53 protein-coding genes and 1 tRNA gene (1 of these 54 cut by a window edge) are annotated in these 55,953 nt (G+C 70.8%); 16 read left to right on the forward strand and 38 right to left on the reverse strand.

What is annotated here, in order from left to right:
* From ACIRSS_RS42205 to ACIRSS_RS42240, 8 genes are all read right to left on the reverse strand, one after another.
* Window positions 1-287, reverse strand: partial view of a radical SAM protein gene (locus ACIRSS_RS42205; protein WP_400905561.1) — the 5' end (the start) only. It extends 730 nt beyond the left edge of the window; only the first 287 of its 1,017 coding nucleotides appear in the window; its start codon is at window positions 285-287; its stop codon lies off the left edge, out of view.
* A gap of 39 nt (window positions 288-326) precedes the next feature.
* Window positions 327-2,306: an SIR2 family protein gene (locus ACIRSS_RS42210; protein ID WP_400905564.1), complete on the reverse strand. Its 1,980-nt coding sequence runs from the start codon at window positions 2,304-2,306 to the stop codon at window positions 327-329.
* Window positions 2,307-2,438: 132 nt separating this feature from the next.
* Complete coding sequence (locus ACIRSS_RS42215) at window positions 2,439-4,148, reverse strand: P-loop NTPase fold protein (protein ID WP_400905567.1); 1,710 nt, start codon at window positions 4,146-4,148, stop codon at window positions 2,439-2,441.
* 617 nt (window positions 4,149-4,765) lie between these two features.
* Window positions 4,766-5,578 carry an inositol monophosphatase family protein gene (locus tag ACIRSS_RS42220; protein WP_400905570.1) on the reverse strand — a complete coding sequence of 271 codons (813 nt, stop codon included), beginning with the start codon at window positions 5,576-5,578 and terminating at the stop codon, window positions 4,766-4,768.
* 110 nt (window positions 5,579-5,688) lie between these two features.
* A complete protein-coding gene (locus ACIRSS_RS42225) occupies window positions 5,689-8,028 on the reverse strand; it encodes a CHAT domain-containing protein (protein WP_400905573.1) in 2,340 nt (779 codons plus the stop codon).
* A gap of 1 nt (window position 8,029) precedes the next feature.
* On the reverse strand, window positions 8,030-8,695 hold the full coding sequence (locus tag ACIRSS_RS42230) for a DUF6338 family protein (protein ID WP_400905576.1): 666 nt from the start codon (window positions 8,693-8,695) through the stop codon (window positions 8,030-8,032).
* Between the two features lie 4 nt (window positions 8,696-8,699).
* Window positions 8,700-8,858, reverse strand: a complete 159-nt coding sequence (locus ACIRSS_RS42235) for a hypothetical protein (RefSeq protein ID WP_400905579.1) — start codon at window positions 8,856-8,858, stop codon at window positions 8,700-8,702.
* A 4-nt stretch (window positions 8,859-8,862) separates the two neighbouring features.
* The gene (locus tag ACIRSS_RS42240; RefSeq protein ID WP_400905581.1) at window positions 8,863-9,090 is read right to left on the reverse strand and encodes a hypothetical protein; all 228 of its coding nucleotides are present in this window, start codon (window positions 9,088-9,090) and stop codon (window positions 8,863-8,865) included.
* A 32-nt stretch (window positions 9,091-9,122) separates the two neighbouring features.
* Between ACIRSS_RS42240 and ACIRSS_RS42245 the strand changes: the two genes are divergently transcribed.
* Window positions 9,123-9,359: a hypothetical protein gene (locus tag ACIRSS_RS42245; protein WP_400905584.1), complete on the forward strand. Its 237-nt coding sequence runs from the start codon at window positions 9,123-9,125 to the stop codon at window positions 9,357-9,359.
* A 770-nt stretch (window positions 9,360-10,129) separates the two neighbouring features.
* Here the strand turns inward: ACIRSS_RS42245 and ACIRSS_RS42250 are convergent.
* Window positions 10,130-10,203, reverse strand: a tRNA-Leu gene (locus ACIRSS_RS42250).
* Window positions 10,204-10,376: 173 nt separating this feature from the next.
* Between ACIRSS_RS42250 and ACIRSS_RS42255 the strand changes: the two genes are divergently transcribed.
* Complete coding sequence (locus ACIRSS_RS42255; protein ID WP_004559041.1) at window positions 10,377-10,979, forward strand: ANTAR domain-containing response regulator; 603 nt, start codon at window positions 10,377-10,379, stop codon at window positions 10,977-10,979.
* 34 nt (window positions 10,980-11,013) lie between these two features.
* Window positions 11,014-11,541: a DUF4352 domain-containing protein gene (locus tag ACIRSS_RS42260; protein ID WP_400905587.1), complete on the forward strand. Its 528-nt coding sequence runs from the start codon at window positions 11,014-11,016 to the stop codon at window positions 11,539-11,541.
* Window positions 11,542-11,586: 45 nt separating this feature from the next.
* Here ACIRSS_RS42260 and ACIRSS_RS42265 read toward each other — a convergent pair whose 3' ends face one another.
* From ACIRSS_RS42265 to ACIRSS_RS42285, 5 genes are all read right to left on the reverse strand, one after another.
* The gene (locus ACIRSS_RS42265) at window positions 11,587-12,300 is read right to left on the reverse strand and encodes an ABC transporter ATP-binding protein (protein ID WP_400905590.1); all 714 of its coding nucleotides are present in this window, start codon (window positions 12,298-12,300) and stop codon (window positions 11,587-11,589) included.
* A complete protein-coding gene (locus ACIRSS_RS42270) occupies window positions 12,290-13,063 on the reverse strand; it encodes an ABC transporter ATP-binding protein (protein WP_400905593.1) in 774 nt (257 codons plus the stop codon). The genes ACIRSS_RS42265 and ACIRSS_RS42270 overlap by 11 nt, the downstream gene beginning before the upstream one ends.
* On the reverse strand, window positions 13,060-14,187 hold the full coding sequence (locus tag ACIRSS_RS42275; RefSeq protein ID WP_400905595.1) for a branched-chain amino acid ABC transporter permease: 1,128 nt from the start codon (window positions 14,185-14,187) through the stop codon (window positions 13,060-13,062). Before ACIRSS_RS42275 ends, ACIRSS_RS42270 begins: the two co-directional genes overlap by 4 nt.
* Complete coding sequence (locus ACIRSS_RS42280) at window positions 14,184-15,146, reverse strand: branched-chain amino acid ABC transporter permease (RefSeq protein ID WP_400905598.1); 963 nt, start codon at window positions 15,144-15,146, stop codon at window positions 14,184-14,186. Before ACIRSS_RS42280 ends, ACIRSS_RS42275 begins: the two co-directional genes overlap by 4 nt.
* Window positions 15,147-15,257: 111 nt before the next feature.
* Window positions 15,258-16,415: a branched-chain amino acid ABC transporter substrate-binding protein gene (locus ACIRSS_RS42285; RefSeq protein ID WP_400905600.1), complete on the reverse strand. Its 1,158-nt coding sequence runs from the start codon at window positions 16,413-16,415 to the stop codon at window positions 15,258-15,260.
* A gap of 549 nt (window positions 16,416-16,964) precedes the next feature.
* On the opposite strand from ACIRSS_RS42285, the gene ACIRSS_RS42290 reads away from it, so the two are divergent.
* Window positions 16,965-17,729 carry an alpha/beta hydrolase family protein gene (locus ACIRSS_RS42290; RefSeq protein WP_400905601.1) on the forward strand — a complete coding sequence of 255 codons (765 nt, stop codon included), beginning with the start codon at window positions 16,965-16,967 and terminating at the stop codon, window positions 17,727-17,729.
* On the opposite strand, the gene ACIRSS_RS42295 is transcribed toward ACIRSS_RS42290, so the two are convergent.
* On the reverse strand, window positions 17,695-18,666 hold the full coding sequence (locus ACIRSS_RS42295; RefSeq protein WP_400905604.1) for a LysR family transcriptional regulator: 972 nt from the start codon (window positions 18,664-18,666) through the stop codon (window positions 17,695-17,697). The genes ACIRSS_RS42290 and ACIRSS_RS42295 overlap by 35 nt on opposite strands.
* Window positions 18,667-18,670: 4 nt before the next feature.
* The gene (locus ACIRSS_RS42300) at window positions 18,671-19,111 is read right to left on the reverse strand and encodes a hotdog fold thioesterase (RefSeq protein ID WP_086678973.1); all 441 of its coding nucleotides are present in this window, start codon (window positions 19,109-19,111) and stop codon (window positions 18,671-18,673) included.
* A 62-nt stretch (window positions 19,112-19,173) separates the two neighbouring features.
* Between ACIRSS_RS42300 and polA the strand changes: the two genes are divergently transcribed.
* The 3 genes from polA (at window position 19,174) to ACIRSS_RS42315 (ending at window position 24,316) form a co-directional block, all read left to right on the forward strand.
* Complete coding sequence (gene polA, locus ACIRSS_RS42305) at window positions 19,174-21,915, forward strand: DNA polymerase I (protein WP_400905607.1); 2,742 nt, start codon at window positions 19,174-19,176, stop codon at window positions 21,913-21,915.
* 97 nt (window positions 21,916-22,012) lie between these two features.
* A complete protein-coding gene (locus ACIRSS_RS42310) occupies window positions 22,013-22,546 on the forward strand; it encodes an EF-hand domain-containing protein (protein WP_400905610.1) in 534 nt (177 codons plus the stop codon).
* Between the two features lie 159 nt (window positions 22,547-22,705).
* Window positions 22,706-24,316 carry a trypsin-like peptidase domain-containing protein gene (locus tag ACIRSS_RS42315; RefSeq protein ID WP_400905612.1) on the forward strand — a complete coding sequence of 537 codons (1,611 nt, stop codon included), beginning with the start codon at window positions 22,706-22,708 and terminating at the stop codon, window positions 24,314-24,316.
* On the opposite strand, the gene ACIRSS_RS42320 is transcribed toward ACIRSS_RS42315, so the two are convergent.
* The 6 genes from ACIRSS_RS42320 to ACIRSS_RS42345 all read right to left on the reverse strand — a co-directional run bounded on the left by ACIRSS_RS42320 (window position 24,313) and on the right by ACIRSS_RS42345 (window position 30,328).
* Window positions 24,313-24,885 (reverse strand): TetR/AcrR family transcriptional regulator, encoded by a 573-nt coding sequence (locus ACIRSS_RS42320; RefSeq protein WP_400905615.1) that lies wholly within the window; start codon window positions 24,883-24,885, stop codon window positions 24,313-24,315. The genes ACIRSS_RS42315 and ACIRSS_RS42320 overlap by 4 nt on opposite strands.
* A complete protein-coding gene (locus tag ACIRSS_RS42325) occupies window positions 24,882-26,777 on the reverse strand; it encodes a YhgE/Pip family protein (protein WP_400905618.1) in 1,896 nt (631 codons plus the stop codon). Before ACIRSS_RS42325 ends, ACIRSS_RS42320 begins: the two co-directional genes overlap by 4 nt.
* A complete protein-coding gene (locus ACIRSS_RS42330; RefSeq protein WP_400905621.1) occupies window positions 26,774-27,463 on the reverse strand; it encodes an ABC transporter ATP-binding protein in 690 nt (229 codons plus the stop codon). The genes ACIRSS_RS42325 and ACIRSS_RS42330 overlap by 4 nt, the downstream gene beginning before the upstream one ends.
* A 164-nt stretch (window positions 27,464-27,627) precedes the next feature.
* On the reverse strand, window positions 27,628-28,548 hold the full coding sequence (locus ACIRSS_RS42335) for a GNAT family N-acetyltransferase (protein WP_400905624.1): 921 nt from the start codon (window positions 28,546-28,548) through the stop codon (window positions 27,628-27,630).
* 20 nt (window positions 28,549-28,568) lie between these two features.
* Window positions 28,569-29,480, reverse strand: coding sequence for a GNAT family N-acetyltransferase (locus tag ACIRSS_RS42340; protein WP_400905627.1), 912 nt, complete (start codon window positions 29,478-29,480; stop codon window positions 28,569-28,571).
* Window positions 29,477-30,328: a class I SAM-dependent methyltransferase gene (locus ACIRSS_RS42345; protein ID WP_400905630.1), complete on the reverse strand. Its 852-nt coding sequence runs from the start codon at window positions 30,326-30,328 to the stop codon at window positions 29,477-29,479. Before ACIRSS_RS42345 ends, ACIRSS_RS42340 begins: the two co-directional genes overlap by 4 nt.
* Before the next feature lie 291 nt (window positions 30,329-30,619).
* On the opposite strand from ACIRSS_RS42345, the gene rpsA reads away from it, so the two are divergent.
* Entirely contained in the window at window positions 30,620-32,119 is a 1,500-nt protein-coding gene (gene rpsA, locus ACIRSS_RS42350; protein WP_364451091.1) for a 30S ribosomal protein S1, read from the forward strand.
* A gap of 77 nt (window positions 32,120-32,196) precedes the next feature.
* Here rpsA and ACIRSS_RS42355 read toward each other — a convergent pair whose 3' ends face one another.
* The gene (locus tag ACIRSS_RS42355) at window positions 32,197-32,811 is read right to left on the reverse strand and encodes a TetR/AcrR family transcriptional regulator (RefSeq protein ID WP_400905926.1); all 615 of its coding nucleotides are present in this window, start codon (window positions 32,809-32,811) and stop codon (window positions 32,197-32,199) included.
* Window positions 32,812-32,993: 182 nt separating this feature from the next.
* On the opposite strand from ACIRSS_RS42355, the gene ACIRSS_RS42360 reads away from it, so the two are divergent.
* Together ACIRSS_RS42360 and ACIRSS_RS42365 are read left to right on the forward strand one after the other, a co-directional pair.
* On the forward strand, window positions 32,994-33,614 hold the full coding sequence (locus tag ACIRSS_RS42360; RefSeq protein WP_400905633.1) for an HD domain-containing protein: 621 nt from the start codon (window positions 32,994-32,996) through the stop codon (window positions 33,612-33,614).
* A gap of 4 nt (window positions 33,615-33,618) precedes the next feature.
* Complete coding sequence (locus ACIRSS_RS42365) at window positions 33,619-34,065, forward strand: OsmC family protein (protein ID WP_400905636.1); 447 nt, start codon at window positions 33,619-33,621, stop codon at window positions 34,063-34,065.
* Between the two features lie 12 nt (window positions 34,066-34,077).
* Here the strand turns inward: ACIRSS_RS42365 and ACIRSS_RS42370 are convergent, their stop codons facing one another.
* Window positions 34,078-34,326 (reverse strand): hypothetical protein, encoded by a 249-nt coding sequence (locus ACIRSS_RS42370; RefSeq protein ID WP_400905638.1) that lies wholly within the window; start codon window positions 34,324-34,326, stop codon window positions 34,078-34,080.
* Window positions 34,327-34,463: 137 nt separating this feature from the next.
* On the reverse strand, window positions 34,464-34,688 hold the full coding sequence (locus ACIRSS_RS42375; RefSeq protein ID WP_400905641.1) for a hypothetical protein: 225 nt from the start codon (window positions 34,686-34,688) through the stop codon (window positions 34,464-34,466).
* A 143-nt stretch (window positions 34,689-34,831) separates the two neighbouring features.
* Between ACIRSS_RS42375 and coaE the strand changes: the two genes are divergently transcribed.
* Window positions 34,832-36,016, forward strand: a complete 1,185-nt coding sequence (gene coaE, locus ACIRSS_RS42380; RefSeq protein ID WP_400905644.1) for a dephospho-CoA kinase — start codon at window positions 34,832-34,834, stop codon at window positions 36,014-36,016.
* Here coaE and ACIRSS_RS42385 read toward each other — a convergent pair.
* The 7 genes from ACIRSS_RS42385 to ACIRSS_RS42415 all read right to left on the reverse strand — a co-directional run bounded on the left by ACIRSS_RS42385 (window position 36,013) and on the right by ACIRSS_RS42415 (window position 43,280).
* Window positions 36,013-36,636: a response regulator gene (locus tag ACIRSS_RS42385; RefSeq protein WP_400905647.1), complete on the reverse strand. Its 624-nt coding sequence runs from the start codon at window positions 36,634-36,636 to the stop codon at window positions 36,013-36,015. The genes coaE and ACIRSS_RS42385 overlap by 4 nt on opposite strands.
* Window positions 36,633-37,904, reverse strand: coding sequence for a sensor histidine kinase (locus ACIRSS_RS42390; protein WP_400905650.1), 1,272 nt, complete (start codon window positions 37,902-37,904; stop codon window positions 36,633-36,635). Before ACIRSS_RS42390 ends, ACIRSS_RS42385 begins: the two co-directional genes overlap by 4 nt.
* Window positions 37,901-39,409 (reverse strand): ArnT family glycosyltransferase, encoded by a 1,509-nt coding sequence (locus ACIRSS_RS42395; RefSeq protein ID WP_400905652.1) that lies wholly within the window; start codon window positions 39,407-39,409, stop codon window positions 37,901-37,903. Before ACIRSS_RS42395 ends, ACIRSS_RS42390 begins: the two co-directional genes overlap by 4 nt.
* A gap of 87 nt (window positions 39,410-39,496) precedes the next feature.
* Window positions 39,497-40,993 (reverse strand): ArnT family glycosyltransferase, encoded by a 1,497-nt coding sequence (locus tag ACIRSS_RS42400; protein WP_400905655.1) that lies wholly within the window; start codon window positions 40,991-40,993, stop codon window positions 39,497-39,499.
* Entirely contained in the window at window positions 40,984-41,727 is a 744-nt protein-coding gene (locus ACIRSS_RS42405) for an ABC transporter permease (protein ID WP_400905657.1), read from the reverse strand. The genes ACIRSS_RS42400 and ACIRSS_RS42405 overlap by 10 nt, the downstream gene beginning before the upstream one ends.
* Window positions 41,728-41,738: 11 nt before the next feature.
* Window positions 41,739-42,644 (reverse strand): ABC transporter ATP-binding protein, encoded by a 906-nt coding sequence (locus ACIRSS_RS42410; RefSeq protein ID WP_400905660.1) that lies wholly within the window; start codon window positions 42,642-42,644, stop codon window positions 41,739-41,741.
* Window positions 42,645-42,761: 117 nt separating this feature from the next.
* Window positions 42,762-43,280, reverse strand: a complete 519-nt coding sequence (locus ACIRSS_RS42415) for a DUF402 domain-containing protein (RefSeq protein ID WP_400905663.1) — start codon at window positions 43,278-43,280, stop codon at window positions 42,762-42,764.
* Window positions 43,281-43,380: 100 nt separating this feature from the next.
* Here ACIRSS_RS42415 and ACIRSS_RS42420 point away from each other — a divergent pair, with 100 nt between their 5' ends.
* The 4 genes from ACIRSS_RS42420 to ACIRSS_RS42435 all read left to right on the forward strand — a co-directional run bounded on the left by ACIRSS_RS42420 (window position 43,381) and on the right by ACIRSS_RS42435 (window position 48,272).
* Window positions 43,381-44,781 carry a DUF5685 family protein gene (locus tag ACIRSS_RS42420; protein WP_400905666.1) on the forward strand — a complete coding sequence of 467 codons (1,401 nt, stop codon included), beginning with the start codon at window positions 43,381-43,383 and terminating at the stop codon, window positions 44,779-44,781.
* A gap of 13 nt (window positions 44,782-44,794) precedes the next feature.
* Window positions 44,795-45,400 (forward strand): carboxymuconolactone decarboxylase family protein, encoded by a 606-nt coding sequence (locus ACIRSS_RS42425; protein ID WP_400905669.1) that lies wholly within the window; start codon window positions 44,795-44,797, stop codon window positions 45,398-45,400.
* Between the two features lie 46 nt (window positions 45,401-45,446).
* On the forward strand, window positions 45,447-47,603 hold the full coding sequence (uvrB, locus tag ACIRSS_RS42430) for an excinuclease ABC subunit UvrB (protein ID WP_400905672.1): 2,157 nt from the start codon (window positions 45,447-45,449) through the stop codon (window positions 47,601-47,603).
* A 321-nt stretch (window positions 47,604-47,924) separates the two neighbouring features.
* Entirely contained in the window at window positions 47,925-48,272 is a 348-nt protein-coding gene (locus tag ACIRSS_RS42435; protein ID WP_400905675.1) for an MmcQ/YjbR family DNA-binding protein, read from the forward strand.
* On the opposite strand, the gene ACIRSS_RS42440 is transcribed toward ACIRSS_RS42435, so the two are convergent.
* Both ACIRSS_RS42440 and ACIRSS_RS42445 read right to left on the reverse strand, forming a co-directional pair.
* On the reverse strand, window positions 48,269-48,655 hold the full coding sequence (locus tag ACIRSS_RS42440; RefSeq protein WP_400905678.1) for a VOC family protein: 387 nt from the start codon (window positions 48,653-48,655) through the stop codon (window positions 48,269-48,271). The two genes, ACIRSS_RS42435 and ACIRSS_RS42440, sit on opposite strands and share 4 nt — an antisense overlap.
* Before the next feature lie 62 nt (window positions 48,656-48,717).
* Entirely contained in the window at window positions 48,718-50,109 is a 1,392-nt protein-coding gene (locus tag ACIRSS_RS42445) for a S28 family serine protease (RefSeq protein WP_400905681.1), read from the reverse strand.
* Window positions 50,110-50,331: 222 nt separating this feature from the next.
* Between ACIRSS_RS42445 and ACIRSS_RS42450 the strand changes: the two genes are divergently transcribed.
* Window positions 50,332-50,835, forward strand: a complete 504-nt coding sequence (locus tag ACIRSS_RS42450; RefSeq protein ID WP_400905684.1) for an SRPBCC family protein — start codon at window positions 50,332-50,334, stop codon at window positions 50,833-50,835.
* On the opposite strand, the gene ACIRSS_RS42455 is transcribed toward ACIRSS_RS42450, so the two are convergent.
* Genes ACIRSS_RS42455 through ACIRSS_RS42470 form a run of 4 tightly spaced genes read right to left on the reverse strand, consistent with a single transcriptional unit; the run spans window position 50,832 to window position 55,847 of the window.
* Window positions 50,832-51,572 (reverse strand): enoyl-CoA hydratase/isomerase family protein, encoded by a 741-nt coding sequence (locus ACIRSS_RS42455; protein ID WP_400905687.1) that lies wholly within the window; start codon window positions 51,570-51,572, stop codon window positions 50,832-50,834. The two genes, ACIRSS_RS42450 and ACIRSS_RS42455, sit on opposite strands and share 4 nt — an antisense overlap.
* Before the next feature lie 18 nt (window positions 51,573-51,590).
* Window positions 51,591-52,058, reverse strand: coding sequence for a hypothetical protein (locus ACIRSS_RS42460; protein WP_400905690.1), 468 nt, complete (start codon window positions 52,056-52,058; stop codon window positions 51,591-51,593).
* A gap of 1 nt (window position 52,059) precedes the next feature.
* Complete coding sequence (locus ACIRSS_RS42465) at window positions 52,060-52,983, reverse strand: ABC transporter permease (RefSeq protein WP_400905693.1); 924 nt, start codon at window positions 52,981-52,983, stop codon at window positions 52,060-52,062.
* Window positions 52,980-55,847: an alpha/beta fold hydrolase gene (locus ACIRSS_RS42470; protein WP_400905696.1), complete on the reverse strand. Its 2,868-nt coding sequence runs from the start codon at window positions 55,845-55,847 to the stop codon at window positions 52,980-52,982. The genes ACIRSS_RS42465 and ACIRSS_RS42470 overlap by 4 nt, the downstream gene beginning before the upstream one ends.
* Between the last annotated feature and the right edge of the window lie 106 nt (window positions 55,848-55,953).

Consider the following 55,953-nt stretch of genomic DNA (forward strand, 5'->3'; position numbering starts at 1 on the left):
TCGATCACCTCGCGGAACCCGGGGTGCAGAGCGGGTTCACCGCCGAGCAGCGTGACCTCCTGGATCGTGCCGCTCGTGGCGGCCCAGGCGACGATGCTCCGCACCATGTCGACCGACATCCGGGTCTTGCTGTCCAGGAACTCGTCCGAGAGGAAGCAGTACGTGCACCGCCGGTTGCACACCGAGGTCAGGTAGAGGTCGATGCTGTCGACCTTGAAGTCGCCCGCAGGCAGGCCTCCGCGGGGATCCGGCGTCACCTGGTGACCGCCCGGTAGGACCAGAGTCATCGTGCCTGCTCTCTTAACTCCCAAGTGGACTGACGCATGCTACGCCGGACCGATCGGAGATGCTTGGAACCATGTCGCAACGGCCCGGGCCATGGCCGCGGTCGCAGCTGCCGGGTCCGACCGCAGGGCAGCCTGCATACCTTCCCATGAATCGATGGTCCGGCCGTTCACCGTTACGGCGACCTCGTCGACCGACACGGTCGACGCCAGTTTCACCGCAACGATGTACACCCATTCGAGCAGCTGGCTCCCCGCCGTCGACCTGGTCTGCATCCGGCGCAAGAACCTGGCCAGGTCGTGCTGACCATACGCTGTGTCACGGCGCAGTTCCTCGTACCGCCAGAGGTCCGTCCCTTCGGCCGGTGCTTCGAGATAAGGCACATACACGCTGGCGACTGGCGGAACTTCGCTCCGCTTCCGCCAGAGATCCCACATCTTCTGTTCGTCGCGGCCGCCCAAGGTGACAGCTCGTCCGCTCGCCGGCTTCATGAGACCACGTCGCTCCAAGGCCACTTCGAGGGCAAGCCAGGTGTATAGGGGTCGTAGCAGGCGCTGTGCCTCCGACGGAGGGACTGCTACGAGATCTTCGTCGGTCTCGATGACCTTTGCCGCCGCGAGCGCATCGAACGCGGTATTTTCTTTCGAGTAGAACGCCTTGGCGATCCCCCACAGGCGAGCCGCCGAATCGGTTCTGTCCATTGAGGAAAGGGTCTTGGTGAAGCGACGCACCGTGGGCATATCGGGGACGCCGCAGGCCGCGAACCACTGGCGCACTGCCTCGACGAACTCTGCTGCCAGAAAATCGGCACGCTGTTCCGGTATCCCGATGTCATCGAGGTGCAGTTCGACCGGGAGGCCGATCTTGCCGAAGCGAATCGCGGTCAGGGCGTGCACCGCATGGATGAGATGCGGTTCTCGAAGGCGGTGCGGCCAGAAGACGATTCTGGTCCGGACCGCTTGGTTGACCGGGGTATGACCGAACTTGTACTCCTTGAGTTTCCGGACTTCTTCGTCGAAGGAGGAATCAGTCGTCCGGATCCGCGTTGTCGAATCACGGCGCACGGCCTCTTCCAGCTCCTGGAAGAGGCGGTCACCGTCGATCCCGTAGTACGGGTCGACCCGCTGCGGGTTCGCCCGGAAGAAGTCGGCGAGCGTGGAGTTGATATGGCCGTGCTCACGCTCGTCTTCGTACACCGCCCAAAGGACCTCCGCCGCCGGATTGCGTTCTGCCGAGATCGCATCGTCTGAGTCGACGCGGAGCACGTGCCTGATCGTGTCGTCCCAGCCGCTGTAGCCGACCACCAAAAGCACCTTGTCGCGCAGGTGGTCGCGCAGCCAGGATTCCAGTCTCGGCCGCGAACCGCGGAATTCCGCCGGTGAGTGCAGAGTGCTGCTCCGGCAGTCACCGTGCAGGTGTACTACCGCACGAGTGCCGGGTGTGAGTTCGTCCTGCGGTGCCGCGTCGTACCCGGGGACGAGGGTTTCGACGTTGGGTGTCGTGCCGCGGAGCGCAAGCTGGAGCAAACCGTCGAAGTTGGTGGTCAGGAGGTGCCGGCAGATCCGAGTGTCGAAGGTGCGGATGACGGATGCCAGCGACCGGAGGCCGAACGGGGTGTTCCAGCCGGTCATGTCGGCTTCGACGGCGCGGAACTCGTCCTGGGTCAGCGCGCGCTGGGGGAAATCGCTGGGCAGATCGCCGTCGTAGGGTTCCAACGCGGCCTGCTGCAGGAACGCCCGCAACCGGGGGGCTCCGTGCTCGCGCCTGAGCAACCCCAGCGCCTCGGAGTACCGGCTGATGCGGTCGGACTGCACGGTGGTCGGCAACACGACCGGTCCGGTGCTTCGCACAAGATCACCGCCGGCATTCTCATCCAGGTACTGCAGAGCTCGACTCGTCAGTTCGGGCACCTCCGGCACCGAATGTGTCGTGACACCCGCACCCAGTAGGATGCACAGCTGTCGACCGTTGCCCGGTGAGGTCAGGATCTCCTGCAACCGTGCGACGAGCTTCTGCGTCATGTCCGAAGGCAAGCCGCCCCCTCCCTCTGACACGGCCGGCGGAGCCGATCGGTTCAGTGCGTTCAGCCGTCTAGTCGCGCTGTCGAGCCTGGATGTTTCGGCCGGTGGCCGGCCGCAGCAAGAGGAGCGCGGTCACGCACGCCGGGATTTCGAGCGGAGCGTGGAGACCAGGGTGTCCATGCCTTCGGCGGTCACGCCCGTCCGGAAGTCCAGCCACTGCCGGGCGCGGACGAGCGCGGGCAGATCCTTCGTGTCCGCGCCGGGCAGGAGCACGGGAATCACCGCCATCTCCGGACGTTCCCGGAGGAAATCGGCGAGCTCACCCGCCTGCCCTGCGATATGATTGGTCGTCCGGCCGACGCAGTAAAGCAGGCTGTTGGAAGCGTCGAGCTTGTCGTCGAGAATCTCTTGCCACCGTTCACCGGGTGCGGTGTGGCCGTCGAAGAACACGCGAATCCCCGCATCGGAGAGGGCTTGGACGATCTGGATGACCTCCGGGCGGTTCTCGTCCGAGAACGCGATGTATGCGTCATAGCGGACGATCACCTCGGAAGTGTCGAGCCGGGAGAAGCGCTGCCGGGCGATCAGGAAACTGACGCTTGCATGCCGCAAGGCGTGATCGGTCAGCCAGTCTCGAGCCGGCGGGCTGGCGAGGAGCTGCCGCAGCTCGGGCTCCGAGAGGAGCTTGGTGGCCAGCAGTGCCTCCGCGCCTGAGCCATCTGCCTTGGCCGCGTACATGTCGGGTGTCCACCTCGCGACGTTCGCCGCGAGCTCGTCGAACGCGGTCAACGCGGCGAAGACCTCCGGCCAGCGGTGTTCGAGGCACCGCGAAACGGCGAAGAAGCGAATCGGGATGCCGCCCGCCTGCCCGTTGGCCAGGCCCCGGCCGATCGCGAAGTCGATCAGGATGTTGTTGATGAACCGGATCACGGCCCGCGGGTTCCCGCCCAGCGCATCGGCCACCGCCGGCAGCACGGGCTGGAGCTCGGCCACTAGTTCTCCCGGCTGGTCGGCGAGGAGACCGCGGCAGAACTCGTCCATGCGGTCGGTGGACGGCGGGATGTGGAACGGCAGCTGGACGATCTTGTCCAGGTACAGCTCACCCTTGAAGTCCGCGATTCCGTACTCCGACGCATACCGGTGCTGGAGGTAGCCTTCGATCACCTTGCGCGCCACGCCGAGGACGAAGATGAATCCCGGCTGCGCGAGGACGAGCTTGATGCTCTCCAACAGCCTGATGGCCTTGTCCGGGAAGCACCGGTCGAGGTCGTCGATGAGGACGACGACCCGAACGTCTCGACCCAGCTCCACGCCGTCGAGGCTGCTGAACGCCCCGAAGTACAGGCTGCGGTCCAGCAACGGGTCCGGAGTCAGGCTGGCATCCCGCTCGATCATGTCCTTCGCCACGAACGAAGCTTCGAACTCGGCGAATCCCGGGACCTGAACCTTGGCTTTCGCGGAAAACCCGTAGGCGACGGCCCGGAGGGACCGGATGAGTTTCTGTCCGGCGGCACCGAAGCGCTGCTTGAAGTTCTTGTGCTTCTCGAGGGCCTGGACGATCGTGCCCACGAGCGGAACGATCGGGTGTTCCTCCTGCTCGTAGCGCCAGGCGTTGAACCACACCGTGACTACGTTCTCTTCCTCGGCGAGCTGTCGTTCGACCAGCCGCATGAGGCTCGTCTTGCCGGTTCCCCATTCCCCGAAGACGCCCATCGTGAACGGCCCGCGGGTATCGGTCGCCGCTGCGGCGAGGATTCGCGCGTAGGCATCGAAGCCGAGTCCGTCGAAATCGCGTCGCTGGGTCTCGCCGATCGCCTGGTCGGCGATGAGGCTGATCTTCATGAGAGCTCGCTCCGGATCTCGTTCCTGGCGTGTGTCCCCGCCCTAATCGCTCGAAGGCACCAGAATGATACGGGACGAGTGCTGGACCGCTCGGCGTGTCGGGTAACGACGTGATCCGTCAGCTGGATTGTCAGTGTTGGCCTACGGCTGCCGAGCTGTGTCGAACTCGATCACTTGGCGACCTGGAACGGGTTGTAGATCACCACGGCTGCACCGGAGTTTGCAAGCATCAAACAAGTCGCAGCCTGAAATGGATGGCGTCGGGACGGCTGGTCTACGTAGATGAGTGGGTCAGCCGGTAGTGTTTCAGGATCTGCCATGCCGTGGAGGGGTTGAGGCCAGGCAGGTTGACCGATGTGGGCCGGTCACGCGGACCTTGATCAGCCGTTGCTCTGCCCGCGACGGCGTGCGTTCTGGCTGGCAGCCCGTCCCAGAAGCCAGTGTTCATCAAGGAGACGACGGACCATGCGGAGTTTGCAGCCGAGATGCGAAGCGTGGGCTACGAGGATCTCCGGGTGGCTGGTGTCGAGGTCGCATCCATGCCGCAACCGGAGGCCTCCTCGCACGTCAAGGTCATCCGATCACGTGTCATCACAGTCGTGGCCCCGGGCGGAACCTTAGCTAGCCGGCGGGGCGCCAAGAAGAGCGTTGTACACGAGTTGAGCGCAAGCATGGCTCGGCGCGGCGATGAGCGGAAGTGCGTTTCCACCTTCTAGGGCGAACGCTGATCCGTCGAAGGTTGTGGAGGTCCCGCCTGCCTCCTGCAGGAGCAGCAAGCCGGCGGCGTGGTCCCAAACCGACTCCCACGTCAGCAGCAGGACGCAGCGTTGGCCGAGCACGACGTCGAGGTAGCTGAGGCCAGCGGTGTCAAAATGTGACAAGTTGGCGCCCGCAGTCCGCAGATTTTCTGCCAGCTCCCTGAAAGAATCAGGCCACCAGTGCATTTGTGGTGCTGCTATGTCAATGAAACCCAGTCGGGGGACGGGCGGGTTAACCTGCACGCGCTTACCATTGACGTATGCGCCGCGACCGACGATGGCGATCGCCATCGTCTTCAAGATGGGTGTGTAGGTCCATGAGCAAGCGGGCTGCCCGTCCACCACCAATGTCACCAGAGTTGCGAAACGGGGGCTCCCCGAAGTAAAATTTTGCGTCCCGTCGAGCGGATCGATGATCCAAAGCGTTTCGCTGGTTGTGAGGCGTTGCGAGAGCCTGGCACCAGAGCTGTCGGCCTCCTCTCCAACAATCTGCGAATTCGGGATCAGCTCAACAAACTTCTCAGCAAGGGCTGCTTCTGTTTCTACGTCGGCGATCGTGACTATGTCTCCAGGAGACTTCTCCCTGATATCGCTTGAATCTAGCTTGCCGAAATAAGGTAGTATGTGATTTTTGGACGCTAGTCGGATCGCATTCTCGACCTCAATGATCAAAGAATCGTCTATGATCGGTAACGGTGTCACTGTCCACAACCTCGCATCTGGCTGTTCTGGTGCGCTGCTTCCTTTATCTGTGTCCGAGCGGTCCCGTCACGGTGTGCGGGTCAGGGGAAGTCGCAGTTGGTGAGGGCAGTCAGCCCGGCCCAGGTGTACGGCACTGAATCGTGCTCGGCGCGCCACCGTTGCTGTGCTCGGCGAAGAGCCCAGGCAGGCCGGGCGCCTTGGGCGTGCAGGGTGTAGAAGAGGCTGAGGATCGTCGCCGTGGCGTGTCCGGTGCGGGGGCCGTCCGGCAAGGGGAAGAGGCCGCCGATCACAGTGCCGGCGCCCCGGCAGAGCATGACCGAGGGGATGCCGAGGGGTTCCGTCCCGACCCGGTTGTCCATGCTCCCGGAGAAGCAGGCACCGACGACGACTGTTTCGGGAAAGCTCAGCGACATCATCCGAGCCGCCGAGAGTTTCGTCTTCCGGACGGGGTCGAGCAGGAGCGAGTGAGCGAGGCCGGGCCGGTTGTCGCCGTGCACGGACATCGTGAGAAGCGAGTAGGCGCGCATGTCGGCCAGCGCGTCCACGAGAGCGGCGGCGTCGCCGGCCTCGTCGACCGACCCCGGCCAGGACTCGGTCAGCGACGTCCGTTCCAACGACAGGCCCGCACCGTCGACGCCGTGGAGGTAACTGAGGGTCCGGGAACCGGTCCTGCGCGCGGTGGGCTCGTCCCGCAGCAGGGACGACGACGGCAGGAGCGCGACCGCGGCCCGGTCGCCCAGCAGCACGCCGTCACCGTCAATGGTCAACGCGGCCCACGGCAGCCCCCACAAGGCGTTGTCGGGGGAGAAAACGATCAGCGGTACGGCGTCGTCGGCGGCGTTGGACGGTACGTCACGGACGAATTCGAGCAGTTCCGGCGGCAGCAAGGACGAGGTGAGCGACCGCCATCGGTTGTCTTGGCCGGTCAGGGCGGCATACTGCTTGGACGCTGCCCAGCCCCGGGTGGATGCACGTGCCTCCTCGGATCGCTGCTGCCCTGCTGCCGGAGGCCGGCGGCGGTCGGCGGCACCGGTGACCGCGTGCAGGGCCTCGATCTGGTCGGGCGACAACGTTTCGGTGAACAGCACTGCCGCGCGATCCGGGCCCTCCCAGCTCCCGTACAACGTGAATGAACCGGAGTCGTCCGCGATCAGCCGGGTCTGCACGTAGTGGTACCTCGGGGTCACCCGCTCACGCAGGGTTCTCGATCCCTGCACCGCTTGCCGGAACCGCGCTGATACCGCTGTCTCCAGCCGTTCGTACAGCGGTGCCGGCGACCCCGAGATGGGGGTGTCGGGATCTTCGACTTCGGCGAGCTGCCGGAAGAGGCCGGCCGTGACCGTGGAGAGTCCGGACTCCGTGCCGTTGTCGGACGTTATGACTCCGGCACGGAGCACGTTGGCGATCTCGCTTTCCCGGAGTGAGCCCAGCGTGCTGAGGAACACCGCCGCCGCTTGCGGATCACCCTGTTCGGCCAGGGCGTAGGAGGCGTCGAGGGTTTGCCGCTCCAGCTCGGCGAACTGCTGGATCGTCTCGGCCTGGTCCTGTCGCCACCCGCGGCCGGTCTTGATGGCGGCGACGATGCCGAGCAGCGCGCCACCCGCCGCGACCTGCGCCTGGAGATCGCCTTCCTCCGCCGCGATCCCGGCCCGTACCGACAGGTTGTGCGCGCGGATCCCGAGGGGCGCGTCAGCGCGCAGGTGCGTGGCGGCCGTGTCCAGGAGGCGTTTGCAACCCTCGTAGTCGCCGGCCGATCCCCGGGCGATGGCCTGGAAGTCGATCGCCTCGACGGCGTGGTCGGCCATGCCCCACTTGTGCGCCAGTTCGAACCCCTTGCCCGCGTGCGCGTACGCCTTATCGAACTCGTCGATCTGGACGTACAAGCGGGCCAGCTCGATCTCCGTCCGCACGACGGTCTGCCGGAACGCACCCCGGCGGCTCACGCGCTGGATTTCCTCGAACGCGGCGATCGCGCCGGTCGTGTCGCCCTTGCGGAGGCGGATCTGGGCCACGATCTGCAGCGCCTCGCCGAGGTTCGACGCGTTGGAGGCGCTGCGGAACCGCTGGTACGCCTGCCGGTAGAACGCCACCGCCGCGGTGCCGGAGGTGAGCGCGGGGTCGTAACGCATGAGGGTGCTGGCGACCCTCGCTCGGTTGAGGTGGATCTGGGCGGCGAGTGCGGGCATCTCCGCCAGTTCGGGGCGTTGGGTCAGTTCGTCGAGGACAAGCATCGCCTGACCGACTTCACCGGCGGTGATCAGCTGGTCGACCTCGATCATCCGCTTCATGAACGCGTCCGCGCGCTGAAGCATGGCCGGACTCGCCCTCACCCCGAACCCGGCCATCATCCACCGGTTGAACACCGCGCGGGCCGGCACCACCACCGCCGTGGTCACGGCCAGCCAAGCCCACCAAGGCATGTCAGCCCTCCTTCTCCGGCTCCGGCCGTTTGGTGAGCCGGTACGTTCCGTGCACGGCTTTGATCGCCGACCGTGGGATCAGGACGAAGTCCTCGTCCACGTCGACCCGCTCGCTGCCGCCTGCCGGACAGATGCGGATCGGCCTGCGCAGCGCCAACGCGTCCCGCGCGGGTTCCTCGGCGACCGACACCGACCGGAAGACGCCTTCCAGCAACCGGCCGTCGTCGAGTTCCACCGACAGGTAGGCAGGCTTGCCGTCCTGCTTGCGGGCGAGGACGCCCGCCCACGCCGAACCTTCTCTGAGCTGTCCCCGCTGACCCGCCGACCGGCCGGCCCAGAACCGCCCTGCTGCCGCTGCCAGCCCGAAACTGATCACGAGTACCAGCGCTGAAGATCCGACAACGCTCCACGCGCGCGTCCGCAACGCCGCCGGGTTGCCGGCAACGTCGTTCAGGGTGAGCAACCCGGGAATGATCTCGCCGACAGCCAAGACGGCGACGAGAGCCAGGATCGAGGTCAGCGCTCCCGCGGTGGCGAACTCGACCACCTCGACGACCGCACTCCTGGAGTCGCGTGGTCGGTACCGCGCGATGGCTCGGTGGTAGAGGAAGCCAGGCGACAGCGCGGCGAACAGGAAGAGGACGCCGACCGCGCCGGTGGGCAGCACCGCCCTACTTTGTTTCCTGCTCGGGGGGCGTGGGAAGCGGAAGCGCAAACGGGTCTGGCGCCAGGTACTCGTCGACGTCTTCGTCGTCGACGTACGACCGCCACTCCTGCTCGGGAACCTCTGCTCCGCTGTTCATGGACAAAGGATCGCGGCCGTCGTCCATCGCGTTACGGTGCCGGCGAGACGATCACGGCTTCGAAGCGGCCGCCGTCCACGTCATCGGCGATGATCACCGATGAGGCCCGATCCCACCCCGGCGGCATCGCCGAGACCGGCTCCGGGCGGCGCGGTCCGGCAAAGTAGTGGGCCTGCTCGGCGAGGCGAACCCGCGCTTCTGCGCGTGCAGAAGCGCGATGGGCATACGGGTACTTGCCCGAGCGATCTTCGTACGCCACGAACAACGGTGCGTTATCGGGAGGACCGGTCCATGCCTAAGCAGGGCGAACCGGCCACGAACGTGGTCGACTTGAGCCGGATCTCGCTGGCCAAACTGCGGTACAGCGACGACCCTGCCCTGCTGCGTTCACTCGATCTGGTGGCAGGACGCACCGAATGCGGTCGTTCGGCCGTCCTGCAGAACCAGGCCCCGTACCGAACTGACCGGCCGGTCATGCTCGAAACCATGCCTTCCCCAGCCCTGTCTCGACGTGCTTGCCGCCTGTGAACCGTTACTGGCTGGCGAACTCGCGGCCGTCAGCCGAAGCCGGAACCGGACAATGCTGAGAGGGATCCTGGACCGGGTCCCCGAAGATCCGGCGCTCGAAGACTCGTGGACGCTGCTGGCCGACGCGCACGCGCACGATCCCGCTGCCGCCGAATCGGTCTTGACCCAGCCGCTCACCGGCTTCTGGGCTGCCCGGATCCTGCGCCGGCTGCGCGGCGCGGAGGAAGGGGCGGGCGCCCCGCTGCCGGCGGACCTCAGCCGGCTCCGGCTGATGGCGGTCGCCGGGGCTGTCCGCGCGGGACAAGGTGACGGGTCTCCTGAGGATCTTGGCCGACCAGCTGCCGGTGGACCTGGGATTGTATTTCGTCGCTGCGTTCGGGCTGGAGCCCGGCGTTCGGGTTCCTTTTACCAGCAACGGCTCGAGCGGGTGGCCGCCCGGTTGTTCAGGGAGGTCCGGACTGTCCGGCGCCGTGTGGACTAGAGCATCGACCGCGCGGCCGAAGCGGTCCAGCGCGTCACGGAGGCGGCTGGCCGGTCTTGGGCCTAGGGGCGGTCGTCACCGTCTCGCCGGTCGGCTTGGCCGCAGAGATTTGTCGCAACCCGCCGCGGACTGCTGCAGCGGCGACAGCGCCAACTCGACCCTGAAGTTGTTCACCAGGACGTTAAGACGGTTCGGGACTGATTCGAACTCACACGGCTTGACCTGGGCAAACGCGTCTGTCGAGTCGCTGCTTCGGCGGGGAATATGACGCTGACCTGCGAAATCTCCGTGCCCCCGGTGAGATTCGAACTCACACTGGACGGGTTTTGAATCCGTTGCCTCTGCCAGTTGGGCTACGGGGGCTCGACGGCGTAACCCTACGGGATCACCGAACCCGGTCCGTGACCGGCCCCGGGGTGTCGCGCCCGCCACTTCGTGGTGAACGCCATCTCTTCTTCTGGATCGTTCCCGGTAGGCTTCAGGTTCGCGGGAAGCCGCGAGACCCACCGTCCCGCCTAGTCTTCAGGAGGACCCCGGTGACCGATCAGGCTACCGAGGCCAACGTGCCGCAGCGTCGGGTGCTCGTCGCGGAGGACGAGGCTCTCATCCGGCTGGACCTCGTCGAAATGCTGCGTGAAGAGGGCTACGAAGTGGTCGGGGAGGCGGGGGATGGCGAGCAGGCCATCTCGCTGGCCACCGACCTCAAGCCCGATCTCGTGATCCTCGACGTCAAGATGCCCAAGCTGGACGGGATCGAGGCCGCGGCCAAGATCACCGGCGACCGGATCGCCCCCGTCGTCATCCTCACCGCCTTCAGCCAGCGTGACCTCGTCGAACGCGCCCGGGACGCCGGGACCATGGCCTACCTCGTCAAGCCCTTCGCCAAGCGGGACCTCGTGCCCGCCATCGAGCTCGCCGTCAGCCGGTTCTCCGAGCTGCAGGCTCTCGAGGCCGAGGTCGCCGGGCTCACCGACCGGCTCGAGACGCGCAAGGTCATCGACCGCGCCAAGGGCCTGCTCATGAGCCGGCAGGGCCTCACCGAGCCCGACGCCTTCCGCTGGATCCAGCGCACCGCCATGGACCGCCGGACCACGATGAAGGCCGTCGCCGAGGCCGTCGTCGAAAGCATCGGGAGCTAGCCGGGCACGACGGCCGGCGGGCAGAATCACCAGGGTGAAACTGCTGCCGGCCGTCGTCGCCCTCATGCTCCTGACAGGCTGCGAAGCGGCCCAGCCGAGCACGCCCGCGCCCACCACCACCTACGAGCTGCCGCCGCGGCAGGTGCGGCCCGACGAGACCGCCCTGAAGCTGCCGCCCGTCAAGAACGGCGACACCGAGTTCGACTTGATCGGCCTCGCCGCCGGGCTGCCCAGCATCACCGGGAGCCACGCCGAGATGCTCCCCAAGGGCCAGTACGTGCGCCTGCGGCTGGTGGTCACCAACACCGGGACCTCCAGCGTCCTCTTCGACACGAAACGCCAGCTCCTGGTCGACGACCAGGGCGCGACCCACCCGTCGGACGAGCAGGCCATGCTGATCAAGCGCCAGCCCGCCCAGTTCGACCTCGGCCACGGCGTGCGCGTCGAGTTCGACCTCTACTGGGACATCCCCAAGGACCGGAAGCCGGTCACGCTCCGGGCCTTCGGCGGCCCGACCATCACCGACATGAAGAACCTCACCGGCACCGACATCAAGCTATGAGAAAGGGCCCGGTCGAAAGACCGGGCCCTTTCCGCAAACAGACGCTCAGACGCCGAGATCGCCACCGAGGTAGGCGGCTCGGACCTTCGGGTCGTTGAGCAGGTCGGCTCCGCGGGCGCTCTGCACCACGCGGCCCGTTTCGAGCACGTACGCCCGGTCCGACAGCTTCAGCGCCTGCTGGGCGTTCTGCTCCACCAGCAGCACCGTCGTGCCGCGCTTGTTGATCTCGCGGATGATGTCGAAGATCTGCGCGATCAGCATCGGCGCCAGGCCCATCGACGGCTCGTCGAGCAGCAGGACCTTCGGCTTGGTCATCAGCGCGCGGCCGATGGCGATCATCTGCTGCTCGCCGCCGGACATGGTGCCGCCGAACTGGGTCTTGCGCTCCGCGAGCCGGGGGAACAGCTCGTAGACCTCCTCGAGGTCGGCCTGGAGCTCGTCCTTGCGGGTGTAGGCACCCATCAGGAGGTTCTCCTGCACCGTCATGCCGGGGAACACGCCCCGGCCTTCCGGCGACTGGCCGATCCCGAGCAGCACGCGCTTGTGCCCCGGGGTCTTCGAGATGTCCTGGCCGTTGAACGTGATCCGGCCGCTGGTGAGCGGACGCAGCCCCGAGATCGTCTTGAGCGTCGTGGTCTTGCCGGCGCCGTTGGCGCCGATGAGGGAGACGATCTCACCCTCGTCGACCTGGATGCTCATGCCCTTGAGGGCCGCGATCTTGCCGTAGTGGACGTTGATGTCCTCGACCTCAAGAAGCATCTTCGGACACCCCCAGGTACGCCTCGATCACCTTCTGGTTGTTCTGCACCTCTTGCGGCAGCCCTTCTGCGATCTTCTGCCCGAAGTCGAGCACCGCCAGCCGGTCGCTGATGTGCATGACCAGGCCCATGTCGTGCTCGATCAGCAGCACCGTGCGGCCGTCGTCCCGGATCTTGCGGATCAGCGCCTGCAGGGCGTTCTTCTCCGCCGGGTTCATACCGGCGGCCGGCTCGTCCAGCAGCAGCAGCTTCGGGTCCGTGGCCAGCGCCCGCGCGATCTCCAGCCGGCGCTGGTCGCCGTAGGAGAGGTTCTTCGCGATGCTGTGCTCCACCCGGCCGATGCCGACGAAGTCGAGCAGCTCCCGGGCGACCTCGCGGCCCCGCTTCTCCTCCTTGCGGTGCCACGGCAGGCCGAGCGTCGCGCCGATCGCGCCCGTCTTGTGGTGCGCGTCCGCGCCCACCATGACGTTCTCCAGCGCCGTCATGTTGTGGAACAGCCGGATGTTCTGGAACGTCCGGGCGACGCCGCGCTTGGTGACGCGGAACCGCTTCATCCCGTCGATGCGGTCGCCGTCGAAGCGGACCTCGCCCTCGGTCGGCTGGTAGACGCCGGTGATCACGTTGAACACCGTGGTCTTGCCGGCGCCGTTCGGGCCGATGAGGGCGAAGATCTCACCCTCGTTGATGCTGATGTTGACCTCGCGCAGGGCGGTCACGCCGCCGAAGCGCATCGTCACGTTGTCGAACTCGAGCAAGGTGTTCACTTGGCGACCTCCGCCGACGCGTCGGAGTCCGGCCCGGCCACCTCGGCGCCCATGGCACCCATGCCGCCGGTTCCTTCCCGTAGTTCGGCCTTGCGCTGCCGGGACGGCAGCAGGCCCTCCGGCCGTAGCGCCATCATCAGCACGAGGACCGCGCCGAAGACGAAGATGCGGTAGTCGGCGAAGTTCCGGAAGCGCTCCGGCAGCCACGCGACGACGAACGCGCCGAGGATGACGCCCGGCAGGTTGCCGGCCCCGCCCAGCACGACCGCGGCCAGGATGGTCGCGGACAGGATGAACGGGAAGTTGTTCGGCTCGACGAACACGGCCTTGCTGGCGTAGATCGTGCCGGCGAAGCCACCGATCATGGCGCCGATCGCGAACGCGAGCAGCTTGAACTTGAACGTCGGCACGCCCATCAGCTCGGCCGCGTCCTCGTCCTCGCGGATCGCCGCCCACGCCCGTCCGACGCGGCTCTTGTTGAGCCGGATCGAAAAGACGACGACGAGCACGATCGCGAACAGCATCAGGTAGTAGTACGGCGCCGGGTCGAGGAAGAACTCGACCCCGAAGATCGGCTCCGGGTGCGGGACGTTGGTGATGCCGCGCGCGCCGCCGATGGCGTCGGTGTTGTTCGCGGTGATCCGGACGATCTCCCCGAAGCCCAGGGTCACGATGGCGAGGTAGTCACCGCGTAGCCGTAGTGTCGGTGCGCCCAGGATGACGCCCGACACCGAGGCCAGGAAGATGCCGAGCACCACCGTCGGCCAGAACGACCAGCCGTACTTCGTGCCGATCGCGGCCCAGGTGTAGGCGCCGATCGCGAAGAACGCCACGTACCCGAGGTCCAGCATGCCGGCGTGGCCGACCACGATGTTGAGGCCGACGGCCAGCAGGATGTACGTCCCGATCGGGAAGATCAGGACCGTCGTCCAGTCCGAGTCCGGCGACATGAACGCGCCGATCCACGGAGCGGGCAGGATCAACGCGAAGACGATCAGCAGGATGTAGACGCCGTAGCGCTGCCACTGCGGAGCGCCGGCCCACCAGTCCCGCATGCCGTCGACGGGGTGGAAGCCCCGGCGGGCCGGGGATTCGTTTTCGGGTGCCACTTCGTCGCCTTTCATACGCGTGCCCGCTGCAGCGATTCACCGAGAATGCCGGTGGGCCGGAACATGAGCACGAGCACCAGGATCACGAAAGCCGTGACGTCCTTCCAGGCCGAGCCGAGGAAGATGGAGCTCCAGTTCTCGACGAGACCCAGCACGATTCCGCCGAGCAGGGCGCCCCGCAGGTTGCCGATACCGCCGAGCACCGCGGCGGTGAACGCCTTGATGCCGAGCAGGAATCCGATGCGGTAATCGGTGTTCTCGTATTCCATGACGAACAGCGCGGCCGCGACACCCGCCATGGCCCCGCCGAGCAGGAACGTGATGCGGACGATGCGGTCGATGCTCACGCCCATCAGCACGGCGGCCTCGGGGTCCTGGGCGGTCGCGCGGATACCGCGGCCGATCCGGGTCCGGCGCACCAGCTGGTCGAGGATGACCATCACGATGACCGCGCCGACGATCACGAAGACGTGGTCGGTGCGCACGACGCCGTTGCCGATCCGGAACAGCTCCTCGTGCGGCACGAAGCGGGGCGCGGACTGCTGCACGCGGCCCGACTTGCCGAAGACGTCCGGGATGACGATGAGCGCGAACAGCTCCTGCAGGAACAGCGACGCGCCGATGGCCGAGATGAGGGCGGCGAGCCGGGTCGCGCCCTTCTTCCGCAGCGGCCGGTAGGCGACCTGCTCCAGGACGATCGCGGACCCGCCGGAGACCAAGGCCGAAACCACGATCAGCAGCAGCAGGATCCCGATCATCGAAAAGACCGTGAACGGCGCCGAGGGCGCGATGGTGATGAGGATGAACAGGGACGTCATCGTCCCGATCATGAAGATTTCGGAGTGGGCGAAGTTGATCAGCCGCAGCACGCCGTAGACCATCGTGTAGCCCAGGGCGATGAGGGCGTAGATGGAGCCGGCTACCAGGCCGCCGATGGTGCTGCCCAGAAACTGGCTCTGCAGATCTTGGAACATGACGTAGTTGCCTTACCTGACGGGGCGAGGATGGTCGCCACATTGGCGGGGAGCGGGGGTGCTGTGGCCGTCCACAGCGCCCCCGCTCCCGTGAGGTGTTCCGCTAATCCGTCAGCCGTTGATCTTGGCCTCGGTCGACGCGCCGAGGTTCTTGATGACCCCGCCGACGACCTGGTAGACGTAGATCGCGTTGGTCTGCGGCTCGCCGTTGTCCTTGAACTTGATCTGCTTCGACGCGCCCTTGAAGTCTTCCGTCTTCAGGAAGTCGTTGATCTTCTCACCGGTGGTGTTGCCGGCCTTGACCGCGTTGATGATGGCGGTCGCGGCGTCGTAGCCCTCGGTGGCGTAGATCGCCGGGTCGACGTTGAACTTGGCCTTGTACTTCGCGGCGAAGTCGTTGCCGGGGGCACCCGGGTCCGGGATGTTGCACGGGCAGCCGACCACGGCCTTCTCGGCGGCCGCGGCACCCGCACCGGAGACCAGCTGCGGGTCGAGCGAGCCGTCACCGGTGGCGAAGATGGCCTTCACGCCACCGTCGCGGAGCTGCTTGAGCAGCCGGCCGGCCTGGGCGTAGTAGCCACCGAAGGTGATGACGTCCGGGTTGGCGGCCTTGACCTTCGAGACGGTCGAGGAGTAGTCCGACGCGTCCTTGGCGAACTTGTCGCGCTCGGTCGTGATGCCCTTCTCCTTGAAGGTCTTCTCGAAGGCGTCCGCCAGGCCGACGCTGTACTCCTGGTCGTCCGAGATGACGTACGCGTTCTTCGGCGACTTCGCCGTGATGAGGAAGTTCGCGATGGCCGGGCCCTGGTCGTTGTCGTTCGCGACGACGCGGTGCCAGTACTTCCAGCCGTTCGCGGCGAGACCCGGGTTGGTCGCCGACGGCGACACGCTCGGGACCTTGCCCTGCTCGAGGACACCGCCGACGGCCTTCGACTCACCGGAGAACGCCGGGCCGATCAGGGCCGTGATCTTGTCCGTGCCGATCGCGGTCTGCACCAGTGAGGTGGCCTGCTCCGGCTTGCCCTGGCTGTCGTAGTTCTTCAGCTCGAGCTTCACCTTGGGGTTCGTGGCGTTGTACTCGTCGATGGCGAGCTTCGCCCCGTTGTTGGGCGGGATCACGATCCCGGAGTTCTCCCCGGTCAGGTCGCCCATGAACCCGATCTTCAGCGTGCTGCTGTCACCGCTGCCCGACGAGCTGCTGCCGCCGGCACAGCCCGCCAGCGCCAGCGACGTCGCCGCTGCGAGGGCGAGAACCCGTCCAAAACGCACTCCTGACACCGACTACCTCCCATGACCAACCAGCCGCCGGTAGGCGTTGCCCCCGACACAGGGGCTAGGTTAGGGCAGGAAGATATCCCTCTCGCCCGTCATGTGCACAGGCGGCCTCACTACTCTGTGTCCACATCGTGACGATCGCAACCGACACGAATTGCACGAAAAGCCGAACGACGTTTCGTTACAGCCCGCCGCTGGTCACGTAGCGATACTAAGTATCGGGGCTCGTTATGCGAATGGGTGACAGCCGTGTTTCGGCGGTATGTCATCGTCCATTTCGGCGGGCGGTGCGTGGCCGGTTTCCCGCCGATCCGCTGTTCACCCTGGCGGGGGTCGCCGGGAGCGGGCACCGCCGTAGGGATGCACCTTACGTCCGGTTCGCGCCGCCGATCGGACCAGCCCCCCCGTCCGGGTCTGCCCGAAAGGCCGCCCGGCCCGACCGGCCGTCACAACCAACGGTTGTCGTGGCCGCCGGAACGGCTGTTGGACCCGCACCCCGCCCCGGCTGTTCGCTGGAAGCAGCCGAGAGACAGGGAGAGAAGGATGCGGGAAGCGATCGAGGGCGTCGCGGCGGGCGTGCCGTTCGTGGCGCTGGCACCGGCGGACCCGGCCGCGCCGGCGGCGCTGCTGGCGGGCTGGCACCTGATGGAGGAGCCGTCGAACGAGCGGGCCTTCGCCGAAGCGGTGCCGATGACCGGGCTGCAGGCGTGGCGGGTCTACTTCGGCCTGCCGCTCACCGGGGCCCGGCTGCCCGAGGGCGGTCCGGCGGAGCTGTTCCGGCTGGCGAGTGAGGACGCGGTGCTCAACGTCTTCGCGCCGGTCACCGAGCAGGCGGTCGCGGAGTTCCCCGCCGCGCTGGCCGAACTGCGCGACCGGCTGCCGGGCGCGACCGGCCCGCTCGGCGTGTTCGGTGGCTCGGCGGGTTCGCTGGTGGCGCTGGAACTGCTCGCCCGCGCCGACGTCGAAGCCGCCGCGGTGGTCAGCCCGGTCGCCCGGCTGGCGCCGGTGATCGGCCGCAACGAGCGGCTCTTCGACATCACCTACCCCTGGACGCCGAAGTCCCGGGCCGTCGCCGACCACTACGACTTCGTGCGCCGCGCCGGCGAGCTGACGGCACCGCTGCTCCTGGTCGCCGGGGCCGACGACGACGTCGCCGTGCGCGAGCCGGCCGAAGCGCTGCGCGAGAAGCTGGGGACCGAACTGGTGACCGTCGACGGGATGGCGCACGAGTTCCCGCCGGGGACCCCGGAAGCGAAGGCGGTCGACGCGGCCTTCACCGCGTGGTTCGCGCGGCGGCTGCGAGCTTGACGTCGTCCTCCGGCAGCCAGGCGTGCCCGGGGTCGTAGGCGCACCAGTCCTCTTCACGGCTGGTGCGCCCGGCCAGCGCCAGCAGCCGCCGCAGCGCCGGGCTCGCCTTGCCGCGCCGCCAGACCAGCGACCACGGGAACAGCGGCGACGGCTCGAACGGCAGCACCGTGAGGTTCAGGTCCGGCGCGAGCTCCATGTCCGCCCCGGCGAGGGTGACGCGCCGCTTGCCGTAGCGCGTCTGCTCCAGGGTGTGCCGCAGGTCGAAGCTGACGCCGGAGTCGTCGATCGGCACGCCGAACCGCTCGCACAGCTCCCGCAGGTAGGACAGCCATTCCGCCGGGCCGCGCAGGCCGGGCAGCCAGATCCCGTCGGCGCGCAGGTCGTCGAGCCGCAGGACGTCCTGCTGGGCCAGCGGGTGCTCCGGGGCGAGCAGCGCGACCAGCGGTTCGAGCCGGACGACCCGGTGTTCCAGCCCGTCGGGCAGCGGCCGGCCGATGCCGCTGACCCGGCCGATGGCGAGGTCGAGCTCACCGGACAGCAGCGGCTCGACGGCGCCGGCGAACCCGCCGCCGGCGACCCGGTCGATCCGCAGCGCCGGCTCCCGCTCGGCGAGCCGGCGGAGCAGGAAGATGGGGGAGAGCCGGTAGTCGACGACGTCGAGGCGCAGCGGGCGGTCGTCGGCGCCCATCGCGGCCACCGCCGCGTCGGCCACCCGCACCAGCTCACGCGCGTGCGGCAGGAAGCGCTCGCCGTCGGCGGTGAGCTCGACCGACCGGTTGGTGCGCAGGAACAACGGCGTGGCGAGCGCGTCCTCGAGCTTCCGGATCCGCTTCGACAGCGCCTGCTGCGTGAGGAACAGCGCCTGGGCCGCCCGCCCGAAGTGACGGTGTTCCGCGGTCACGACGAACGCCCGGACCTGGGCGAGGTCGAGGTCCACGCCCTCAGGCGCCCGGCGGGCGGTCCCGGACGACGCAGGTGAGCCGGGCGGTGCAGGTCCGCCGGCCCTCGTCGTCGGTCAGCACGATCTCCGCGGTGATGGTGCCGCGGCCGACGTGCAGCGGCGTCGCGACGCCGGTGACCGTGCCCGCGCGGACGGCCCGGTGGTGCGTGCAGGACAGCTCCAGCCCCATCGCGGCGCGGCCCGGGCCGGCGTTCAGCGCGGCGACCGTCGAGCCCAGCGCTTCGGCGAGCACGGCGTTGGCGCCGCCGTGCAGCAGGCCGTACGGCTGGAGGTTGCCTTCGACCGGGATCGTGCCGACGACGCGTTCGGCCGTCGCCTCCAGCAGCTTCATGCCGACCTTGTCGTTCAGCTGCTGGTCCGCCGCCGCCGGGTCGATACCCGACAGCCGCTCCACGTCGATGGGGGCGGCGCTGTCCGTCACGCAAAGCTCCTGTTCCTATGCGACACGTAAGAGTGTCGGACCCTCAGCCTAGACTCGGCCCCGTGAGCCCGAGTGAGAAGACGACCGTTGCCAACGCCACAGGAACCACCTCTGTCGCAGAGCGGCCGAAGCTGCTGCTGATCGACGGCCATTCGATGGCCTACCGCGCTTTCTTCGCCCTGCCCGCGGAGAACTTCAAGACGAAGACCGGCCAGGTCACGAACGCGGTCTTCGGCTTCACCTCGATGCTCATCAACCTGCTGCGCGACGAAGCGCCGACCCACCTGGCGGTGGCGTTCGACCTCTCGCGCAAGACGTTCCGCTCGGAGACGTACGCGGAGTACAAGGCGAACCGCAGCACGACGCCGGACGAGTTCCGCGGCCAGGTGGACCTGGTCAAGGAGGTCCTCGAGGTGCTCGGGATCCCGTCGCTGGTCAAGGAGAACTTCGAGGCCGACGACATCATCGCCACGCTCACGACGCAGGCGACGGCCGACGGCTTCGACGTCCTCATCTGCACCGGCGACCGCGACGCGCTGCAGCTGGTCAACGAGCACGTCACCGTGCTGTACCCCAAGCGCGGCGTCTCGGAGATGACCCGGTTCACCCCGGACGCCGTCGAGGAGAAGTACGGGCTCACCCCGCGGCAGTACCCGGACTTCGCCGCGCTGCGCGGCGACCCCTCGGACAACCTGCCGAGCATCCCCGGCGTCGGCGAGAAGACCGCGGCCAAGTGGATCAAGCAGTTCGGCTCGCTCGACGACCTCATCGACCGCGTCGACGAGGTCAAGGGCAAGGTCGGCGACGCGCTGCGCGCGCACCTGTCGTCGGTCCAGCTCAACCGCCAGCTGACCGAGCTGATCCGCGACGTCGAGCTGGAGATCGCGCCGTCCGGGCTGGAGCTGCGCCCGTGGGACCGCGAAGCGGTGCACGCGCTGTTCGACGAGCTGGAGTTCCGCGTGCTGCGGGACCGGTTGTTCGCGACGCTGCAGAGCGCCGAGCCGGAGGCCGACGAAGGCTTCGAGGTCTCGGGGTCCGCGCTCGCGCCCGGCGCGCTCGGGGCGTGGCTCGAGGCACACGCGGGGGAGGGCGAGCCGGTCGCGCTGAGCTTCCGCACGGTCGGCACGTCGGTCCGGTCCGACCTGCGCGCGGTCGCGTTCGCCTCGGCCGACGGCGAAGGCGCGTACGTCGACGTGACGGCGATGGACCAGGCCGACGACGCCGCGCTCGCCGCGTGGTTCGCCGACCCGAAGATCCGCAAGATCGGCCACGACCTCAAGGTGGCGCTGCACGCGATCCGCGCCCGCGGCTGGGCGCTCGCCGGGCTCGCCATGGACACCGCGCTCGCCGCGTACCTCGTGCGGCCCGGGCAGCGCACGTTCGAGCTGGACGACCTCGCGCTGCGCTACCTGCACCGCGAGCTGCGCTCGGAGACCGACGGCGGCGACGGTCAGCTGTCCCTGCTCGACGGCGGCGCGGAAGGCCTGGAGCAGAAGGAGATCGACGAGGAGCTGGTCAAGGCCCGCGCGATCTTCGAGCTGGCCGGCGCGCTCGACAAGGAGCTCGAGCAGATCGGCGGCGCGCGGCTGCTCGCCGAGCTGGAGCTGCCGCTGCTGGAGGTCATCACCGAGCTGGAGATCGCCGGGGTGGCCGTCGACCTCGAGCAGCTGACGTCGCTCGAAGCGCACTACCTCTCGCGCGTCACGCAGGCCGCCGAAGCGGCGTACGAGGTGATCGGCAAGCAGATCAACCTCGGCTCGCCGAAGCAGCTGCAGGTCGTGCTGTTCGACGAGCTCGGCATGCCGAAGACCAAGCGCACCAAGACCGGCTACACCACCGACGCCGAGGCGCTGCAGGGCCTGTTCGAGAAGACCGAGCACCCGTTCCTGCAGCACATGCTGGAGCACCGAGACGCGACGAAGCTGCGCACCACGGTCGAGGGCCTGATCAAGTCCGTCGCCGACGACGGCCGGATCCACACGACGCTGCTGCAGACCATCGCGGCCACCGGGCGTCTGTCGTCGACCGAGCCGAACCTGCAGAACATCCCGGTCCGCACCGAAGAAGGCCGCCGCATCCGCGACGCGTTCGTCGTCGGCGAGGGCTACTCCGAGCTGATGACCGCGGACTACAGCCAGATCGAAATGCGGATCATGGCGCACCTGTCGAAGGACGAGGGCCTCATCGAGGCGTTCCACTCCGGCGAGGACCTGCACACGTTCGTCGCGTCGCGGGCGTTCTCGCTGCCGCCGGAGGAGATCACGCCGGAGCTGCGCTACCGCGTCAAGGCGATGTCGTACGGGCTCGCGTACGGGTTGTCGGCGTACGGGCTTTCGCAGCAGCTGCGGATTTCCACCGAAGACGCCAAGTCCCAGATGGAGGCGTACTTCGCCCGCTTCGGCGGCGTGCGCGACTACCTCCACTCGGTGGTCGGCGAAGCGGCGAAGAGCGGCTACACGGAGACGATCTTCGGCCGGCGCCGCTACCTGCCGGACCTCAACAGCGACAACCGCCAGCGCCGCGAGATGGCCGAGCGGATGGCGCTGAACGCCCCGATCCAGGGCAGCGCGGCCGACATCATCAAGGTCGCGATGCTCAACGTCCACAATGCGCTCGTCGCGGCGAAGCTGAAGAGCCGGATCCTGCTGCAGGTGCACGACGAGCTCGTGCTCGAGGTCGCCGACGGCGAGCGCGAGCAGCTGGAGAAGCTGGTGCGCGACGGCATGGGGTCGGCCTACGACCTGGCGGTGCCGCTGGAGGTCTCGGTCGGCTACGGGCGGTCCTGGAACGAAGCCGCCCACTGAAGTCACGCTGCGCCACGACCCGAATCACCGGGTCGTGGCGCTGGTGTACTCGGGCGGCCGTCGTCGGTTGCCGGTCGCCGAGACGAAGCTGGCGTGCATGGCCAGTGACTTCCAGCGACGCAAGATCTCCGGCGTGTTCGGCGCGATGGACGCCGACGCCGACGGCTACCTGACCGAGTCCGACTTCCGCGCGCTCACGGCGAGATGGCTCGCCGTGCGCGGCACCGACGTCGGCACGCCCGAGGGCGAGAAGCTCGCCGCGATCATGATGGGCTGGTGGGCGACGCTGCGCGACGCGTCCGATCGCGACCGTGACGGCAAGGTCACCCTCGACGAGGTCCTCGCCGTCGTCGACGAACTGCCGAAGATGCCGGGTGCGGTCACCGGCACGGCGGCGGCGATGTTCGAGGCGGTGGACGAAAACGGTGACGGCACGATCTCGGCGGCCGAGTACCGGCGCATGATCGAGGCGTGGAGCGGCACCGGCGTCCCGACGGACGAGGTGTTCGCGTTGTTGGACACCGACGGCGACGGTCGCTTGTCCCACGACGAGTTCACCGGTCACTGGTACGAGTTCTGGGCCGGCGACGACCCCGCGGCGGCCGGCAGCTGGGTGTTCGGCCGTGTCTAGCAGCACAGGGTTTTTCCGACGGCTCTGACGAAAATACTCACCGGCACACAACACCGTTCGGCGTTCCTACCAACGGAGGACTCCGTTCGGGTGAGCCATTACCGCTGGGTAGGGAGGTCGGCGCCCACCCGGGAGCGATCACGGCGTAGGGTCCGCCGAATGGGGTTCGAGCGTGAGCGACGACGCTGGCGGGTCCGGCTGCACGACGAACTCGGCCGGGTGTGCGGTGCGGGCACGGTGCTGGACGAGTACCACGTCCTCACGAGCGCGCACGTCGTCGAAACCGCCGGGGGACCGCGGTCCGCGCTGAGCGTCGACTTCGTCGGCCTGGCCGAGGCGATGCCCGGCTCGGCGACCGTCGTCGAAGGCTGCTGGGTGCCCTCCGACGGCGGCGGCCGCGGCGATCTCGCCGTGCTGCGCCTCGACCGCCCCGAGTCCCGCGTCTTCCGCGCGCCGCTGCACCGCATGCCGCTCGGCGAGCACCAGCTCGTGCGCGCCTTCGGTTTCCCGCCGGGTTCGGTCGGCCGCTGGACGCACGCCCGCCTCGGCGGCCCCGAGCACCCGGGCGGTCCCGGCGGCGAGTGGGTCCGGCTGTTCCGCACGGCCGAAGCCGAGCCGCTCGGCCCCGGCTTCGGCGGCACGGCGGTGATCGACGAAGCGACCGGGCACGTCGTCGGCGTCGTCGTCGGCAAGGACACCGGCACGTGGATGATCCCGGTCGAGACCATGCTCGGGCACCTGCCGCAGCTGAGCATCTGGACGTCGGGCAGCCCGGCCGTCGACGCCAGTTTTTCGCGCCCGGTCGGCGAAGCCGTCGACGTCTCGTTCGTGCAGAGCGTCGTGGACTGGTTCGCCAAGGCCGAGCCCGGCACGGTCTGGGTCGTCGACACCGGCGAGGCCGGCTCGCCCGTCGCCGCCGCGCTGCGGTTCGGGATCGTCCTCGCCGACCGCGAACGCTCGCTCGGCGTGGCCGGCCTGCCGCCGGCGCTCGGGCAGATGCCGCCGGCGGGCAGCGTCGACCTCGCCGTGGACGCGACCGGCCGCACGGCCGACGCCGTCCGCCACCGCATCGCCGACCGGCTCACGACCGGGGTCGCGGGCCGCACGCTCGTCGTGGACGCGATCGACGACTCCGCCGAACCCGACCGGCTGGTCGGCGAGGTGCTGGCACCGCTCGCCGGCCGCGCGGCCGAGCTCGGCATCCGCCTGCTGCTCGGCTTCCGGGAGGAGTCCTCGCCCGGGGTGGCGGCGATCCGCGCGGGCACGCTCGGCGCCCGGCCGGCGCCGGACGACCTGGCGGGCCGGCTCGACGTGCTCACGCAGTCGGTGGAGGAGCTCGCGGAGATCGAGGCGTACCAGCTGAGGGTGGCGACGCGGTTCACCGGCGTCGCGATGCTGCCGGCCCGCGCGCAGCGGCTGCGCGGAGCGTTGAAGCAGCTGCGATCGGCCGAGGTGGACGGCGACGCGGAGTGGGTCGAGAAGCACATCGACGGCCACGAGCACGCGGTCGCCCCGGCGGTCGAGGACGGCCGCCGCCAGCGAGCGGTCCTCGACGGGCTGGTAGCTCGTCGCGAGGAGCTGCGGGCAAGGTTGGCGGCGGACAACGAGCTGGCCCGCGAGCACGGCTTGGACGGCGACCCGGAGCTGGAGCAGGCGTACGTCCCGGCGAAGAGGCTGCTGATCGACGGCCCCTGCGAGCTGACCGCGGCGGCCACGGCGGTCGACACGTACGCGGCGGCGGTCCGGGCCCGCCTCGAAGACCGCGGCTAACGCCGGCCGAGGCCGCGGATCAGCACCATCACCGCGTCCCGCACCTCCGCCCGCGTCCGCTGCGGCCCGAACACCTGCCAGTCCAGTGCCACCACGAGCATCGTCCCGAACAAGCCCGCCGCCGCCGTCGGGATCTCGACCCCCTCCGGCAGCCGCCCGGCCGAGTCCAACCGCGACAGCTGCTGCTTCACGATCGAGATGATCTCCTCGCGCAGCAGGGAAAGCGTGTCGTGCCACTGTCCCGGCGTCCGCCACAGCTCGCTCACCAGGATCTGCGAAAACCCCGGGTAGGCCGCGATGAACTCCAGCGTCGTGTCGACCTGCGCTTCGATCACGTCCAGCGGGTCCGCGTCGGACACCGCCAGACGAAGCCGCTCGGCGAGCATGTCCACCCCGTACCGCAGGAGCCCGTCGACCAGGCCGTCCTTCGAGCCGAAGTTGTAGTAGACCGTGCCCTTCGCGACGCCGGCCTCGGCCGCGATGTCGTCGACCGTCAGCCCCACCAGGCCCCGGCTCTTCGAGAGCCGCAACGTGGCCTCGAAGAGCTTCTGCTTCGTCCCGCCGCTCACAGGCTCAGCTCGGGCTTGAGCGCGGACACCGTCCAAACGCGACGTTTGCGCGCCGCCAGCGTCGACACCAGGATCCCGCCCACCAGGTACGCCAGCAGCACCCCGATGTCACCGAGGATCTGCACGGTGGCCCCGCTGTAGAACAGGTGGCGGAAGCCGTCGATCGCGTAGCCCATCGGCAGCACCACGTGCAGCGGGTAGAGCGCGTCCGGGATCGTCTGCCACGGGAACGTGCCGCCCGCGCTGACCAGCTGCAGCACCAGCAGCACCAGCCCGAGGAACTTGCCGACCGCGCCGAAGAACGCGTTGAGCGCGTGCACCACCGACGTGAACGTCAGCGACACCAGCACGGCGAACCCGATCGCGCCCAGCGGGTGCGCGATGTGGATGCCGACCAGCCACGTCACCGCGCCGAACAGGACGATCACCTGCGCGATGCCCAGCAGCGCCGAGGACAGCCAGCCGCCGACGGCGACCCGGAACGGCGCCGCGCCCGCGGTCAGCGCCCGCGTCGAGAGCGGCCGCAGCAGCAGGAACAGCACGAACGCGCCGATCCACGTGGCCAGCGAGATGAAGAACGGTGCCAGGCCGGCGCCGTACGTCCCCGCCGACGCCTCGCCGTTGGCGTTCACCGCCACCGGGTCGGCGATCGTGTTGGCCGTCGCGTTGCGGGTCGGGTCGTCCGGGTTCGGGATCTGCTGGAGCCCGGCGGCCAGCCCGTCGCGCAGCTTCACCGCGCCGTCCGCCAGCTGGTTCGTGCCGGTGACGGCCGTCTTTTCGCCGTCGCTGAGCTGCGAAGCGCCGTCACGCAGCTGGTTCGCGCCGTCGGACGCCTGCGCGATGCCGCTGGTCAGCTGCGGCGACGCGGCGGCGAGCTTGGCCGCGCCGTCGGACACCTGCCGGGCGCCGTCGGCCAGCTTCGCGAGGTCGCCGTCGGCCTGCTGGATCTTGCTGTTCGCCTGGTCGACCGGCGAGCGCAGCTGGTCGGCCTTCGCGAGGATCGCCTGGACTTCGCTCTCCGGCACGCCCGCGTTGCGCAGGTCGGTCTGGAGCTGGGCGCGGTAGGAGTCGAGCTTGCCCTGGATGTCGGACGACGCCGTCGCGGCCAGCGACGCCGCGTCGGCGACCTTCTGGTCCCCGGCGGCCACCTGCGACGCGCCGCTGGCGAGCTGCTGTGTCTGCGAAGGCAGGGAAGCGGTGCTGCTCTTGAGCGTGCCTAGCCCGGTCGCGAGCGTCGACGAGCCGTCCGCGAGCTTGGCCGCGCCGTCGGCGAGCTTCTGCTGGCCGGTCTTCAGCTGCGTGGCGCCGTCGGCGAGCTGCGACGCGCCGGTCGAGGCCTCCTGGATCTTGGCGTAGATCGTCGAGAAGCCGACCAGGAACCGGTCCGCGGCCTCGCTGCCGACCTTCTCCGCGATCGTCTTGCGGACCTGCTCGGCGACCTGCTTGGCGATGGTGCCCGACAGGTAGTTGTTGGCGTCGTTGGTGGTCAGCGTGATCGTCGCCTGCTGCGGCTGGAAGTTGCCGACCGACAGCAGCGCGGCGGAGAAGCCGCTCGGGATGCCGATGGCGAAGGAGTACTTGTCGTCGCGGACGCCGTCGCGCGCCTCCTGCTCGGACACCTCGTGCCACTGGAACGTGCCGGACTTGACCAGCTCGTCGGTCACCTCGCGGCCGACGTTGCGCTGCTGGCCGCCCGCGTCCTTCGCGCCGGTGTCGCTGGTGAAGACGGCGGCGGGCAGCTTGTCGAGGCGGCCGTAGGGGTCGTAGTTCGCGTAGAGGTAGAAGGACGCGTAGAGCAGAGGCACCAGCACGAGCGCGACCAGCGCGAGCTTCGGCATCGTGCCGGTGGAGAGGCGGCGCAGCTCGTTGCGCGCGATCCGGAAGGCGTTCATTCGGTGACCTCGTCAGTGCTCGCGGGGAGCTCTTCGGTGGGGGTGGGTTCGGGGGAGTGGTGCTGCGGCTCGGGCTGCTCGGCCGCGCCGAGGCGCGCGGGCGGGAACGGCAGCGCGGACAACGGCGTCGTCGCGGTCAGGACGACGACGGCCAGCCCGCGCTCGGCCTGCTCGCGGGCGAGGTCCGCCCAGCTGCCGACGTCGCTGGTGTGCCGGTCGGGCGTGTCGAGGACGAGCACGCGCACGCCCTTGCGCTCGGCGGCCAGCTCGGTGAGCAGCCGGGTGCGCAGGGCCGGGGTGAGGTTCTCGAACCGCGTGCCGGCGAAGGGCGCGGCGTCGTGCGCGGCGAGCCAGGCGGCGACGTCCTCCTTGCCGGCCGGGCGGTGGGCCAGCGCGAGTTCCTCGCCGGCGACCACGCGCAGGGCGAGGGCTTCGTCGGGCTCGCTGACGCCGGGGGCGTCGACGACGGCGACCAGCTCGGGCAGGCCGCCGTCGGCGCCTTCGGCGTGCACGGTGCCGGTGGTCGGCTTCAGCCGCCCGGCCAGCGCGAGGCCGAACGCGGTGACGCCGACGCCGGGCTCGCCGTGCACGATCGCCAGGTCGCCCTCGCCGACGGTCAGCGAGGTGGGCGGTAACAAGGTGCCGTGGTGCCCTTCGAGGGACACGCGATCGGCTCGGACCTGCACGGGGGACTCCAGCGTTTTGAACTGACCGGTCAGTTCAAAAGCTAGTCCCCGCCGGGGCGGGCGGCAAGATCACCGGACGCACGTCACACCCGTGGGTGACGCACGACTCTTGCAGCCCGGCGACCCCGGCGCCGCCCGGCGGCCCCGGGCGGGTGAGAGCCCGCTCACCGGAGCGCCGAGGCCGGGCGCACCTCCCAGGTCGTCCACAGTGGACGGTAACCCTGCCGGTGCCAGAACACCGACGACAGCGGGTTCGTCGGGTTGTAGTAGAGGTAGCTCCGGGTCGCCCCGCCGCGGTGCAGCTCCTGGTGCACCCGGGCCATCAACGCCCGCCCGAGCCCGCCGCCCCGTCGTCCCGGGGCGGTCACGACGTTGTTCACGTACCCCCACCGCCCGGCCGCGAGCAGCTCGCCGGCTTCGTTGCCGTCGGTCGCGTCGACCCACGCGCAGTGCGCGACGGCCTGGATTTCGCCGTCCGCTTCCACCAGCCACACCGGCGGCTCGTCCTCGGCCAGCGCGTCCCGCAGCGCGGGGGCGAGCAGGTCCGCCGTGTTCGCCCGGCGGGCCGCCGCGACCAGGCCGGTGTAGTCGAACGTCGCGGCCGCCAGCTCCAGCGCCGCGGGGAAGTCGTCCGGCCCGGCCCGGCGGACGGCCACCGAAGGCGGGACCTCGGGCGGGGGCGCGGTCCGCACGCCCAGCGCGCCCAGCGGCACCAGGCCGTGGTCGAGGAACGCGCGGATCGCCTCGGCGTCGCGGCTGGGCCAGACGACGACGCACGAGGAGTCGTCGCCGACCGCCTCCTCCGCCACCACGTCCCGCAGCCGGCGCAGCAGCAGGCTCACGCCCTCGGTGCCGGTGTCGCCGAAGTACGGGAACAGCTGCCACGTGTCGGCCGCCGACCACAGCATCGGGACGTCGGCGTGGTCCAGCCGGTGCCGCTGGAGGACGCCGGCGACCCGGGTGCCGTCCGCGGTCGCCGCGTCCAGGCGCCGCCCCTCGGCCGGCGGCGCGGCGGGCGGCAGCAGCGCGTCGACCGCCGCGAAGCGCGCGCGGTGGGCGGCGAGCAGCGGCTCGGCGATGTCCATCGGGCCCCCTGGTGCGTCGGTCAGGACCAGGCGGGTCGCCGGATCCACATCGTCCACAGTGGACGATAGCCCTGCCGGTGCCAGAACACCGGCGAGAGCGGGTTCGCCGGGTGGTAGAAGAGGAACGTACCGCGCGCGTCCGGCCGCAGCAGCTCGCGATGGGCCACCGCCATCAGCGCCCGGCCCACGCCGCCGCCGCGCGCCTCGGGCGCGACCGACAGCGTGTCGACGTAGCCCCAGCTTCCGGGCCGCAGCCGCCCGTGGATGCTGTCGCCCGGAGTGGGCGAAGCCAGCGCGCACGCGGCCATGCCGACCGGCACGCCGTCGTCCTCGGCGAGCCAGACCAGCCCGCTGAACCGCAGCGAACGGACGACCTCCGCGCGCAGCAGCGCCCGCGCGCCCGGCCGGTGCTCCGCGGTGCCGACAAGCGACGTGTAGCGCCACTCCGCCAGCCGCAGGTCGGTGAGGGCTTCGACGTCGCCCTCGCCGGCGCGGCGCACGCTCACCCGCGCGGGTCCGGCCACTTCGGGCGGCCCGGGTTTCCGCACCGCCAGGTGCGTCATCGGCGCGAAGCCGTGGGCCAGCAGGACGGCGGACGCCTCGGCGTCGCGGCTCGGCCAGGCCAGCGAGCAGCCCGAGTCCGGCTCCGGGCGCGTCCCGCGCAGCCGGTCGCGCCACGCGCCGAGCAGCGCGGCCAGGCCCGCCGCACCGCTGTCACCCGGTACCGCCGTCAGGTCCCAGATCTCCAGCGGGCCCCAGAGCGCAGGCCACGATCCCGGCGCGTGCACGACGTGCGTCAGCAGCGCGCCCGCGCGGAGCCCGCCGGTCGCCACCACCAGCGGCTCGCTCGCCGCGGGCGGGGCCGCGATCGGCGGGAGGAGCGGGTCGAGCGCGGCGAACCGCGCGTTCTGCTCGGCTTCGAGGGGGTTCACGAGCGGCGCGTGCGGAAGATCGCGGTGCCCGGGAAGAGCCGGCCGCGCAGTGGGCTCCACTGGCCCCAGACCCGCGTGTGCCCCGCCGGCCACTCGGGCTCGACCAGGTCGGTCAGGGTGAACCCGGCCGCGGCCAGCGCTCGCACGTAGTCGCCGAGGGTGTGGTGGTACTCGACGTAGGTGGCGGTGCCCTCGTCGTCGACCTCGACGTACGGCGTGCGGTCGAAGTACGGCTGGGTGACGGTGAGCCCCTGCGGGCCCGGGTCGTCCGGGAAGATCCACCGCATCGGGTGAGTCACCGAGAACACCCACGGCGCGCCCGGCCGCAGCACCCGGTGCACCTCGGCGAAGACGGCGTCCACCGAGGCCACGAACGGGATCGCGCCGAACGCCGAGCAGGCCGCGTCGAAGCTGCCGGACGCCAGCGGCAGGTACTCGGCGTTGGCCTGCACCAGCGGGACGTCGAGCCCGGTGCGGGCGTTGCCGTCGCGGGCGTGGCGCAGCATGCCGGCGGAGAGGTCGGTCGCGACGGCCCGCGCGCCTTGCGCCGTCAGCCAGCGCGCGCAGGCGGCCTGCCCGCACCCGATCTCCAGCACGCGCTTGCCGCGGACGTCGCCGAGCAGCCGCGCGTCCGCCTCCCGCACGCCCTCCGGGCACCAGACGAAGTCGGCGTCGCCGAGGAACCCGCCGTGCTCGGCCTGGTAGTCGTCGGCGTCGGCGTCCCACCAGGCGAGGTTCGCGGCGGCGGCTTCGGCGCCCCCGACCTCGCGGTAGGCGACGGCCGCGGTGCCCAGCCGGTGCTCGGCCGCGTCGTGGCGCCCCGGCGCGGGCGGCTCCTCCGGTGGCATGATGGTGGTCTCCGGTCCGGTGCGTGTTTGCTTCCGCGAGGACCTTAGCGATCGAGGGGGACCCTGATTGTGCCCCCTAGCGGCCGCCGCGTACGATAAGTGTTAGCGCAGTGGGTTCGCGCTGCCTTCCGCTCAGCTTCTTGGTCGGGCTCGGGTCGCGCACCGTTATGCGGGTCATGCCGCGGTCGTTCACTGGTGGACGTTTGCTCGCAGGGTCATCGCATGTCGCAGTAGCCCATCGCGCCGACAACTGCCAACCCTCGATTCCCATCCACCGGAGCAACCCGCCTAATGACCACCGACACCGCCACCGCCCCGACCGCCCCCACCGGGCCCCAGCAGGTCGCCATCAACGACATCGGGTCGGAGGAAGACTTCCTCGCGGCGATCGACAAGACGATCAAGTACTTCAACGATGGCGACATCGTCGAAGGCACGATCGTCAAGGTCGACCGCGACGAGGTCCTGCTCGACATCGGCTACAAGACCGAGGGTGTCATCCCCTCGCGTGAGCTCTCCATCAAGCACGATGTCGACCCGGCTGAGGTTGTCACCGTCGGCGATGAGGTCGAAGCCCTCGTTCTCCAGAAGGAGGACAAGGAAGGCCGTCTGATCCTGTCCAAGAAGCGCGCGCAGTACGAGCGCGCCTGGGGCACGATCGAGGAGCTCAAGGAGAAGGACGAGCCCGTCAAGGGCACCGTCATCGAGGTCGTCAAGGGCGGCCTCATCCTGGACATCGGCCTGCGCGGCTTCCTTCCCGCGTCCCTGGTCGAGATGCGCCGCGTGCGCGACCTGCAGCCGTACGTCGGCCGCGAGCTCGAGGCGAAGATCATCGAGCTGGACAAGAACCGCAACAACGTGGTCCTGTCCCGCCGCGCCTACCTGGAGCAGACCCAGTCCGAGGTGCGCAGCGAGTTCCTCAACGCGCTCGCCAAGGGCCAGGTCCGCAAGGGCGTCGTGTCGTCCATCGTCAACTTCGGTGCCTTCGTGGACCTGGGTGGCGTCGACGGCTTGGTGCACGTCTCCGAGCTGTCCTGGAAGCACATCGACCACCCGTCCGAGGTCGTCGAGGTCGGCCAGGAGGTCACGGTCGAGGTCCTGGACGTCGACATGGACCGCGAGCGCGTCTCGCTGTCGCTGAAGGCGACGCAGGAAGACCCGTGGCGCCAGTTCGCCCGCACCCACGCGATCGGCCAGATCGTGCCGGGCAAGGTCACCAAGCTGGTTCCGTTCGGTGCGTTCGTCCGCGTCGAAGAGGGCATCGAGGGTCTGGTCCACATCTCCGAGCTGGCCGAGCGCCACGTGGAGATCCCGGAGCAGGTCGTCCAGGTCAACGGCGACGTCATGGTCAAGGTCATCGACATCGACCTCGAGCGCCGTCGCATCTCGCTGTCGCTGAAGCAGGCGAACGAGGGTGTCACGCCGGACACCGAGTTCGACCCGACCCAGTACGGCATGGCCGCCGAGTACGACGCCGAGGGCAACTACATCTACCCCGAAGGCTTCGACCCGGACACCCAGGAGTGGCAGGAAGGCTTCGACAAGCAGCGTGAGGAGTGGGAGCGCCAGTACGCCGAGGCGCACACCCGTTACGAGGCCCACATGAAGCAGGTCCAGAAGGCCGTCGAGGCCGACGCGGAGGCCGCGGCCGACGCGGCGACCGGTGTCGAGGGTGGCTCGGAGAGCTACACCTCGGGCTCGACCTCGACCGACACGAAGAGCAGCGGCGGCACCCTCGCCTCCGACGAGCAGCTCGCGGCGCTCCGCGAGAAGCTCTCCGGCGGTGCGTGAGCAGTAGCGCTCAGATCTTCTGACGGCGAACCCCCGGTCCACTTCGGACCGGGGGTTCGCCCGTGTCCGGGGGAGATTCAGCGGTTGCGCAGGTCCAGGCCGGCCATCATCGCGGTGACCCCGCGCCGGTACATCTCTTCGTTCGCCTCGTCGGTCGGCGGGATGAACCAGTCCGGCAGCGGCGTCCGCGACGCCAGCATCAGCTCCGCCCCGACCAGGCCGTGCATCGCCGTCCACAGCTGGTAGGCCGCCGCGCGGGCGTCCGTTCCCGGCGGGCACACCCGCTCGACCCGGGCGATGAACAACGTGAACGTCGTCCGCAGCACCGCCGACCGCAGCGCCGGGTCCGGGTCGAACCCCGGCACCGGGCGCTCGAACATCAGCGCGTAGCGGACCGGGCTTTCGCGGGCGAACAACCGGTACTCGAGGGCGAGGTGCAGCAGGTCCGCGACGCCGTCGGGGCTCGACGGCGGCAGGCCTTCCAGCAGCTCCCGCAGCGAGTCGAACGTGCGCTCGTACAACGCGTCGAGCAGGCCCGCGCGGCCGCCGAAGCGGGCGTACACCGAGAGCGTCGACGCGCCGGCGGCCTCGGCCACCCCGCGCACGGTCAGCGCCGAGACACCGCGGTCGAACAGCACCGACAGCGCCGCGTCCAGGAAGCGTTCGCGGTTGCCCTGCTCGGCGGGGCGCATCGACAGGTGCCTGGTGGCCACGGCGCACCCCCCTTCGCGCACGACGACGTCCGGGTGACCCACCCGCAGCAGAAGATACGATATCCGGCGCGTCTTGGGAATGCGCTGTATGTCCGGATGTGCAGGATTCCTGTCCGTTGGACGCATGTCCGCGCACCGCTCGTGCGGGCATCGTCGGCGTCATGACGATCGAAGTCCCCGGCACCGCCCTCGCTCGCGAAGCCACCGAGTACGTCCGCGACACCGCCGGCCCGCTCCTGTACGACCATTCCGCCCGCGTCTACCAGTTCGGCGCCCTGCAAGGCCGCCGGCGCGGCCTCGCCTTCGACGCCGAGCTGCTCTACGTCGCGGCGCTGTTCCACGACCTCGGGCTCGTCGCCGGCCACCGCACCGACCGGCGCTTCGAGCTCGACGGCGCGGACGAGGCCCGGCGGTTCCTGCTCGACCACGACGTCGACGCCGAACGCGCCCGCGTCGCCTGGACGGCCATCGCGCTGCACACCACCCCGGGCATCCCCGAGCACATGGAACCCGAGGTCGCGCTGGTGACGGCGGGCGTCGAGTACGACGTGCTGGGCATCGGCTACCACGACCTCCCCGCCGGCGCCCGGGACGCGGTCGTGGCCGCGCACCCGCGGCCGGACTTCAAGCGGCGCATCCTCGCGGCGTTCACCGAGGGCATCCGTGACCGGCCCGACACGACGTTCGGGAACGTCAAAGCCGACGTCCTGGCCCGGTTCGTGCCAGGCTTCGAGCGCACGGACTTCGTGACCACGATCTTGGACTCACCCTGGGAGGACTGACCGCATGGAGCACCCCGAGCCCGGCACGGTGGTCGTCACCGCGAGCGGCGACGGCACGTACACGCAGCAGGTGACGACGGCGACGCACGAGCTGCTCGTCGACGAGCCGGTCGCGGTCGGGGGCGCGGACGCCGGGCCGAACCCGTACGAGCTGCTGCTGGCGTCGCTGGGTTCGTGCACGGCGATCACGCTGCGGATGTACGCGGACCGCAAGGGCATCCCGCTGACCCGCGCGACGATCCGGCTGCGTCACGACCGCATCCACGCCGAGGACTGCGCGAAGTGCGAGACCGAGCGCGGCATGCTGAGCCGGATCACGCGCGAGATCTCGCTCGAGGGCGACCTGGACGACGACCAGCGCGCGAAGCTGATGCTGATGGCGGACAAGTGCCCGGTGCACCGGACGCTGTCGGCGGAGATCGCGATCGAGACCCGCGAGGCCGGCGGCTGAGCCGAGGCTGCGTCAGGCGGCGCGCGCGGTGACCGCGACCGGGGCCCGGGTGACGACGGCCGGGACCCAGATGCGCTCGAGCGCCGCCGCGCGGGCCCTGCGGCGCAGGCCCGCGAAGCTGTGCTTCGCCGGGACCAGCAGCGTGCTCAGCCAGGTCCGGCGGTAGTCCGCCAGCGCTTCGGCCACGGAGCGGTGAAGAACGCAGTGGACCAGCCCCGGCGTGCCGAGCCGGTGCCTCCCGACGTGCTTGCTGTCCGCCATCGTTCCTCCGTGTGGGCGACCCTGTCGCGCGCACGGTACGCAAGCACACCGGTGGACGTGGGTAAGCAACGCGGCGTGTCCGGATATCGGTTGAGTCACGCGTCACGTTCGCCTTGCGGCTCACCCGTCCGTGTGTCTCAGCCGGGCCCGGGCGCACCGCCGCAGGTCACGGTCTCGAACGGCATCCACGTCCGCTTCAGCGTGTACAGCCGCGCGGACGGGGTGGAGCGGAACCACGCCTGCACCCGGTACACCCCGGACACGCAGGGCGCGGGTGCCGCCGCCACCACGTCCGGCACCGCGACCGCGAGGCCGCCCGCGCACAGCACGACGGCCGCCGGCCCGCCGATCCTCATCCTCATGGCTCCCCCTCCATGCGGCGGGCCTGGCCAACCCGCTGACACCGCCATCGGAAATCGATTACCCGCGTTACGGGTGCGTTGGCGCTGTCACACGAATGGGCGCACGGACGGTCCGCCCGAACGGCCCGGCTAGGGTGATCGGCATGCTGCGTGTGGGGTTGACGGGTGGAATCGGGGCAGGCAAGTCGACCGTGGCGAACCGGCTCGCCGAGCACGGCGCCGTGCTGATCGACTCCGATCGGATCGCCCGCGAGGTGGTCGCGCCCGGTACCGAGGGGCTCGCCCGGCTCGTCGAGGAGTTCGGCACCTCGATCCTGGCCGCGGACGGCTCGCTCGACCGGCCCGCCCTCGCCGCCCAGGCCTTCGCCGACGACGACTCGCGCCGCCGGCTGAACGCGATCGTGCACCCGCTGGTCGGGGCCCGCACCGGTGAGCTGATGGCCGCCGCCGCGCCGGACGCCGTCATCGTCCACGACATCCCGCTGCTCGTCGAAAACGGCCTCGCGACGGCGTACCACCTGGTCGTGGTCGTCGACGCGCCGGTCGAGGTGCGGGTCCGCCGCCTGGTGACGGCGCGCGGGATGGCCGAGGACGACGCGCGGGCGCGGATCCGGGCACAGGCGAGCGACGAGCAGCGCCGAGCCGTGGCCGACGTCTGGCTGGACAACGGCGGTCCCGAAGACGCCGTGCTCCTCGACGTCGACGCGCTGTGGGCCGACCGGCTCGTGCCGTTCGAGGCGAACCTCCGGCTGCGCAAGCCGCGCCCGCCGGTCTCCCCGAAGATCGCCGAGTACGACCTCACCTGGCCCGCGCAGGCCGAGCGGGTGCTCGCCCGGGTCCGGGCCGTCGCGGGGGAGCTCGCGCGCCGCGCCGACCACATCGGCTCGACCGCCGTGCCCGGCCTGCCCGCCAAGGACGTCCTCGACCTGCAGCTCACGGTGTCCACTTTGGACGACGCCGACACGCTGGCGGAACTGCTGTCCGACGCGGGGTTCCCGCGGCTGGAAGGCGACTGGGTCGACGACGCCCAGGACGGCACCGGGACGTGGCCCAAGCGCCTGCACGTCGGCGCCGACCCGAAGCGCGCGGTGAACCTGCACGTCCGGTCCGAGGAGACGCCCGCGTGGCGGCTCGCCCTGCTCTTCCGCGACTACCTGCGCGCGAACGCCGGCGAGCGCGACGACTACCGCGACGTCAAGCTGCGGCTGGCCGACGCGCACGCCGAGGACGGCACCATCGCCGCTTACGCCGACGAGAAGCAGGAGTTCGTCAACGGCGTGTTCGCCCGAGCGGAGAAGTGGGCCGCGACCACCGGCTGGACGCCCTAGGAACCGAGCAGCCCGCGTTCGAAGGCGACCGCCACCGCGGCCGCGCGGTCGTTCACGCCGAGCTTCGCGTAGACGTGGATCAGGTGCGTCTTGACCGTCGCCTCGCTGATGAACAGCTTCTTCGCCGCTTCCTTGTTCGTCGACCCGCGGGCCACCAGGGTGAGCACCTCGAGCTCGCGCTGGGACAGCGGTTCCCGCGCCGGCTCGCGCATCCGGCCCAGCAGCCGGCTCGCGACGGCGGGGGAGAGCACCGCCTCGCCGCGCGCGGCGGCCTCGACCGCGCGGAACAGGTCCTCGCGCGGCGCGTCCTTGAGCAGGTAGCCCGTCGCGCCCGCCTCGACCGCGGGCAGGACGTCGGAGTCCGTGTCGTACGTCGTGAGCACCAGGACCCGCGCCGGGTTGCCGAGCCGGGCCAGCTCGGTGATCGCCGCGACGCCGTCGGTGCCCGGCATCCGCAGGTCCATCAGCACGACGTCGGGGCGCAGCCGCTCGGCCATCGCGACGGCTTCGGCGCCGTTCGCGGCCTCGCCGACGACCTCGAAACCGCGGCCGGTGAAGATGCCGCGCAGGCCGTCGCGGACGACCGGGTGGTCGTCCGCGATGAGCACGGTGATCGTCATGGGGCGGCCTCCGGCGGGGACGGGACGGCGGGCAGGACGGCCGAAATCGCGGTGCCGCCGCCGGGTTCGGACTCGACGTGCAGCGTACCGGCGAGCCGCTCGACGCGGCGCCGCATCCCGGGCAGCCCGAAACCGGGGCCGGGCCCGGGGGTGAACCCGGCGCCGTCGTCGCGGACGTCGAGCGTCACTTCGTCGTCCATGTAGGACAGCGTGAGGCCGACGCGGTCCGCCGCGGCGTGCTTGTCCACATTGGACAGCGCTTCCTGGGTGACCCGCAGGATCGTCGACTCGATCTCGGGGTGCAGCCGCCGCGGGTCGCCGGTGGCGGTGACCACAGCGGGCACGCCGGTCCGCTCGCTCCAGCGGGCCGCGACACCGGCGAGCGCCTCGGGCAGCGTCGCGGCGTCGAGCGCCTCCGGGTGCAGCGCGCGCACCGAACGCCGGGCGGCGGTGAGGTTCTCGCGCGCGAGCGCGTTCGCGGAGTCCAGGTGCCGCTGCCACTCCGCGGGGTCGTCCTTGGCCAGCGCGGCGGCTTCGAGCTGGGTGATGATGCCGGTGAAGCCCTGCGCCAGGGTGTCGTGGATCTCCAGCGCCAGCCGCTGCCGCTCGTCGAGGATCCCGGCTTCGCGGGCCTGGCTGAGCAGTTGTTGTTGCAGGCCTTCGTTTTCCGCGTGCGCCGCGGCGAGGTCGTCGAGCATGCGCCGGCGTTCCTCGTTCTGCCGGGCGATGGCCGTCGAGAGCAGGCCGCCGCCCCCGATGGCCGCGGTCTGCACGACGATGATCGTGATCCAGATGGCCGGCCGTTCCCGCAGGGCGTGCGCGGGGCCGCCGTTGCCGAGGGTGTTGATCAGCAGCGACGTCACCGCCAGCGCGGCGAAGGCGAGCCACGTGGGCCGCAGCCGCATGGCGGCCAGGAACGCGAAGATCATGAAGATGAGGAACGTGATGTCCCGGACCTCGAGCACGCTGCCCAGCCCGATGACGCCGAGGAACGTGAGCAGGGCGAAGGCCGGCTGTTCGCGCAGCCGCGGCGGCGCGAGGACCACCGTGCCGAGCACCCAGAGCCCGGCGGCGGCGACCCAGGCGCCGGTGACCGCCCACCAGCGGGCGTCGTGGCCGCCGACGCCGAGGGTGACCACGGTCGCGACAGCGAGCAGCACGCCGGGCAGGATCCGTTCGACCCGGAACAGCCACGGCTGCCAGCCGTCCGGGGTCCGTGCGGACTCCGGTGGCCACATCGGCCGGGCCCAGTCGACGTCGAGGCTCACGCTCTCATGTCCTTGAGCCGGGGCCAGATCTCGGCCCAGCTCGCGGTCCGGCCGGTGAGCTGCCAGACGGGCATGTGCTCGCTCGCGTTGCGGACGCCGAGCCGGTTGCCGACCTGGCCGACGATGCGCGCGTCCCCGAAGTACTTCGCGAGCTTCGACGGGTCGTAGCCGACGAAGAGCACGGTCTCGGCGTTGTCGGCCGGACGGCCGAAGTACCAGAAGCCGCGGCTCGGGCTGTACGCCTCGGGCAGCCCGCGCTCGGGCCCGTACCGGCCGAGCGCGCCCGCCTGCCAGTAGCCGCCGGTCACGACGGCCGTGCCCGGCGGCGCGCCGCGGTACAGCTTGGCGACGTCGTCCGCGAGGTCCGGCCAGCCGATCTCTTCGACCGCGTAGGCGGGCCGCGGCGCGGCGGGGTGGTCGACCAGCCAGTGCGCCGGCCAGACCGGCAGCGTGAACGGCAGGCTGAACAGGGCTGACAGCACGAACACCGGCCACGTCGGCACCCACCGCCACCAGCGGGCCGGTTCGAGACCCTCGACGTGCACGGCGGCCGCGGCCCACAGCACGCCGAACATCCCGGCCGCGTAGTAGTACCGGCCGTTGGCGACGAGGAAGACCGCGACGACGCCCAGCGCCGTCCAGCCGAGGAACCGGTACGGCCGCAGCCGCTTGCTCCCGAGCAGCACCGCGACGCCGTAGAGGACGCCGAGCGCGCCGATCACCCAGCCGGCCCCGGCGAGCAGCTGCGGGACGAAGCTCCCGCGGCCGCCCGCCGCGTCGACCTCGGCGCCGACCGCGTCGCCCATCCCGAGCTGCGGCCAGCCGTTCGCGCGCTGCCACAGCAGCGTCGGCACCAGCGAGCCGGCGGCGATCAGCGCGCCCAGCCAGAGTTTCGGCCGCCGCAGCAGCTCCCGCGGGCCGAACGCGAGCACCGCGACGCCGGCCACCACCCAGAACGCGCCGATGAGCAGCTTGTCGTTGAGCGCCACCGCCGTCACCACGCCGAGCCACACGAGCAGCTTGTCGTCGCGGGTGCGGACCCAGCGGACGAGCAGCCACAGCACGAGCGTCCACAACAGCGGGTCGATCGTCGACGTCGCCAGGTAGTGGCCGCTGCCCACGAACTGCCCGCAGATCGCGTACGCCGCCGCGGCACGCGCCTGCGCTTTGCGCTGTCCGCCCAGTTCGCGGGCGATCAGCGCGGTGACGACCACCCCGGCCGCGGTCGCGGCGATCGCGGGCAGCCGGAAGACGACGAGCGAGCCGGGCGCCAGGGTGTTCATCGCCCACGCGAGGAAGGGAACGAGCGGCGGCTGGTCGGCGTAGCCCCAGGCCAGGTGCTTCCCGGCGGCGAGGAAGTACAGCTCGTCGCCGAAGTAGCCGTAGCGGCCGGCGGTCAGCAGCAGCGCGGTGGCCGTGCCCAGCGCCAGCAGCGCGACCGGGAGCCGGGCGAAGGGGGCGAGGTCGGCTTTCGCCTGGTCGGGTGCCGTGGCTACGGCGTCCATCGTGCTCCTTGTCCGTGGTCGGCGCCGGTCCTTCCCGCACCCTACGTGGGGGCCCTCCCGGCCACCGTGCGGATGGTGACGCCGGGCTCACGTGTGCGTGTTCACCAGCTTCGGCCACAGGTCGGACCACGGTTCGACGCGGCCGGTCGCCAGCCACAGCGGCACGCCGTCGAAGTAGCTCGGCTTCGCGGCTCCGGTGTCCACTTTCCCGACCGGCCGCAGGTCGGCGAAGTGCCCGAGCAGCGGCCGCGGATCTGCGCCGACGTACAGGACGTCGGTCGTGCTTTCCGGCGGGACGACCAGGGTCGCGTAGCCGCGGTTGCCGCTGGCCGGCTCGGGCAGGCCCAGGTCGCGGCCGTAGTGGTCGAGCGCACTCGCTTCCCAGTACGTCTCGGTCACCACCGCGGTCCGGTCCCGCTCGGGCAGCCGGGCGAACGCGCCGGCGACCGAGCGCGTCCCTTCCGGCCAGCCGATCTCGGCGAAGGCGAACAGCGGGGCCGGCAGCGACGGGTGTTCGGTCAGCCACGCCGGGGGCCAGACCGGCAGCGCGTTGGGCAGGACGAGCACCGCGGCCAGCGCGTAGCACGGCCAGGTCGCGACCCACCGCCACCAGCGCGCCGGTTCCCGGCGTTCGAGCGCGACGGCGGCCACCGCCCAGCACACCGGGTACATGCCGGCGACGTAGTAGAACCGCCCGTTCACCGCCAGGAACACGACGGTCAGCAGCACGGTCGTCCAGCCGAGGAAGCGGAGTTCGCGGCTGCGCAGGAGCCGCCACAGGCCGTAGCCCAGCAGGACCGCGCCGACCGGGAGCCCGGCGACGAGCAGCGCCGTCGGCAGGAACGTCAGCCGGCCGCCCCAGGTCCCGCCGACCTCCGCCGAGATCGCCGCACCCATGCCCAGCTGCGGCCAGCCGTGCGCGGCCTGCCAGAGCAGCGTCGGCACCAGGGCCAGCACGGCGATCGCCGCGCCGAGCCACAACGCGGGCCGGCGCAGCAGCTCACGGGGCCCGCAGACGAGGATCGCGATCCCGGCGGCGAGCCAGAAGCCGCCGATGAGGAACTTCGCGTACAACGCGATCGCCGTCACCACCCCGGTCCAGACGAGCAGAACGTCGGCGCGGGTGCGCAGCCAGCGGACCAGCAGCCACAGCGCCAGCGTCCAGAGGAACGGGTCCACTGTGGACGTCGCCAGGTAGTGCCCGCCCGCCAGGAACTCCGTCGACACGGCGTAGGTGGCGGCGGCGAGCGTCTGGGCTTTCGCGCCGCCGCCCAGCTCGCGGGCGATCAGCGCGGTGAGCGCGACGCCGGCGAGCACCGCCAGCATCGCCGGGATCCGCAGCACGAACGGCGAGTGCCCGAGCGCGTCCATCGCGCGGGCCAGCAAGGGAAGCAGCGGGGGCTGGTCGACATATCCCCACGCGAGGTGGTGCCCGGCGGCGAGGAAGTACAGCTCGTCGCCGAAGTAGCCGTAGCGGTTCGCCGTCAGCAGCAGCGGGATCGCCATCAGCGCCGTCACGACCGCCACCGGCTTCACGGCGAGCGGCCGGACGACGGCCGGGGCGGGCGCGGTCGTCACTCCCATCGGAACACCCGCGCCGAGATCGCCGTGCCGACGACGGCGAACACCGCCATCGCGACGAGCTGGAGCAGCTCGGGGGCGTCGCCGGCCCAGGTCGCGCGCAGGGCGTTGAGCGTCGCCCCCAACGGCAGGACGTCGGCGACGTGCTGCAGGAAGACCGGCAGCTGCTCCTTCGGTACCCAGACCCCGCCGAGCGCCAGCATGGGGAACAACAGGGCACTGCCGATGCCGCTGGCCGCGCGCCCGGTCGGCGCCAGCGCCGCCACCAGCAGGCCGACGGAGAACAGCGCGAGCGTGCCCAGGACGATCGAGAGCAGGAAGCCTCCGGGGTTGCCCGGCAAGGGGATGCCGAGGGCGAGCCCGCCGACCCCCGCGATGAGCAGGACCACGACGACCGCGGCGGCCAGGTTCACCAGCAGCTGCGCGGCGAGCAGCCGGCTCGGCGGCACCGGGCTCGCGGAAAGCCGTTTCAGGAGACCCTTTTCGCGGTAGGTGGCCATCGCGTTCGGGAACAGCGTGAGGGCCAGCATGGCCAGCAGGATCGTGACGGCCATCGGCGCGATCACCGTGGCCAGCGCGCTGTGCCCGCCGTACTTCGGGTCCGGCTCGTTCGCGCCGGGCATCAGCCCGAACACCAGCAGCAGCGCGAGCGGGATGCCGACGACGACGGCCGGCGCGCCCGGGTCGCGCAGGAACACCTTGGCCTCGGCGGCGGTCAGCTTGGTCAGGACGGTCATGGTTTCCCCCTTCACTCCGGCCGGTGGCCGGTGAGCGCGACGAAGGCGTCGTCGAGGCCGGCCTGCTCGACGCGCAGGTCGGCGGCGAGCACGCCGAGCCGCGCGAGCAGCGACGTCACCGCGTGGAGTACGTTCCCGTCGCCGCGGACGACGACGCGGTCGCCGCGGCGCTCGACCGCGCGGACCTCGGGCAGGGCTTCGAGCACACCGGGGTCCAGGGGCGCCGACGGCCGGAACCGCACGACCTGCTCGTCGGTGACCCGGGCGACCAGCCCGGCGGGCGAGTCGAGCGCGACGACGCGGCCGGCGTCGATCACCGCGATCCGGTCGCAGAGCCGTTCCGCTTCCGCCATGAAGTGCGTGACCAGCAGGATCGTCACGCCCTGGTCGCGCACGGTCTCGATGAGGCCCCACGTGTCGCGGCGGGCCTGCGGGTCGAGGCCGGTGGTGAGCTCGTCGAGCACCGCCACCTCGGGGCGCCCGATCAGCGCGAGCGCGATGGACAGCCGCTGCTGCTGCCCGCCGGAAAGCTTCTTGTACGCGGTGTTCCGGTGCTCGGTCAGGCCGAGCGTGGCGAGCAGCTCGTCCGGATCCGCCGGCGTCCGGTAGAAGGCGGCGTAGAGGTCGAGCAGCTCGCCGACCCGCAGCTTGTCCTGCAGCCGGCCCTCCTGGAGCTGGACGCCGACGCGCTGGCGCAGCTCGGCCTGGTCGCGGCGCGGGTCGAGCCCCAGCACCGACAGCTCGCCGCCGTCGGGCGTGCGGAGGCCCTCCAGGCATTCGACGGTCGTGGTCTTGCCCGCGCCGTTCGGGCCCAGGATCCCGAAGATCTCGCCGCGTTCGACGGTGAACGAGACGTCGTCGACCGCGACTTTGTCCCCGTAGCGCTTCCGGAGGTGTTCGACCTCGATGACCGGCATGCCGCCGTCCCCCTTCCCGATCCGTTTCCGACGGATCGAGAATCGCGCGCGAGGGGCCCCGGCCGGATCGTCAGGACGGTTCGAACCCGCATCCACCGATCGGCGGATGGGCGGCCCCTAGGGGTGGCGGCGCCAGGTGAGGGCGATGTCCTTCGTGGACAGCCAGGCGGCGAGGTCGTAGCCGTGCGCGGCCAGCCCTTCGACCGCCGCGTAGGTGGATTCCAGGGCGTACTGCGCGTCTTCGGCGGTGACCAGGCCGGCGGCGTGGGCGTCGAGGAGCTCGTCGGTGTCGATCACCTGCAGCGACAGCTTGTCCTTGAGCACGATGTCGACGTAGAGGTCGGTGGCGACCCAGCGCGGGCCGTCGCGGCGGACGCGGACGACGTCGAGGTAGAAGTCCTGGTCGCGTTCGTGGCCGGGGGAGAACCAGAAGTCGGTGAACCGCAGGCCGAGGCGGGGCACCAGCCACGACTCGAGGTAGTGGAACTGGGCGCGGCCCGGCGTCGGGCGCGCCAGGTACAGGCCGAAGGGTTCCTCGCGGTACTCCTCGACCTTCCGCAGGATGCCCTTCGGGTCGATGTTCGCGCGCGCGGCGGGGTCGAAGACCTCGACCTTCGGCGGGTGCAGTGCGGCCATGGCGCTCATCCTGCCGGGCGGGTCACGAATCACGCAGACTCGCCACGCGCGCCACACGTTCGGGCTAAGGTGCGCCGACTGTGAGTGAGGGGAACCGGGGATGTTCGGGATCATCAGACCGTGCCGGCACCGGCTGTCCGAGGGGTTGCACGCGGATTGGCTGGCGCACCTCTGCGGGCTGTGCCTGACGCTGCGTGACGAGCACGGGCAGTTCGCCCGCGTCGTCACGAACTACGACGGGCTGATCATCTCGGTGCTGGTCGAGGCGCAGACCCCGCGCGGCGACCTGCGCCGCGACGCGGGCCCGTGCCCGCTGCGGGGCATGCGGCCGGCGTCGGTGGCGCGCGGCGAGGGAGCCCAGCTGGCGGCGGCGGTGTCCCTGGTGCTGGCGGCGGCGAAGGTCGGCGACCACGTAGAGGACGGCGACGGCGCGTTCGGCCGGCGCTCGGTGGCGCTCGCGGCGCGCCGGGTCGCGGCCCGGTGGGCGTCGCAGGGGAGCAGCACCGGTGGCCGGGTCGGGTTCGACACTTCGGTGCTGACGGAGGCCGTTTCGCGGCAGGGATCGCTGGAGCGTTCGGTCGGGCTGGGGGACTCGGCGTTGCTCGCGACCGAGCCCGCGGAACTGGCGACGTCGGCGGCGTTCGCGCGGACGGCGGAGCTGGCGGGACGGCCCGGCAACGTGGCCCCGCTGGCCGAGGCGGGCCGGTTGTTCGGCCGGGTGGCGCACCTGCTGGACGCCGTCGAGGACTACGCGGAGGATGCGTCGGCGGGGGCGTGGAACCCGTTGCGGGTGACGGGGACGTCGTGGGCCGAGGCCCGGCGGCTGTGCGACGACGCGGTGCTCGGGGTCGAACTGGCGTTGCGGGAGGCCGAGTTCGCGAAGCCGCGACTGGTTCACGCGTTGCTGGTGCACGAGTTGCGTCAGGCGGTGCGCCGGGCGTTCGGCCACGGTTCGGCGCACGGCCACGGCGAGGACTTCGGGCAGCAGCCGCCGCCCGGATGGATCGGGCCCGGGCCGACTCCGCAACAACATCCGCGCCAGCAGCCGCCGCCGGGGTGGATCGGGCCCGGCCCGGCTCCGCAGCAAGTCCCGCCGGGCTGGGGTTCGCAGCGGCCGCAAGGCTTTCCGCCGCCCGGGCCGGTTCCGCCGCCCGGCGCTCCCGGTCCAGGTGGACCCGGCGGCCGCGGCCCGGGCGGACCGGGTGGACCCGGCGGCCCGGGAGGCCCCGGCGATTCCCCCGGCCCCGAGCCGCTCGACGGCAAGGGCGGCGGTCTCTGGTACCCGAAGTTCGCCGTCCCGCCGAAGAAGCGCAACTTCTTCCTCGGCTGCGCCCTCACGCCGTACATGTGCTGCACGTGCCAGTTCTGCTGCCGCGATCCCTATCCTGGGCCGTGGAGCGGGAAACCGCAGACGTGCAGTGGCTGTGACTGCGGCGGCTGCGACTGTGGCGGTTGTGACGGGTGTTGCGACTGCTGCTCCTGTTGCGACTGCAACTGCTGAAGGGGGAGCGGGAATGACGATGGAAGACCTGCACGACCGGGGCCGCGAGAACTTCGCCGAACTCGTCGAAGACGGCGCGAAGCGGCTCGACGCCCTGTTCGCCACCGTGCCCGCCTTGGGTGAGCTGGCGGTCGGCACCGTCTACGGCCACCTGCACGAACGTCCCGCGCTCGACAGCCGGACCCGCGAAGCCGCGACGCTGGCCGCGATCGTCGCGGCCGGGATGGTGGGGCCGCCGCTGAGCGTCCACCTCCGCACCGGTCTCGCTTCGGGGCTGTCGCCGGCCGAGGTCTGCGAAGTCGTCGTCCAGACGGCCGCGTTCGCCGGCTTCCCCCGCGCGGTTTCGGCGGCCGACCAGCTGAACCGCCTCTTCGAGGGCCACGGCCTCCCGATCCCGCCGCCGCCGGCCCCGCGCGAGGTGGTGCTGGCCTACCTGGCGGAGCCCGCGGCGGACGTCGCCGCGGTGCTCGCCGACTTCCCGCGCACCGAGGTCCAGGCGACCGGACCCGACCGGGTGCTGGTCTCGTGCTTCGGGGACGACCCGGTGCCCGGCGCCGTCCTGCACTGCTCGGTGAGCGGCGCCGAAGTCACGTCCGTGACGGTGTTCCGACCCCGCTGACCAGGGCCGACGGAAATTGTCGGTGGTGCGTCGTACTCTGGTCGACGTGGCTTTCGCAACCGAACACCCCGTGCTCGCCCAGTCCGACTTCCGGCCCGTCTCGGAGATCCCGCGGACCGGCGGCCGCTTCGAGGTGGTCAGTGACTACCAGCCCGCCGGTGACCAGCCGGCGGCCATCGACGAGCTCGAACGCCGGATCAAGGCGGGCGAGAAGGACGTCGTGCTGCTGGGCGCCACCGGTACCGGCAAGTCGGCGACCACGGCGTGGCTGATCGAGCGCGTCCAGCGGCCGACGCTGGTGATGGCGCCGAACAAGACCCTCGCCGCGCAGCTGGCCAACGAGCTGCGCGAGCTGTTCCCGAACAACGCGGTCGAGTACTTCGTCAGCTACTACGACTACTACCAGCCCGAGGCGTACATCGCGCAGACGGACACCTACATCGAGAAGGACTCGTCGATCAACGACGACGTCGAGCGGCTGCGGCACTCGGCGACGATGAACCTGCTGTCGCGGCGGGACGTCATCGTGGTCGCGAGTGTGTCCTGCATCTACGGCCTGGGCACGCCGCAGTCGTACCTCGACCGGTCGTCGAAGCTGAAGGTCGGCATGCAGCTCGACCGGGACGTCTTCCTGCGCGCGCTGGTGGACGTGCAGTACACGCGCAACGACATCGCGTTCGCGCGCGGCACGTTCCGCGCGCGGGGCGACACGGTGGAGATCATCCCGGCCTACGAGGAGCTGGCGATCCGCGTCGAGTTCTTCGGCGACGAGGTCGAGAAGCTCTACTACCTCCACCCGCTGACCGGGGACATCGTCAAGGAGGTCGACGAGGTCCGGATCTTCCCGGCGACGCACTACGTCGCGGGCCCGGAGCGGATGGAAAAGGCGATCAAGGGCATCGAGGAGGAGCTCGAGGCGCGGCTCGCGGAGCTGGAGAAGCAGGGCAAGCTGCTGGAGGCGCAGCGGCTGCGGATGCGCACGGCCTACGACATCGAGATGATGCGGCAGGTCGGGTTCTGCTCCGGCATCGAGAACTACTCGCGCCACATCGACGGCCGCGGGCCGGGCACCGCGCCGGCGACGCTGATCGACTACTTCCCGGACGACTTCCTGCTGGTGATCGACGAGTCGCACCAGACGGTCCCGCAGATCGGCGGCATGTACGAGGGTGACATGTCCCGGAAGCGGAACCTGGTGGAGTACGGCTTCCGGCTGCCTAGCGCGGTCGACAACCGGCCGCTGACCTGGGAGGAGTTCTCCGACCGGATCGGGCAGACGGTGTACCTGTCGGCGACGCCGGGGCCCTACGAGATGGGCCAGGCGGCGGGCGAGTTCGTCGAGCAGGTCATCCGGCCGACCGGCCTGGTCGACCCGAAGGTGGTCGTGAAGCCGACCGAGGGCCAGATCGACGACCTGGTCCACGAGATCCGCGAGCGCGCGGACAAGGACGAGCGCGTCCTGGTCACCACGCTGACGAAGAAGATGGCCGAGGACCTCACCGACTACCTGCTGGAGCTCGGCATCCGGGTGCGCTACCTGCACTCGGAGGTCGACACGCTGCGCCGGGTGGAGCTGCTGCGGCAGCTGCGGGCGGGCGACTTCGACGTCCTGGTCGGCATCAACCTGCTGCGCGAGGGCCTCGACCTGCCGGAGGTGTCGCTGGTGGCGATCCTCGACGCGGACAAGGAGGGCTTCCTCCGCAGCGGGACGTCGCTGATCCAGACGATCGGCCGCGCGGCGCGAAACGTCTCGGGCGAGGTCCACATGTACGCGGACAAGATCACCGACTCGATGCAGCACGCGATCGACGAGACGGACCGCCGCCGCGAGAAGCAGGTCGCCTACAACAAGGAGCGCGGGGTCGACCCGCAGCCGCTGCGGAAGAAGATCGCGGACATCCTCGACCGGGTGTACAGCGAGGCGGAGGACACCGAGCAGGTCTCGGTGGGCGGCTCGGGACGCAACTCCTCGCGAGGCAAGAAGCCCGAGCAGGGCGACCGGGTGCGCAGCTCGGGAATGCTGGTGGACAAGAACGTCTCGGCGATGCCGCGAGCCCAGCTGGCGGACCTGATCCAGCAGATGACGGACCAGATGATGCAAGCAGCCCGCGACCTGCAGTTCGAGCTGGCCGCGCGACTGCGCGACGAGATCTCGGACCTGAAGAAGGAGCTGAGGGGCATGGACGCGGCCGGCATCAAGTAGGCGGCTCGGCATGGTCCGGGGCGGACGAGCCGGGCAGCGCGGGACGGGCCTTGTGTCGGGCGAGCCGGTAGGGCGGGACGGGGCCGGTGCCGGGCGAGCTGGGCCGTCGGGCGAGCCGGGCAGGGCTGAGTCTGGGCAGGGAAACCGAGGCGTGGAGGTCCGGGGGCGAGCGAGCCCCTGAGAGCTCGCGCCGGCCGGGGATTCGGCGGAAAGGCGAGCCAGGCCAGGGGCGACGGGCGGGGCAGGCTCCGGTCCTCGACCCGGTGGTCCTGCCTCGGCGCGCTACCCGGGACAAGCGACCGCGAGGGGGAACCTGAAGCCGTGAACGTTGAAGCCGTCGTCGCCTACTGTCTCGGGAAGCCCGGGGCCGAGGAGACCTACCCGTTCGGCGACCACGTCCTCGTCGCCAAGGTCGGTGGCAAGGGTTTCGCCTTCATCGGGCAGGACGAACCCGGCAGCGTCGCCGTCAAGTGCGGCGCCACCCGGGAGGAAGCCGCCGAGATCCGGGAGCGCTACCCCGAGTCCGTCACCGTCATGGACTACCTCGGCCGCTACGGCTGGAACCGGGTCGCCCTCGGCGCCGGTGTTCCCGGCGGCGAACTCGAAGAGCTCATCGACGCCTCCTACGAGGACGTCGTGCGCCGGCTGCCGAAAGCCAAGCGCCCCTAGGGAGCCGGGGCCTCGGAGTCCGGCTGGAGCATGCCGAAGATGTTGCCCTCGGTGTCCTTGGCGTACGCCAGCCACCCCACGCCCGGCACCGGGTTCTTCGGCAGCGCCAGCGATCCGCCCGCCTCGCTCACCGCCGCCAGTGACGCGTCGAGGTCGGTCACCGCGATCGTGTTCACGTACCCGTGGACCGGGGCCGAATCCGCCGGCGGTGGGCCGACGCGGGGCACCAGCCCGCCGTCGATACCGCCTCCCTCGCCCGTGGAAATCACCCAGTAGGGCGCCTCGCCCCAGCGTTCGAACTTCCAGCCGAACACCGCCGTGTAGAACGCCACCGCGCGTTCGGGTTCGCTCGCGTGGATCTCGAAGTGGACGGGACGAGGCATGTGCGCCTCCTCGGGCCGGGCCGGCAACAGGTGCCGTGAGACTACGCCCGGCCCGGGGAAACTCACAGCGGTGGCCGCGCCGAAAGGGTGAGGTCCGCGTCGAAGTCCGGGAACCCGGCCGGGGCGCTCCGAGCCGTCAGCGGAGAGACTGCGGGCAGGCCCGCCCAGCGCCGGACCGTCGCCGTCGCCGCGGCCGCGTCGGCCGGGGGCAGCTGGGCGATCTTCGACCCGTGGTTGCCGCCCGGTACGTAGTAGCGGTATGAATCGCGGCTACCGAAGCCCAGTTCGAACGGCTCCGCGCCCCACGGGTCGTTCGAGCCGTACACGAACAGCAGCCGCGTGCCGCGGGACTTCACCCAGAAGTCGATGTCCGGCATCGCCAGGTAGTCGAAGCGCGGCAAGCGGATCGACGCCGGCACGAACGTCTTCGGCTGGTCCGCGCCCGGGTAGCGCAGCAGGTCGCGCAGGTAGTCGTCGTACGCTTCGGGCGAACCCAGCTGGACCGCCGCCTGGTAGTAGTACGGGATGAACGGCGCCAGGTCCTGGTCGGAGTACGTGTTGAGGCTCTCGACCTTCTCGTACCAGGCGTAGACGTCGGCCGCGGGCGCGCCCGCCGCCGGCACCGTCGCGCAGTCCGCCTGCTTCTGGTACTGCCAGAACGCGAAGTACGAGTCGATCACCGAGATCTCGAGGGACTTGTCGGCCGAGCCGACGATCGAGAACGTCAACCCGCGCCGAGCCGCGTCCGCCGCGGCGATCGCGCCCAGCTCGTCACGCCGCTTCAGCGCGTCCCGCTGGATCGCCTTCAGGGCGGCACGGCACCCCGGGTCGTTGCCGACGCGGGAAAGGAACCGGTTGTAGACGTCGACCGGGTCGATCACGTCGTTCGGCGCGACGTACGGGATCGTCGCGTCGACGTCGTCGGGGAAGAAGCGCCGGAAGTACGTCGCGGTCATGCCGCCCTTGCTGCCGCCGGTCGCCAGCCACTTGCCCGGGTAGATCGCCTTGAACGCCTGCACCGCGCGGTGCTCGTCCGCGGCGGCCTGCCAGATCGTCAGCTGCTGCGCCCAGTTCTCCGGCTGGGGCCGCGACGGCGTGAAGTACCGGTACTCCATCGACAGCTGGTTGCCGTCGACGATCTGCGTCGGCTCCGACCGGTTCGGCGCGGTGTTGACGTTGTAGCCGCTGGTGAAGGCGACCGTCGGCGCGGCGAAGTCGCGGTGCAGCAAGGTGAACCGCTGCTGGAACGTGCCCGCGCCGGGGTGGCGGTGGTCGGCGGGCTGGGTGAAGGTCAGCTCGAAGAACCGGTAGCCGGCCGGTGCCGGGTCCTCCTTGACGACCGTCAGCCCCGGGATCCGCGCCAGCGCGGTCTCGATGTCGGTCGCCGCGCTCGCGGCGGGCGCCAGGCCCACCACCATCAGCACGGCCGCCACGGCGGTGAACAGTCTGCGCATGGAGCACCCTCCCCGGCTCGATCCCACGTGGGACCCTCACAGAACCGGGCGCGGTCGGCAATCGGCTGTCCGGGCGCAGAATCGGTCAGGTTCCGACTTTCGGCGGGTGGCGCGCGCGTCCTCATCCGTGCGCAGCCGCGGGCACCGTGCGAGTTGTCCGGGTGATCAGCGCCACGTTACGGTCCGAAGCCGTAGGCACCGGCATCGAGCGAGGGGTCCGCCATGAAGGTTTCCGACTGCCCTACGACGCAGGTCGAAGTCCGCATCGCCGCGCGGCCGGCCGAGGTCTGGTCCTGGCTGCTGGACGTCGACCTGCCGGCCCGGTTCTCGAACGAGTTCCAGGGCGGCGGCTGGGTCGAGGGCTCCGAGCCCGGCTTGGGCGCGCAGTTCCGCGGCCGCAACTCCCACCCGGTCGCGGGGGAGTGGGAGACGGTCTCGACCGTGACCGGCTACGAGCCCGGGCGGCTGTTCGCCTGGGCCGTGATGGACGTGACGAACCCGGCCGCGTCGTGGAAGTTCGAGCTCGTCCCCGACGGCGACGGCACGATCCTGCGCCAGTGGGCCCAGATCGGCCCCGGCCCGTCCAACCTGACGGCGATCATCGGCTCGATGCCCGAGCACGAGGAGGAGATCGTCGCGATGCGCCTCGGCGAGTTGCAGGGCAACATGCAGAAGACGGTCGAGGGCATCAAGTCCCTCGCCGAGAGCGGCGTCCGCGCCGCCTAGCCGAGCACTCCGTCCACATAGGACTTGACGGCGGCGAGCGCCGCGGGGGACCGCCACAGCCGCTCGACCGCCGGGTCGTCCGTGTGGCGGTACTCGGCGATCCGCTCGTGGAAGGGCTGGCGGATCTGGGCCTTGGTGTGCGCGAACGGCTCGGCGGGCAGCTCGCCGAGCCGGGTCGCGACGGCCAGCGCCCGCTCGAGCACGGCCTCCGGCGCCGCCAGCTCGTCGACCAGGCCGCGGGCGAGGGCGTCCTCACCGCCGTACGTCGAACCCGAATAGGTGAGCGACGGCAGTGGCGCGGTGCCGTACGCGCAGCGCAGGATTTCCAGCGCGGCCAACGGGAACGGCACCCCGACGAGCAGCTCCGTGACGCCGATGGTGCCCGCGCCGAGCACGCGGTGGTCGCACGCCGCGGCGAGCACCGCGCCGCCGGCGATCGCGTGCCCGTTCAGCGCGGCGACCACCGGACGCGGGCAGCCGAACACGGCCAGCAGGGCGTCCGACAGAAGCGGCAGGAACTCCGACACGTACGCCGCGCCGCCGTCGTGGATCCGCTTGAGGTCGACGCCCGCGGAGAAGATCCGGCCGGTGCCGGTGAGCACCACGGCTCGCGCCTCCGCCACCTCCTCCAGCCGGAGCACCAGGTCGCGGCAGGACCGGCTGTCGAGGGTGTTCCCGCCGCCGTGGTCGATCCGCAGCACGGCGACGTCGTGGTGGCGCTCCAGGGTGATCGGCACGCGCCCGACCGTAACCGCTCAGGTTTTGCGGCTCAACCGGACGACACCGAAGTGCTCGCGGCGCACCAAACGGGTGACCTCGTCGGAGGTGGGCAGCCGGCCGGCCGGGAACCGCAGGCCGATCTGCCGCGCCGCCGCGCGCGGGCCGAGTTCGGTGATCCGGTCCAGGTAGGTCCGCACGACGACGGCCTCGTCGTCGAGGAGCACGCCGCGCATCGGCGTGGTCCGGCCGGCGAACGTCACGTCGGCGTCCGCGCCGCCGGTGAAGTTCAGCCGCCAGCCGGCGGCCGTGAGCACGTACAGCCCGCCGGCGTCGCGGTGCGCGGTCACCGGGACGCGGTAGCGCCGCCCCGACCGGCGCCCGGTGAAGGTGAGCAGCAGGAACTCGCGGACGCCACGGCCGAGCGGGCTCGGCAGCAGCGCGCGAAGCACCACGTTGACCGCCTTCACCAGCGGTGCGGGCGGCTGGTGCCCTTCGACCGCCATGTCAGCTCGTGATGTCCTTCCGCGCGAACCGGCGCCCGGCGTACAGGAAGAACACCGTTCCGTAGATCACCGCCGAGAGCATGCCGCTCGCGAGGTTGGTCCAGTCGACGTCGGTCGAGATCAGGTCCATCCACGAGAACGCGTAGTGCGTCGGCAGGTAGTTGCGGAGCCCCTCCAGCGCCGTGATCTGGTCCAGGATCTGCGACAGGATCGCCACCAGCACCGCCCCGCCGACCGCGCCGAGCGGGGCGTCGGTCGACACGCTCAGCGCGAGCGCCAGCCCGGCCACCCAGGCCAGCTGCAGGATGATGTACACAGTGGACAGTGCGATGGCCACCATGCTGTCGCCGAAGGACACCGCGTCGCCGGTCGGGCTGATCGCGTCGCCCGCGCCGTACCAGATCAGCCCGACGATCAGGGACATCACCGGCAGCAGGACGAGCGCGAACGCCGACAGCAGCCCGGACACGATCGCCTTCTGCCGCAGCACGCGCTGGCGCGGCACCGGCACGGCCAGCAGGTACTTCAGGCTCGACCACGACGCCTCGCTCGCGATCGTGTCGCCGAAGAACAGCGCCACGATCATCGGCAGCAGGAACGTCCCGGACACGAACAGCGCCAGCACGACGAAGTTCGGCGCCGAGGCCGTGGCCAGGTCGACGAACCCGCCGCTGCGCCGGTTCGGGTTCGACTGCCCGAGCTCGAACGCGATCACTAGGATGAACGGCAGGATCGCGACGAACCCGAGCAGGAACTGCGTGCGCCGCCGCTTGAGCTGGCGCCGCAGCTCGACGCCGAGCCGCAGCGTCCGCCGGGCGCTGTAGCCCTCGACGGCGCCGTCCGCCCCGACGCCGGCGTGTTCGGCCGACGCGACGTCGCTCAGCTCGTCGAGCGCGTGCGGATCGGTGTGCACACCCTCGCTCATGACTCTTCTCCGACCAGTTGCAGGAACGCGTCTTCCAGCCGGCGCCGAGGGCCGGCCTGCTCCACCGCGACGCCGGCGCGGACCAGCGCGGCGACCGCGTCGGCGCGCGGCAGCCCGTCGAGATCGGCGTGCACGAGGTCGCCCTCGACGTCGACCGAGGTGACCCCGGCCTCCGCCTTGAGCGCCGCGGCGGCGGCCTCCGGGTCGTCGACCCGGAACGTCGCCTCGCCGCCCGCCGCGGCCAGCTCGCCGACCTCGCCCGAGGCGACCAGCGAACCGCGGTGCATCACCACGACGTGCGTGCAGGTCTGCTCGACCTCGGCCAGCAGGTGGCTGGACACCACCACCGTGCGGCCGGTCGCGGCGTACCGCTTCAGCACCTCGCGCATCTGGTGGATCTGGGGCGGGTCGAGCCCGTTGGTCGGCTCGTCGAGCACCATGAGCTCCGGCAGGCCGAGCATCGCCTGCGCGATGGCCAGCCGCTGCCGCATGCCCTGGCTGTAGGTCCGCACCCGGCGGTCGACGGCCGTGCCGAGCCCGGCGATCTCCAGCGCCTCCGCGAAGTGCGCCTTCTCGGCCGGACGCCCGGTCGCGGCCCAGTACAGCTCGAGGTTCGCCCGGCCGGACAGGTGCGGCAGGAACCCGGACCCCTCGACGAACGAGCCGATCCGCGACAGCACCGGCGCGCCGGGGGCGATCTTGTGACCGAAGACCCGGATGGTGCCTTCGGTCGGGGTGATCAGGCCCATCAGCATCCGGAGCGTGGTCGTCTTGCCCGCGCCGTTCGGCCCGAGCAGGCCGAGCACCTGGCCCGGCTCGACGCGGAAGGAGAGGGCCTTCACCGCGACGAACCCGCCCGGGTACTGCTTGCGCAAGCCTTCGATGACCAGTGGCGTCGTCGAAAGCTCCGGGTCGACGTCGGTGGCGCGACGGCGGCGAAGCGCCGCGAACAGCACCGCGGCCAGGCCGATCGCCAGCGTCACGCCGATGCCGACCAGCTGCCCGACCGGCGCCGGCGAGCCGACGGACGTCCCGGGGACGACCGGCACGGCCAAAGCGGTGCCGCCGGCCAGCGCGACCCGGAACACCGCGGGCGCGGCCGGGCTCGCGAACGCCTGGTCGGTCGTGCCGACGACCAGCCGCAGCGAGTGGCCGCCCTCGATCGGGCGGACGATGCCGGGCAGCGTCACGGTGACCTCGACCGGCGTGCCGTCGGCGGGCAGCCCGCTCACCCGGAACGGGGCGATCGCGTTCGCCGGCAGCACGCGCGAGCCGTCCTGGCCGACGTCGTAGAGCTTCGCGAACAGCACCGCGTCCGGCTGCGGGTGCGCCGGGTCCGCGGCGACCTGCAGCCGCACGGTCGACGAGCCGCTGACGATGATCTGCCCGTCCACCGGCGCGGTCGTGAACTGCGCGGCCTGGCCCGGCGGGTCGTTGCTGAACAGCGCGCCGAGGCGCGACGAGCTGCTCGCGACGCCGTTGAGCCCGGGGATGCCGCTCACCGCCGACGGGTTCGCCCCGGCGGGGCGGACAATCGGCTGCGCGGGGCCGGTCATCGCCAGCATCCGCCGCTCGGTGGCCGGGCCGGTCAGGCCGGGGTAGGTGTCCGCGGTGACCGTCCGGACCGACGGCGTCCCGTTGGCGCGCAGCGTGCCCTGGACGTCGTAGCTGAACCCGGTGCCGGGGTTGCCGCCGCTGACCGCGTTCCACAGGAAGTCGCCGATCTTGGCGCGCAGCTGCGGCCCGGGCTTCCCGCCGTCGTGGCCGCCGGTGTACCAGATCGTCCTGACCTTGCCGCCCGCCGCGGTGATCTGCCGCGCGGTGGCGTCGGACTGGTCGAGTCCGAAGAGCGTGTCGCTTTCGCCCTGGACCAGCAGCGTCGGCACGGTGATCTTGCTCGTCACCGACGCGGGGGAGACGCGGCGCAGCAGGTCGACGCTCGCCTGGCTCGCCTGCCCGGTGGTGCCGAGCTCGGTGTAGGCGCGGCAGACGGCGGCGGTGAACCGGCCGCACGGGTCGGCCGGCCCGCTCTGGCGCCCGCCGCCCGCACCCGGGGGCGCGGCGGGGACGGCAGCCCCGGCGGCGCCACCGGCGCCGCCGGTCGAGCCGGTGTCGGTCTCCTGGCCGGCTTCGGGGGCTTCGGCCGATGGCGAACCGCTCGCCGCCGCACCCGAGCCCGCCGAGAAGAAGATGCCGGCCCAGCTCTTCTTGAACACGCCGTCGGTGGCGAACGCGCCGGCGGCCGGGGTGCCCGGCGCCGTCAGCGCGGGCGTGGCCGCGTTCGGGACCAGGCCCTGCGCGAGGTCGTTGTAGGTGATCACCGGGGCGATCGCGTCGACGCGCTTGTCCGTGCCGGCCAGCAGCAGCGAGAGCGCGCCGCCGTAGGACGCACCGGTGACGGCCACCTTCGGGTCGCCGGTCGCGTCGGTGGTCACCTGGTGCTGCGCGACGAGCCGGTCGATCAGGCGGCTCGCGTCGGCGACCTCGCCGTCCGGGTCGTTGAGCCCGATCTTGCCGGTGCTCTTGCCGAACCCGCGCGCGGACCACGTCATGACGACGAAGCCCTTCCGCGCCAGCTCGCGCGCGTCGTCGGCGACGCTGTTCTTGTCCCCGCCGAACCCGTGCGCGAGCAGCACCGCGGGCGCGGGCACGGTGGCGGGCAGGTAGGTGGTCGTGTCGATCTTGACCTGCTCCGCCGAGCCGGGGGCCGCGGGCATGTCGATCATGGCGTCCTGCGTGGGCACCGGCGCGGGCGCGGCGGGCCGCGTGATCCAGAAGACCGCGCCGGCGGCCAGGACCACGACGACGGCGGCGAGCGCGGTGAGGCGGGCTCCGCGGGTGCGCGGGAGCGGGAGTCGGGGCACGAGGTGACCGTATGTGAAGTTTCCTGAGAGTGTCCTCACCGGCTCACTTCGATCACACCCTCGGGACCACCTGGTGGACCGAAGTGACCGGAATTACAGGACCAAC

Origin of the sequence: Amycolatopsis sp. NPDC101161 (assembly GCF_044768185.1) — a bacterium.
Lineage (GTDB): Bacteria > Actinomycetota > Actinomycetes > Mycobacteriales > Pseudonocardiaceae > Amycolatopsis.

Coding starts and splice junctions, on each gene's coding strand:
- ACIRSS_RS42420 (WP_400905666.1), top strand. CDS start 43,381: ATGTTCGGGATCATCAGACCGTGCCGGCACCGGCTGTCCGAGGGGTTG.
- ACIRSS_RS42460 (WP_400905690.1), bottom strand. CDS start 52,058: ATGGCGGTCGAAGGGCACCAGCCGCCCGCACCGCTGGTGAAGGCGGTC.
- ACIRSS_RS42310 (WP_400905610.1), top strand. CDS start 22,013: ATGGCCAGTGACTTCCAGCGACGCAAGATCTCCGGCGTGTTCGGCGCG.
- ACIRSS_RS42210 (WP_400905564.1), bottom strand. CDS start 2,306: ATGACGCAGAAGCTCGTCGCACGGTTGCAGGAGATCCTGACCTCACCG.
- ACIRSS_RS42415 (WP_400905663.1), bottom strand. CDS start 43,280: ATGGCCGCACTGCACCCGCCGAAGGTCGAGGTCTTCGACCCCGCCGCG.
- ACIRSS_RS42280 (WP_400905598.1), bottom strand. CDS start 15,146: ATGTTCCAAGATCTGCAGAGCCAGTTTCTGGGCAGCACCATCGGCGGC.
- ACIRSS_RS42465 (WP_400905693.1), bottom strand. CDS start 52,983: ATGAGCGAGGGTGTGCACACCGATCCGCACGCGCTCGACGAGCTGAGC.
- ACIRSS_RS42385 (WP_400905647.1), bottom strand. CDS start 36,636: ATGACGATCACCGTGCTCATCGCGGACGACCACCCGGTCGTCCGCGAC.
- ACIRSS_RS42360 (WP_400905633.1), top strand. CDS start 32,994: ATGACGATCGAAGTCCCCGGCACCGCCCTCGCTCGCGAAGCCACCGAG.
- ACIRSS_RS42235 (WP_400905579.1), bottom strand. CDS start 8,858: ATGGACGACGGCCGCGATCCTTTGTCCATGAACAGCGGAGCAGAGGTT.
- ACIRSS_RS42440 (WP_400905678.1), bottom strand. CDS start 48,655: ATGCCTCGTCCCGTCCACTTCGAGATCCACGCGAGCGAACCCGAACGC.
- ACIRSS_RS42400 (WP_400905655.1), bottom strand. CDS start 40,993: ATGGGAGTGACGACCGCGCCCGCCCCGGCCGTCGTCCGGCCGCTCGCC.
- ACIRSS_RS42290 (WP_400905601.1), top strand. CDS start 16,965: ATGCGGGAAGCGATCGAGGGCGTCGCGGCGGGCGTGCCGTTCGTGGCG.
- ACIRSS_RS42365 (WP_400905636.1), top strand. CDS start 33,619: ATGGAGCACCCCGAGCCCGGCACGGTGGTCGTCACCGCGAGCGGCGAC.
- ACIRSS_RS42410 (WP_400905660.1), bottom strand. CDS start 42,644: ATGCCGGTCATCGAGGTCGAACACCTCCGGAAGCGCTACGGGGACAAA.
- ACIRSS_RS42275 (WP_400905595.1), bottom strand. CDS start 14,187: ATGAAAGGCGACGAAGTGGCACCCGAAAACGAATCCCCGGCCCGCCGG.
- ACIRSS_RS42335 (WP_400905624.1), bottom strand. CDS start 28,548: ATGGACATCGCCGAGCCGCTGCTCGCCGCCCACCGCGCGCGCTTCGCG.
- ACIRSS_RS42225 (WP_400905573.1), bottom strand. CDS start 8,028: ATGCCTTGGTGGGCTTGGCTGGCCGTGACCACGGCGGTGGTGGTGCCG.
- ACIRSS_RS42215 (WP_400905567.1), bottom strand. CDS start 4,148: ATGAAGATCAGCCTCATCGCCGACCAGGCGATCGGCGAGACCCAGCGA.
- ACIRSS_RS42245 (WP_400905584.1), top strand. CDS start 9,123: ATGCCTAAGCAGGGCGAACCGGCCACGAACGTGGTCGACTTGAGCCGG.
- ACIRSS_RS42355 (WP_400905926.1), bottom strand. CDS start 32,811: ATGCGCCCCGCCGAGCAGGGCAACCGCGAACGCTTCCTGGACGCGGCG.
- ACIRSS_RS42445 (WP_400905681.1), bottom strand. CDS start 50,109: ATGCGCAGACTGTTCACCGCCGTGGCGGCCGTGCTGATGGTGGTGGGC.
- ACIRSS_RS42315 (WP_400905612.1), top strand. CDS start 22,706: ATGGGGTTCGAGCGTGAGCGACGACGCTGGCGGGTCCGGCTGCACGAC.
- ACIRSS_RS42405 (WP_400905657.1), bottom strand. CDS start 41,727: ATGACCGTCCTGACCAAGCTGACCGCCGCCGAGGCCAAGGTGTTCCTG.
- ACIRSS_RS42450 (WP_400905684.1), top strand. CDS start 50,332: ATGAAGGTTTCCGACTGCCCTACGACGCAGGTCGAAGTCCGCATCGCC.
- rpsA (WP_364451091.1), top strand. CDS start 30,620: ATGACCACCGACACCGCCACCGCCCCGACCGCCCCCACCGGGCCCCAG.
- ACIRSS_RS42325 (WP_400905618.1), bottom strand. CDS start 26,777: ATGAACGCCTTCCGGATCGCGCGCAACGAGCTGCGCCGCCTCTCCACC.
- ACIRSS_RS42370 (WP_400905638.1), bottom strand. CDS start 34,326: ATGGCGGACAGCAAGCACGTCGGGAGGCACCGGCTCGGCACGCCGGGG.
- ACIRSS_RS42375 (WP_400905641.1), bottom strand. CDS start 34,688: ATGAGGATGAGGATCGGCGGGCCGGCGGCCGTCGTGCTGTGCGCGGGC.
- ACIRSS_RS42425 (WP_400905669.1), top strand. CDS start 44,795: ATGACGATGGAAGACCTGCACGACCGGGGCCGCGAGAACTTCGCCGAA.
- ACIRSS_RS42265 (WP_400905590.1), bottom strand. CDS start 12,300: ATGCTTCTTGAGGTCGAGGACATCAACGTCCACTACGGCAAGATCGCG.
- ACIRSS_RS42345 (WP_400905630.1), bottom strand. CDS start 30,328: ATGCCACCGGAGGAGCCGCCCGCGCCGGGGCGCCACGACGCGGCCGAG.
- coaE (WP_400905644.1), top strand. CDS start 34,832: ATGCTGCGTGTGGGGTTGACGGGTGGAATCGGGGCAGGCAAGTCGACC.
- ACIRSS_RS42395 (WP_400905652.1), bottom strand. CDS start 39,409: ATGGACGCCGTAGCCACGGCACCCGACCAGGCGAAAGCCGACCTCGCC.